The organism is Parazoarcus communis, assembly GCF_003111665.1.
Taxonomy (GTDB): Bacteria; Pseudomonadota; Gammaproteobacteria; order Burkholderiales; family Rhodocyclaceae; genus Parazoarcus; species Parazoarcus communis_B.
This window is the reverse complement of sequence record NZ_CP022188.1, coordinates 1,590,422-1,647,113: the sequence shown is the minus strand read 5'-3', so window position 1 is coordinate 1,647,113 and position 56,692 is coordinate 1,590,422. Positions and strand designations below refer to the sequence as shown.

The following is a 56,692-nucleotide window of genomic DNA, read 5'->3' as shown; positions in this document are numbered from 1 at the left end:
CGTCTCCACCCTCGCTGCCGCCCAGCTCGATGCGCTCGACTTCCTGACCCGCATCGTGCTGGTATTCGTCTTCTTCGGCCTGAGCTGGTTCGTGCTGCGCCCGCTGGTCAAGCGCCTGGTGCAACGCGCCCGCCCCGGTCGCGGCCGGCTGCCGCCCAATCTGATGGGGTTCCTGCTGGCGCTGATCTTTGGCGCCGGCATGTGCACCTATCAGCTGGGCATCTTTGCCATCTTCGGCGGCTTCCTGATGGGCGTGATCCTGCACGACGAACATGGGCTGCGCGAGGCCTGGAATACGCGCGTCGGTCACTTCGTGAGCGTCTTCTTCCTGCCGGTCTTCTTCACCTATACCGGTCTGCGCACCGATATCGGCAGCCTCGACAGCCTTGCGGACTGGGGCTGGTGTGCGCTGGTGATCGCGCTCGCCACGCTCGGGAAGTTCGGCGGCTCCTACCTTGCGGCCCGCCGCTGCGGACTTGGTCACGGCCAGGCCGGCATTCTCGGCATTATGATGAACACCCGGGCGCTGATGGAGCTGGTGGTCATCAACGTCGGCTACGATCTCGGCGTGATCTCGCAGGCAATGTTCACCATGCTGGTAATCATGGCCATCTTCAGCACCATCCTGACCACCCCGTGCCTGCGCATCTGGCTCCCGGCGATCGGTCATCCATTGCCGCCGAGGGCGCGCGAATGAGCATGTCCGGGCTGTACCCGCCGTTTCACCGCCACATCCTTACGTGCTACCTTGACCCGCTCACCTCAAGGGACTCCAGCAGCCCTTCCGCCAAATGAACCTGAAGCCCCGCTTCCTGATCCTCGCCGCAGCCATCATCCTGATCGCCTCCGGTGCGAGCTGGTTTGCATTTCAGCGGATTGCCGAAGGCATCATCGAGCAATGGGGCGTGCGTCTGGTCGAAACCCAGGTGCGATACGACTCCGCCCGGCTCCTGCAGCCGCTGATCCGGGAAATCGCGCTTTCCCGGCAGATGGCACACTCGCAACTCATCCGGCGCTGGGCGAAGCACCCCGACAATCCTGCCTACATGCAGGAAGCGATCGCGGAAATGGAGACCTTCCGCCGCAACTTCCAGGACGGCAGCTACTTTGCCGCGCTGCGCGCATCGGGCGCCTACTATCACAACAACGCCCAGAACGACTACGCCGGTCGGCAGCTGCGCTATTTCCTGAATCCCACGACGCCATCGGACAGCTGGTTTTACGAGATCATCCGCCAGGGCCGCGAATTCCATCTCAACGTGAACAAGGACGAATCCCTGGGGATGACCAAGCTCTGGGTCGACGTCCTGATCCGCGACGGCGACGAGACGCTTGGCGTGGTCGGCACCGGACTCGATCTCGACCGCTTCATCCGCGACATCGTCCAGCTCGCCCAACCCGGAATCACCACCCTGTTCGTCGACCACAATGGTGCCATCCAGCTGCATCGCGACCTGCGCTACATCGACTACGCCAGTATCGTCAAAGCCGAAGGTGAAAAGATCACCATCGATCGCCTGCTCAGCGACGGGCAGGATCGCACATTCATCCGCGCCGCGATGCGCGAGCTTGCCGGGGCCGGCCCGGAACGCGAACACGACACCCGGGTGATCAGCCGCTTCGTCACCTTCGAAGGCAAGCGCTACCTCGCGGGCGTGGCCTATCTGCCGGAGCTCGACTGGTACGAAGTCACCATGCTCGACCTCGATGTGCTGATGCCGCTGCACAGCTTCGCCAGCGTGCTGGTCATCTTTGCCGCGACCTTGCTGGTGGCGCTGCTGCTGTTCAACTACATCCTCAGCCGCTGGGTGCTGAACCCGGTAGCGGCCCTCGAAAATGCAATGCTGCGGGTACGGGACGGCGATCTCAATCCGCTCGCGCTGCCACCCGCAAGAGGCGAGATCGGTCGTCTCACCGGGCATTTCAGCGCAATGGCCGAATCCGTGCGCAGCCACACGCAGGAACTTGAGCACCGCGTGGCCGAGCGCACCGAAGAGCTGCACCGACTGGCCAGTGTGGACCCGCTGACCGGGCTGCTGAACCGCCGTGGCTTCACCGAACGTATCAACGCCGAGGTCAAACGCGCCGAACGCGAGCAAGGCCGCTTCGGCCTGATCTGGATAGACATCGACGAGTTCAAGCAGATCAACGATTTCCTCGGACACTCGGCCGGAGACGAGGCGCTGCTTGCAGTCGGCCGCCTGATCAACGCCAGCATCCGTCCCTACGACTGCGCGGCGCGCTGGGGCGGGGACGAGTTCCTGATCCTGCTGTCACCTTGCGATCACGACACCCTTGCACGCTTGGGCGAGCGCATCCGCAACAGCATCGAAACCGGCATCCAGCTCGCCGAAGAGACCTCCATCACCGTCAGTATCGGTGCCTGTGTCGCGGCGCCCGGCGACCCGATCGAGCGCATTCTGCAGCGCGCGGACAAGGCGCTCTACACGGCCAAGGCCGAAGGCAGAAACCGGATGAAGATTGCGAACGAATCCAGGGCAAAAACTGCCTGAGGCGGCGGGCAGACTGCGACTCAGGCGCGCAAGCGACGCCACAGCAGCAACGGCAGGCGGAGCAGGAAACCAAGCAGCAGCCGGCTGTGCATCCAGGTGAGCAAGGTGTTGTCGCGCAGGTAGTTGAAGTGCGACACCCCGCCCTCATCCGCATTGAAATACTTCACCGGCGCATCGATGTTGATCGGCTTCACGCCACGCCAGGCCAGGCGCACGACCGCCTCGGGATCGAAATCGAAGCGGCGCATCCAGCGCTGCCCCTGCATCAGCGCACGCAGCGGCGCCACCGGATAGACGCGAAAGCCGTAGAGCGAATCGCCAATGCCCACCCACAGGGTTTCCAGGTTGGCCCAGGCATTCGAGACCTTGCGCCCGCGTACACGCAGAAGCGGTGCGCTGGCATCGAACACCGGGCGCCCGAGGACCATGCATTCGGGTGCGCCCGCGGACGCGGCCATGAAGCGCGGAATCAGGCCGGCAGGATGCTGGCCGTCGGAGTCCATGGTGAGCACATGGGTGATGCCCTGCCGCGCCGCCTCGTCCAGCCCGTACAGCACGGCTGCACCCTTGCCGCCATTCTCGGGCAGCACGAAGACCTTCAGCCCCTCGTCCGCCGCCGCCATCGCCTGCAGCTGCACGTCGGTGCCATCGGTGCTGCCGTCCACCACCACCCACACCGGGGCCCACTGCGCGCGCGCCTCGCGTACGGTGTCGATCACCTTGGGGCCGGGGTTGTAGCTCGGAATCAACACCGCATGGGTGGGGGAGGACGTCATGGGCGAGACCGGATCAGTGGGATTGCGCCGCGCTCGGGCGCGCGGTGGCGAACTGCGGCGGCACGAAGCGTGCGTGCGCGAGCTCCTCGGCGAAGTACGCTTCGAGCTCGCGGCAAAAGGTCGTGGCATTGGCAGGCGGGTCGAAACGTCGGCCGAGCCGCACCCGGTAGTGAATCGGCATCGGCGGGCGCCGGAACAAGGGCCAGCCCTTGGACAGATAATCCGAGTCGGTCTCGATGATGATGGTCTGCACCGGCACCTTCGCACGTCGCGCGATCAGGGCCACACTGGGCGTGATCTCGTTGACCGGTGCGCGCACCGTGCGCGTCCCCTCGGGAAACATCAGCAACTGCCCGCCCCCGGCAAGTGCCTCACAGGCGGCATACACCATCTGCAGGGGCCGTCCGTTCGGGATGTAACGCGCAAGCCGTGCGCCACCGCCAAGAAAGAGATTCTTCATCAGGGAAGCCTTCATGATGCACGCCACATTGGGCAGGCGTGCGATCACCATCACCGCATCGAGCAGGCAGGGGTGGTTCGGCGCCAGAATCATCGGCCCCTGATCCTTCAGCGCATCCAGTTCGCTGATGTCGAAACGGCAGGCACCGAGCGCGCCGAGCAGAAAGAGATAGATCCGGAACACACTGGTGATCGCGCGCCGCCCCAGCCTGCTCGCCCCACCGTCGGGCATGAAGGGATGCAGGATGGCGGCCACCAGCGACCATCCCAGACACAGCACGCCAAGCGCGAACAGCCCGAAATAGAGACAGAAATACTCATAGAGTGCCGGAAACCGGCGGGGGCTTGATGCACTCACGGCGTGGCTCAGTCTTCCACCACGACTTTGCGCGAGGACTCACCGATCACCCAGGCAATGGCCACGCCGGCGGCCCAGGCGTGATCGCGCTGAACCAGCGGGCTGTCGGCAAAAGCGGCGCCGCGCAGGGTGTCGTAGCGCAGAAAGCTGCCCACCCAGAAACGGTCGAAGCGCTTCGACAGCGCGGTGATGAACTGGGCGCCCGAGTAGCCGCCCGAGGCCTCGTAAGCCGGCCGGTCGGGCAGCGCGAACTCCGGCTTCACATCGTAGAAGTAACGGTGCTGACGGGCATTGGCGTAGATCGGCCCGGCCATCATGCCGAGGTTCCAGCCCGAGTCGCCGAAGGGGTCGATGTCGAGGTTGATGAAGGGGGTGAAGGTCACGCCCACATGCTTGACCGGGCCCTTCACGGTATAGGCGGCACGCACCGGCAGGCGCAGGTCGATGCGCGCATTGTGCCAGTCGGTACGCCACAGGTTGAACTCGAGCGAGGGCCCGATCTCCACCGTCGGCTTGAGGTCGGGCATGCCACGGCGGGCACTGTTGCCGTCGCTGTCCACCGGGAGCGAGGCCGACATGCTCAGATTGAGCTGCACCCGGTCACTGTCGAAGAAGATGCTGCGAATGCCGTCACGGTCGGCCTTGAAGAACTCGCCCCGATACACGAAATACGGCACTGCGAGCCCGTGCACCCGCTGCCGGTCTGAGCCCCGGTAGTCGGGAAACGACACCGCGCCCACGCCCAGACCCAGCTCCCACAGCGGCTTTTCCTCGCCGGCATGCGCCGGCAGCGCCGCCCCTGCGGCAAGCAGCGCGCCAAATGCAAACGATGACAGTGCGTTCGGTTTCATGAACGAGCTCCTTGAGTCGGATGTCCGCCGCTGGCTTCGATTTCGACGAGCAGGTCGGTGCGACAGACATCGGCCTGAACGTAGCACACCTGTGTTTCATCCCCGATCACGCGCCGCACTTCGGCACGGATGGTCTCCAGATCCGCGGGGTCGCGCACGTAGCCCAGGCACGCCAGATCCTCACGCGCCGGGCTCAGCAGCGGGGCGACTCGCGCCGCCTCCGCCAGCACGGTATCGATATTCACCAGCGTCTCGCGTGTCTGCGCCGCCACGTCGCCATGGTGCAGGGTCTGATGGCCGACGATACTCGCCGTACCCGAAATGAACAGCACGTCCTGCACCATGCTGCTGCTGACCGCCGCGCGCGAGAAGGTCGGGCTGCGCGGGCCATAGGTCTCGGGGTAATGATAGGCGCTGACCTGGCGCGGGTTTTCGACCGCCAGCAGGGCGCGCCGCACGGCAAAGAAGCCGATCTCGAGCGCGCCGTGGCGCACCCCGAGCGCGCTGGCCGCAGGCACCCGTCCGGTCAGCGCGCGGCCGCAGGCGGCAAAGGCATCCTGCCTGCCGATGTTGAACTTGCGATAGCGCTCGACCCCGTTCTCGATCTCGTTGATCCGCGGCAGGTAGTTCCACACCCGCAGCAAGCCGGGAAACCCGGCGTGCGCCAGCGCGGCAAAGACCTCACGGTAGGCGAACTCCGCTGCCTGCTGCAAGGCACTCGTCGACGGCGTATCGACAAATGTCGACTCATCGACCGAGATCACGCCGTACATCAACTCATCGTCGTGACGATAGGCCACCTGTCCGTGGCGGCCGGCAGCGAGGGCGTGATCGGACAGCCACACGGCCCGCCACGGGTTCGCCGGCACCAGGGTGGGCGAGCAGACCCGCAGACACGGAAACGCGTCGCCGTCAGCACAGTCCTCACCAAAGCGGATCTCGCCAAAAACACGTGCGGGGTCGATGCCGGGTGGCAGCGGGGCATCGACATCCAGCGGTGACAGCAACTGCAACTTCGAACCGCCGCTCATCCGCGCACCGCCATCTCGCCGTCTTCCACCGGCAGGATGTCGCGCTTGCGCTTGCGCCCGGCCGCCAGCGTGCGCGGCAGATGGCGCAGGGCCGACAGGTAATAGATCGTCTTGAACGCCAGCAGCGAGGGCCAGATCGGCGTCTTGCCGTAGATGTCACCCGCCAGCAGGGAGAGCAGCGCTTCCTTCATGCGCAGCAGGTTGCGCGGGCCCATGAACAGGTCACGCATGGTCGGACTGGTCATGCGGTAAATGAACCACGAGAAGGCCTTCGGCCCATGACGGACGAGCTTGTCGAAACGCGCCATGGCCGCCTTGGTGCGATCGGGCTGGCGCAGGCAGGTATCGACCGCATCGGCGCCGAAGAAGGCGCCCTGCATGGCCAGCATCACGCCTGAGGAGAACACCGGGTCGATGAAAGCATAGGCATCGCCAAGCAGAATGTAGTGCGGCCCGTGCGTGTGATCGGTGGTGTAGGAGAAATTGCCGGTCGCCTCCGTCGGCGAAATCCGGCTCGCGCCCTGCATGCGCTCGACCAGGGCCGGCGACAGCGCGATCGTGTCGGCCAGGAAGTCGTCCAGCGCGCGGCCGGCGCGTTGCTTCATGTAGTAAGGCCAGGTTACCGCGCCGATGCTGGTTGCACCGTCGGCCAGCGGGATCACCCAGAACCAGCCGTGCTCGAACCAGTAGATGGAGATGTTCCCCGCGGCGTCGCCGTCGTGACGCCGGACGCCGGCGAAGTGCGCGTAGATCGCCGAGCTGTTGTGCAGCGGGTTGCGATGCTTGGCACGCATGCGATTGGCGATGAAGGTGTCGCGGCCGGAGGCGTCGATCACGAAGCGCGCCGACCAGCGCTCGCGGCGACCGTCCTCATGCTCGGCACTGACGGTGGCGCCGTCCGCATGAAAGCTGAGGTCCTTCACCCGACAGCCCTCGATCACCTCGGCGCCCTTGGCAGCCGCATTGCGAATCAGGATGTGGTCGAATTCGGCGCGCCGCACCTGATAGGCATAGGGCATGGATTTGTCCCATGCCTCACCGAAATTGAAACGCTGTTGCTCGGCATGCTGAGGCGAAACAAACTCGGCCGAGTACTTCCGGATCCCGATCGCGCGCATCTCGTCGGCCACGCCGAGTTTCTCGAACAGGGGCAGATTGGCCGGGAGCAGGGACTCGCCGATATGGAAACGCGGGTGGTGCGCTTTCTCGAGAACGGTGACACGATGCCCTTTCCCGGCCAGCAGCGCCGCCGCGGTCGAGCCCGCCGGCCCGCCGCCGATGACGAGTACATCACACGCCCGCGCGGAGGACGGAAGTTCATTTGTATTCACGACAGAATCACCATCTGGTACGGAGTTGCGGGCGCCGCGCGATTGTGTGGAAGGTCGGCGCACCTGCTTCAAGCAGCGGACTATACCGTAGCCGTATCTTCAGCGGAATTGCGCCAGCTCAAACAGGCTCCCGAAACAGCCGAAAGCGCCTTGCCCCAGGCTCCATTGCATTCGCATACACGTCAGTCCCGAATACCGCATCGACAAAATTTTTGGTGATTTGTCCTAGACAAAAAGTCATACTCTGCCTCTCTTCATTCGACGTGCCTGCATACACCGAAAGGAATACACGGCCATGGACCTGAACCAGAGCAAGCTCAACAAGGGAAAGCGCCTGCCTGCCGCCTGGGCATGGTGCATTCTCGCAGCCTGGCTGGCCTACAGCGCAGCGCTGCTGGGGGCGTCGATGATGGACGCTCCGCCGGGTACGGCATGCTTCACGCGATGAGTCGAAAGCGTTTCCACCCTGCTTCCCCACCGGATCACGACGATGACGACTGATGACCTTCTGAGCTCCTACCGGATTCACGCGGACCGCGTCATGCTGGTCACGCTCGCTGCGCTGCTGCTGATCACCCTCGGGGTGGCGGGTGCCACCGGTACGTGGTCGATCGCGCTCGCGGTCGGACTGCCCGCACTCGCCATTCCGGCGCTGATACATCGACTCGGACCCGGTACGCTCGTCAGCCGGATCGCCGTCGCCTGTGCCCTGATGGTGTTCTCAGCACTGGCCATTCAGCAGACGCAAGGCCTCACCGAGGTGCATTTCAGCATCTTCGCGCTGCTTGCCTTCCTGCTTTACTACCGTGACTGGCGTCCCATCCTCGCCGCTGCGCTGCTGATCGCGGTTCATCACCTGAGCTTCAATTACCTTCAGGCCCTCAACTGGGGGGTCTATGTATTCGAGGGATCGACCGGACTGGGCCGCGTCGTGCTTCATGCCGCCTTTGTGGTCGTCGAGGCAGGCATGCTGATGTACATGGCGGTCAGCCTGCAGCGCGAAGCCGTCGAATCGGCCCGGGTTGCGGAACTGGCAACGCGGATCGGCGAAGGCGACCTGCGTGCCGGTGCTGCCACCCAGACCGCTGACGGCCTGCTCGGACTTGTGGCGAAGATGCGCTCCGAACTCGGCAGCACGCTCACACAGGTCGAACGCGAGGCGAGCGCGGTGGCGGGAAGCGCCCGCTCGCTCGACCGCCAGTCCGGCGTGGTCGCGGAACTGATGCAGCGCCAGCGGCAAGCCACGTTCGGCATGTCGACCCAGATCGAAGGCCTCACCGGCGCGATCTCGACGCTGTCGAACGAGGCCGAGTCGGCCCGGCAACTCGCCGCCCACTCGGGCGAGGCAGCGCGTGCCGGTGCCCGCGTCGTCAATGCCACGCTCGACGAGATCGGCAGCATCGCCGCCACCATCCGGGATTCGGCGAGCAACGTCGAACAACTGGGAAAGCAGTCCGAGCGCGTGGCCGAGGTGGTCGGGCTGATCAAGGACATCGCAGGGCAGACGAACCTGCTCGCGCTCAACGCTGCGATCGAGGCCGCACGTGCGGGCGAGCAGGGCCGGGGATTCGCGGTTGTTGCCGACGAGGTGCGCAAGCTCGCAGAGCGCACCTCAGCCGCCACCGAAGAGATCTCCGCCATGATCGACGACATCCGCGACAGTCGCAGCGCGGCGCTCGGCAGTATCGAGGACGCGGTGACCCGGGTCGGAAACGGCACACGGCTTGCCGCCGAAGCGGAAGGCTCGATTGCCGAGATCACCGACGAGGCGGGCAAGGTCGAACGCGTCGTCGAGGCCATCGCCCGCTCGCTGCTTGATCAACGGGAGGGCGCCGGCGCCATTGCACTTTCGGTGGAGGCCATCGCCAACATGGCACAGGACAGTGCCGGTTCGGCGAGCAAGGTCGCCGAGGAAGTCGGCGGGCTGGAGCGCTCGGCGGCGGCGCTGACACAGGCGGTGCAGCGGTTCCGCCTGTCCTGACCGGTAGGGGGCGATGTGGCAGCCGGATTGCAGTCACCTCCGATCTGGCGCACCATTTCGCTTTTTCCCAGATAGCTCCTGTCCATGCGTCCCGCCCGTGCCCTGATTGACCTCGAAGCCCTTCGTCACAACTACCGGCTTGCACGATCACGACATGGCGGACGGGCCTTCGCCGTGGTCAAGGCCAATGCCTATGGGCATGGCGCAGTCCAATGCGCACATGCGCTGGCCGCCGAGGCAGACGGTTTTGCCGTCGCCTTTCTGGACGAGGCGCTGCAACTGCGTGCAGCCGGCATCACCCATCCGATTCTGCTCCTCGAAGGCGTTTTCGACGCTTCCGAACTCGACGAGGTCGTGCGTCACGAACTGTGGACGGTCGTGCACCACGACCTGCAGATCGAGATGATCGCGTCCCGGGACCTGGCCGCACCGCTGCACGTCTGGCTCAAGGTCAACTCCGGCATGAACCGCGCCGGCTTCCTGCCCGACGGGGTCCGCAGGGCCTGGCAACGCCTGAACGACACGGGCAAGGTCTCCGACATCGCGCTGATGACGCACTTCGCGCGGGCGGACGAGCCCGATGTCATCACCACGGCGGAGCAGATCGCCGCATTCGACGCTGGCACCCGCGACCTGCCCGGGCTGCGCAGCCTGGCCAACTCCAGTGCCATCCTCGGATGGCCGGACGCGCACCGTGACTGGGGCCGCCCCGGCATCCTGCTCTATGGCGCCGATCCGATGCCAGAGGAAAACCACGGGTTGCTTCCGGTGATGACGCTGGAGAGCCAGATCATGGCGGTGCGCGACATTCCCGCGGGCGCAGCGCTGGGCTACGGCGGCCGCTTCGTCGCCGAGGTGCCGACACGTGTCGGCCTGGTGGCCATGGGTTACGCCGATGGCTATCCACGCAGCGCGCCCGAAGGGACGCCGGTGGCAGTGGATGGAAAGCTCACCCGCCTGATCGGCCGGGTCTCGATGGACATGATGACGGTGGATCTGACCGACCTGCCCGACGCAGGCATTGGCAGCCGGGTCGAGCTCTGGGGCCGTCAGATATCGATCAACCGCATCGCGGCGGGTGTCGGCACGATTTCCTACGAATTGCTGTGCAACGTGAAGCGGGTCCGCTTCGAATACCTCGGCTAAACGCCGGGGCTGGACCCCAAGCGCGGCGCATGCCGTCGCGCCACCCGCACAGCAACAACCCCAGGCCTGAGCCCGGGGCTGCCCCTCTTCTTACTCGCGCACCTTCTCGATGGTCAGCGCCACGCCGCTGGCGTCGGCTGACAGGCCGTCGATCCGTCCTTCGAGATCGCCCGGCTTGGCCATCACGTCGCCCGATTTGGACACCCGTACCGCCAGCGCCAGCTTTTCAGGCAGGGGGGCATTGCCCGACATGCGGGGAACACCGTCGAAAGTGAAGTCGAGCGGCAGTTCGCTGCCCTTGAAGCGCAGCGCGGCAATCGGCGGACCACCCGCGCCGCCACGCACGAACACGAACACCGTGTCGTCCGCCAGCACCTGATCGCGCAGCGCGGGGGCAACATCGAGCCGGCCGGCAATCTTCAGTACGCTGTCCGCAGCGCCCTCACCGTTCGCCACAGCCTGTACAGGCGGCATCTGCTGCCCAGCCGAGGCGGCCAGCGCCGGCATTCCTGCCCTCCCGCGCGCGTCGTTGATGCTGTCACGCAACTGGCCTTCGATCTCCTGCCCGGGCGGCACCCGCGACAGAATGCGCTCCCACAGTGTTGCTGCAGCCGCGAAGTCGCCCCGTTGATAGGCGGCGGTACCGGCGAGCGCGAGCGACTTGACGTGATTGGGGTCGATCTCGAGCGCACGCGCGACCAGTGCCTCCGCCTCGCCGACGATGCTGCCGTTCTTGGTTGCAACGACATCGGCCCAGTCGGCAACCACATCGGCATTGTCCGGAATCAGCTCTGCGAGTCGTGCGTAGGCCTTCGACGCTTCAGGGTAGTCCTCCAGCACCAGCCAGGAGCGGGCGAGCATCGCCCAGCCTTCGACGTTGTCGGGCTCCTTCTCCAGACGGGCCTCGAGCGTGCCGACCATCTCCCTGATCTGTTCGGGCGAGAAGGTCTGCTGCCCGGCGACCTTCTGCGGGTCGAGCGCGTCCGGCGTGCCGACCGAGAGATAGATCATCGCCGCCATCACCGGCACACCGAGTCCCACCAGCACCGCCCACACGCGGGCGGGGCGGGCGCTGGCGCCGGGCGCCATGACCTTGCCCTCGTCCAGCGCACGGCGTTCGAGTTCATCGCGGCTGCGCGCATAGGTAGCGTCGTCGACTCCGCCTGCAGCCCGTTCGGCATCAAGATCAGCGAGCTGCTCACGCAGCACCAGCATGGCCGTCGCGGCCTGCTCGGCATCGGCCGCAGCCGGCGTAACGGAAGCGTCACGACCGCGCCCGAGCAATGGCGGGACGACCATGAGCAAGGCGCCGGCCACCAACAGGCCGGCGACAATCAGGAAGGTGATCACGAACGGGGCTCCTCGGCAGACGGGATGTCTGCGGTTACGGGCGTATCGCCCGCAAGCAGTGCGCGGGCACGATCGCGCTCCGCGGTGGAAAGGTGTTCCTGAGCGGCAGCTTCGGCCTGACGCCGGCGCAGACGCAACGCAAGCCAGCCCGCGCCGCCGATCAGCAGCGCAGCGGGGCCACCCCACAGCAGCATCGTGCTGGCCTTGAACGGCGGCTCGTAGAGCACGAAGTCACCGTAGCGCTCGACCAGGTAGTCGATCACGTCATCCTTGCTCTTGCCGCTTTCGAGCTGCTCACGCACCTGATTGCGCAAATCGATCGCCAGGGGCGCGTTCGATTCGGCAATCGACTGGTTCTGGCACACAAGGCAGCGCAGCTTGTGAGAGAGCTCCAGGACTTCATCCTCGAGCGCCTGATTGGCCACCACCGGCGTGGCAGTGCCTGGCTCGGCGGCATGAACCATTGCGCCGCTGCCAAACGCACACACCATGAGCAGGGCCCCGACAAGGCGCCGCCCCGATACAAAACGCTCAGCCTGCACGCTGCAACTCCTCGATCTTGGGCATCAGCACGTTTTTCAGATTCTCAGGCGTGACCGGCCCGATCTGCTTGAAGCGGATGCGGCCCTGTTGGTCGATGAGGAAGGTTTCAGGCACGCCATAGACGCCGAAATCGATCCCCACCCTGCCGTCGATATCCATCACCGACAACTGATAGGGATTCCCGTGACGGCTCAGCCAGCCACGCGCGCGCTCGATCGCCTGCCCGGTCTCGACCTCGAGCGCCATGCCGCGGGCGTCGATTTCGCCATCGCCACGCACTTCCTTGTAGTTGAGGCCGACGATGGGCACCACGCCGCGGCGGGAAAGCTCGACCAGCACCGGGTGCTCCTGACGACAGGCCACACACCACGATGCCCATACGTTGAGCAACCACACCTGGCCCTTCATCTCGTCGAGACCAAAGGTCTGCTCGGGCTGATCAAGGCGTGCGAGCCGGAACGCCGGCGCCGGCTTGTCGATCAGCGGCGACGGCACTTCACGTGGGTTGAGGGTAAGGCCGAAGCCGAGAAATCCGATCAACAGCAGAAACAGAAACAGGGGAACAAGGAACTTGGCTTTCATGAATGCTTCTCAAATGGCTTGCTGCGCAGCACCCTTGGGGGCGCTGCGTTCGGCCAGACGGCGGTAACGACGATCTGCAGCGGCAAAAATGCCGCCGAGTGCCATCAGGATGCAGCCCGCCCAGATCCAGCTGATGAAGGGCTTGCGGTGCAGACTCACGATCCAGTCACCCTCCGGCAACTGCTCGCCGAGCGAGGCATAGATATCGCGGAAGGGGCCGATATTGAGGGAGGCTTCGGTCATCGGCATGCCCATGGCGCGATACACGCGTTTCTCCGGCGTCAGCAGGTCTACGAGCTTCCCGTCCTTGCTCAGCTCGATCGTTGCCCGCGAGGCGTCGTAGTTGGGTCCGGCAATGCGCTCCACGCCCTTGAAGTTGAAGCTGTAACCGGCAAAATCGGCACGATCCCCCTCCTTCATGCGCAAGTCGAGATTGGCATCGATGCTGCTGACAAGTGTCACGCCAATGATGAAGATGCCAATGCCGAAGTGTGCAGTCCACATGCCCCACCATGCAGCGGGGATGGTGGAAAGACGACTCGACATCGTTGCACCCGCACGCTCACGCAGACGACTGGCAAGCAACTGGAAGCTCGCCAGCACGACCCATGCCGCAAGGGTGAGCCCAAGCATCGTGCGCCAGGTCGGATGACCGATCGCGAATGCCCCGCCCACGCCAATGAGGATGCTGGCAACGCCGGCCGGGGCCAGACGCCTTGCAACCGCATCCACTTTGTCGTTCTTCCAGCGCAGGAAGGGCGCGAACATCATCAGCACCACGACCGGCGTCATCAGCGGCACGAAAACCGCCTCAAAGTACGGCGGGCCGACCGAGATCTTGCCCATGTTGAGCGCATCGAGGAAAAGCGGATACAGCGTACCCAGCAGCACCGATGCCGACACCACCGCCAACAGCACGTTATTGCCCAGCAGCGTGGTTTCGCGCGAAACGAGGCCGAAGCTGCCGCCACCGGTAAGACGCGGCGCACGCCACGCGTACAGCAGCAGCGACACCCCGATCACCAGCACCAGCAGACCGAGAATGAACATGCCACGCGCAGGATCGGTGGCGAAGGCGTGCACGCTGGTGATCACACCGGAGCGCACGAGGAAGGTACCGAGCAGCGACAGCGAAAATGCGCCGATGGCCAGCAACACCGTCCAGCTGCGGAACGCACCGCGCTTTTCAGTCACCGCGAGCGAATGAATCAGCGCGGTTCCCAGCAACCATGGCATGAACGAGGCGTTTTCCACCGGATCCCAGAACCACCAGCCGCCCCAGCCCAGTTCGTAATACGCCCAGGCCGAACCCACCATGATGCCGGCGGTGAGGAAGACCCAGGCGGCAATCGTCCATGGCCGCGACCAGCGCGCCCATGCCGCATCCAGGCGTCCGGTCAGCAGTGCCGCAATGGCGAACGCGAACGCGACGGAAAATCCGACATAGCCCATGTACAGCAGCGGCGGGTGAATGATCATGCCCGGATCCTGCAGCAGCGGATTCAGGTCACGCCCCTCCGCCGCACCCGGCAGCAGGCGGTCGAAGGGGTTGGACGTCACCAGCATGAAGGCGATGAAGCCGACGCTGACACAGCCCAGCACACCGATGACCCGCGCCAGAAACGGCTGTGGCACGCTGCGCGAAAACACGCTGACCGCCACCGTCCATAGCGACAGCGACATCGCCCACAGCAACAGCGAGCCCTCATGGTTGCCCCACACGCCGGTGATCTTGTACATCAGCGGCGTATCGCTGTTCGAGTTGACCGCAGCCAGTCGAACCGAGAAATCGCTGTTGATGAAAGCCCAGGTCAGGCAGGCAAAGGCAAACACCACGAAGACGAACTGCCCCTGCGCCGCAGGCCGGGCAACGGCCATCATGGACGGATTGTTGCGCGACGCGCCAACGAGCGGCACAACGGCCTGCACCAGCGCGAGGACCAGCGCCATGACAAGGGCAAAGTGACCGAGTTCGGGGATCATTGGCTCACCGTCGCGGCGGTTTTCTGTGCCTCTTCAACCGCGTGCGCGGCTTCGGGCGGCATGTAGTTCTCGTCGTGCTTGGCCAGCACTTCGGTGGCGCGGAACTGACCGTCCGCGCCGAGCGAGCCCTGGATCACGGCACCCTTGCCTTCCTTGAACAGGTCGGGGAGCGTGCCCTTGTAGGTGACCGGGATCACCTTGGCGGTATCGGTAATGGCAAAGCGGACGGTGAGCCCGTCGGCTTCGCGCTGCAGCGATCCGTCCTCGACCAGGCCGCCAATGCGGAAGGTCTTGCCGGTGGGCGCCTTGCCCTCCATGACGTCGGTCGGCGTGTGAAAGAACACCAGGTTCTGCTGAAAAGCGGACAACACCAGCGCCACGGCTGCAACGAGCAGCGCCACGCCACCACCGACCAGCATCATGCGTTTGCTACGGGGTTTCATATCAAGACTCCATGCGGGCGCCAGCGCGCCCCGATCCATCTTTGCCCACCGCGCGGCGCCAGCGCAACAGCCGCTTCACGGTCTCCTTCCGACGCTGCAACACCAATACAAGTTCCAGCCCGATCACGGCAAATGTCACGCCATAGCTGCCCCAGACGAAAAAGCCTGCGCCACCCATGTCCCAGAATGCAGACCACGACTCCCACTGCATCACTTGCCCCCTCCTTCACGGTCGAGCATCGCGCCCACCCATTCGGTGTGGCGCTCGCGCTCCAGAATCATCGGCCGCACCCGCCACAGGGTCACCGCCAGGGTGTAGGCCCAGGAGGCAAACGCCAGCACCAGCATGCCGGCCAGCATGGTGGTGGCCATCGACGGCGCCTTGGTCAGGCTGACCGAGGCGCCCTGATGCAGGGTGTTCCACCATTTAACCGAAAAGTAGATGACTGGGACGTTAACAGCCCCGACCAGCGCGATGATGGCGCCAGCACGATCGCCGCGGCGCGGGTCCTCAATGGCACGGGTCAGCGCGATGAAACCGAAGTAGAGGAACAGCAGCAGCAGCTGCGAGGTCAGGCGCGCATCCCACACCCAGTAGGCACCCCAGGTCGGCCGCCCCCACAAGGCACCGGTCCACAAGGCCACGAAACAGAACATCGCGCCGGTCGGCGCCAGCGCCTGACTCATGACGAAAGACAGCCGGGTGTTCATCACCAGCCCCACGGCGGACCAGAAAGCCATCACCAGGTAGATGAACATCGACATCCATGCCGCCGGCACGTGGATGAAGATGACGCGATACACGTTACCCTGGGTCGCATCGACCGGCGCCACGAAAAACGCCAGCCACAATCCCACCAGCGTAAGCACGGCGGCGATCGCCGCAAACCAGGGCGCCAAACGCCCGGCCAGAGGATAGAAATTCTGGGGAGCGGCAAAACGGAGCAGGCTGGGACCACGCGGACTTGAGTTCATGCGAGTGTCTTGGTCGTTTGGGCCAGAGGCCATGTCAGATCATTCAGTCGAAATGCGCAAGGATGCAGCGCACGCCAGCGGTGCCAGAGCGAGGGCCCCGGCAAGCCCGCCGCCGAGCAGCAGCAGATGCGCCACAGCGCCCGTACCGGAAGCCTCGGCCTCCACCGCACCGGCACCGAAAATCAGCACCGGCACGAACAGCGGCAGGATCAGCAGTGCCAGCAACATGCCGCCACCCCGAACACCCAGTGTCAGCGCTGCACCGACCGCGCCCAGCAAGGCGAGGATCGGCGTACCCAGCGCCAAACTTAAGACCAGCACCGGCAAGGCGCCTTGCTCAAGGTCAAGTAACAGCGCCAGGCCGGGTGCCACCACCACGACGGGCAGACCGGTGGTGAGCCAGAACGCCAGCACCTTCGCCAGCACCCACAGCACCGCCGGCTCACTGGACAGAAGCAATTGCTCCAAAGTTCCGTCTGCGTAGTCCTGCGCAAACAGGCGGTGCAGCGACAGCAGGCAGGCGAGCAAGGCAGCCACCCACAGCACACCCGGTGCAATCGCCCGCAACAGGTTGGGCTCGGCGCCGACGCCAAACGGGAAGAGGCACACCACGATGACGAAGAAGGCCAGCGTCACCATGACGTCGGCCCGGCCCCGCCAGGCCAGCAACAGGTCGCGGCGCAGAACGGCAAAAAAGGTGCTCAGCACGCAAACGCCCCGACATCGAGCACTTTTGGCGGCACCGCAAACGGTGCGTCCTGGTGCGTCGTAAGCATCACCATGCCGCCGGACGTGCAATGATCCGACAGCGTGCCCGCCAGGTCCTCGACGGCACCCACATCCAGCGCGGTAAACGGTTCGTCCAGCACCCACAGGGGCCGCCGTCCCGACAGAAACAGGCGTGCCAGCCCCACCCTGCGGCGCTGTCCCTGGGAAAGCACCCGCGCAGGCAGATCGAGCTGGTTGGCAAGGCCGATGCGCACCAGCGCCTGCATGCAGGTTTCGGCGTCGGCATCGTCGCCCGAGGCCGCAATTGCGAACTGCAGGTTCTCAAGCGGGGTGAGCATGTCGTTGAGTGCAGGCGCATGACCAAGGTAGAGCAGGTCGCGATGAAATGCCTCGCGGTCGCGGCCGATGGCCGTCCCCTTCCAGCGCACTTCTCCCGCCTCGGCCAGCGCGAGCCCGGAGACGAGACGCAACAGGCTGGTCTTGCCCACCCCGTTAGGGCCGGCAATCCGCAGCAGCTCACCCGCCGCCAGGCGCAGGGCGAGGCCACGAAACAGCAGGCGGTCGCCTTTCAGGCAGGCAAGATTGTCGGCTTCGAGCATGGGGACGGATTGAACCACAGCACGGCGCTGGCTGAAACGTTTTCTGCTTATAAACCCGCTCACACGACAAAATTGCCGCGTTTCGGGACGCCTTGAACGCCTCCGGCCCGGCACGACAGTCGTCGACTGCGTGCCGGGCCGGAGGCTGCTGACGAAGGGTAGGTCTTATTCAGCCTTCGGTGCCGTGGGGTGGAAGACCTCGGGGGCGACTCCGCCATGATCGGCGCCGATGCTCTGATCCACTGCAGGCAGGGAGTGGGCAATGCCCTTGTGGCAGTCGATGCAGGTCTTGCCCTCGGCCAGCCCGGCCTGGTGCATCTGGTTGGAGCGCCGGCCCTGAACCGAGTAATCGAAGTACTCGTAGTTATGGCAGTTACGGCATTCCTGCGAGTTGTTGGCCTTCATCCGCCGCCACTCGTTCTGTGCCAGACGCAGCCGCTCGTCCTGGAACTTCTCGCGGGTATTGATCGTACCCATGATCTTTCCATAGACCTCCCTTGACGCCTTGATCTTGCGGATCATCTTCGGCCCCCACTCCTTGGGCACATGGCAGTCCGGGCAGGTCGCACGCACGCCGGTGCGGTTCTGGTAGTGGATCGTGTTGCGATACTCCTGAAACACGTTGTCCTCCATCTCGTGGCACGAAATGCAGAACTTCTCCGTGTTGGTCATTTCCAAGGCCCAGTTGAAGCCGCCCCAGAACACGATGCCGGCAGCAAAGAGCAGCACGATGGCGCCCCAGCCGGCGTTACGCAGCCTCTGCCGCATTCCCTTTTTTTCAGTCATGTCTATCCCCGGTCAGACGGCCTTAGCGCAGGCCCTCGGCGCGTTGGAAGGTATTGCCGACAAGCGGCTTGGCATCCATCTGCGGCACGTGACACTGCATGCAGAAATAGCGCCGCGGTGAAATGTTGGACAGCTCACCACCGTCGCGATCCTTGAAGTGCGTCAGGCTGACCTTGGTCGCCCCGGTCTCCTTGTAGCGGCTCCACGCATGGCAATCCATGCAGCGGTTGAAATTCTTGGTCAATTCGTAGCCTTCCACCTTGTGCGGAATCAAGGGCGGCTGCTGCACATAGTCGCGCTGGATCGGCGGCTGGTCGGGCACCGGCTTGAAACTGCCAGCCGGCAACTCGTTGGTCGAAACGTCCGCGCCGCGGATGCTGCTGACGTTTTGCGCGCCGACTGGCACAGCGGCCGCGCTCAGGCCCAGTGCGACCATCAGCGCGAGTGCAATTTGTCGGGTCTTTTTGTTCATGACTCGCTCCTGTCAAATCGTGTCGAAATACGGAAAACGTCCTTGCCACAGACATCGATGCAGCGGCCACATGTAGTGCAGTCGCCATCGAGGATCAGCGGATGGTCCTGCCCCACGCCCTTGAGCGCGGGACGAATGACCTGAGGTTCGGGGCAGACTGCGAAGCAGTCCATGCAGTCGTTGCAGGTACTGCGCCGGTTGGCCGAGACGCGCAGCATTGCGCTCTTGCCGATCAGTCCATAGAAAGCGCCCTGCGGACACAGATGGCCACACCAGCCACGCGGCGCGATCAGCAGGTCGTAGAAGAAGATGCCGCCGACGATGCCCCACGACAGACCGAATCCGAAGATCAGCCCGCGATGGAACATCGACACCGGGTTCACCCACTCCCACGCCAGCGAACCGGTCATGGCGGCCAGCACCAGCACGAAGCCGAGCAGCCAGTAACGTGTGTTGGCCGAGGGCACCTTGCCGCCCTTGAGGCCAAGCCGTCGCCGCAGCCAGGCCGCAGCATCCGTCACCAGATTGACCGGGCACACCCAGGCGCAGAACATCCGGCCGCCCAGCAGAAGGTAGAAAGCGAGCACGATCCCGCCACCGACCAGCGCTTCGCGATACGGCCAGTGCCCGGCAGCGGCCTGCTGTGCGATCAGAAAGGGATCGGTCAGCGGCAGCACGCCCAGGGTCAGACTCGAGGCCAGATTACCCTTGACGACCCACCAGCCGAACCAGGGCCCGACCATGAACAGCGCCAGAATGCCGAGTTGGCTGACACGTCGCAGCAGCAGCCATTTGTGGGCGATCCACCAGCCCTTGGCCTCGATGGCTTCAGCGCCGGGGCGTGCGACCACGCCGCGCATCGCGGCACCACGCACGCTGGTCGGCGGCACCGCACCACGGGTTGGAGGGTGCGCGCTCATGGCTTCCACCCCGAGTCGATCCCGGGCTTGCCAGCTGCAGCAGGCGCTTCGCCCGGTCCTACGCGGGTGTCGCCATACGCCTTGCCTTCGAGCCCACGCACCGGCATCTCGAGCTGATCGCCGATCAGGGAGCCGCCCGCTTCGGCCTTCTCTTCCCATCCGCGGCGGTAGTGCTCCGCCTTGGAACCCTGCGCCAGCCTGAGCGGCAACACCTTGATGGCGGACTCGCCAGGCAACACGCAGGAACGCTCGCACTTGCCACAGCCGGTGCAGGCATCCGAGTGCACCGTCGGCAACAGCATGGCGTGACGATCGGAGCGCGGGTTATGCACCAGCTCCAGCGTGATGGCCTTGTCGATCACCGGGCACACCCGGTAGCAGACATCGCAGCGCAGACCGAGGAAATTGAGACAGTTCTCCTGGTCGATCAGCACCGCGAGGCCCATGCGCGCCTCACCGATCTCGCTCAGCCCGCGATCGAGCGCACCCGTCGGGCACGCTGCCACACAGGGAATGTCCTCACACATCTCGCACGGAATCCTGCGTGCTTCGAAGTAAGGGGTGCCGGTGGCCACGCTGTCGCCGAGTACCGCCAGCTTGAGCGTGTCGTAGGGACAGTCGCGCACGCACAGGCCGCAACGCACACAGGCGGCCAGAAAATCGGCTTCGGCCAGCGCGCCGGGCGGACGAATCGCCGTGGCCGGCAGCGCCGAAGCCTGTCGGGAATACAGACCGGTCCCGAGCGCGAGCAGACCCGCCCCACCTGCCACGCCGGCCGCATCCTTGAGGAAGCGGCGACGTGACTTGGCAGGGCCGGTGCCGGCAGGCGCGGAAGCGGACGTATTCTGGGTTTTACTCATGATTGTCGTGTTTGCCTGGCCGCCTGCAGTGCCCCATCGGCACCGCAGACGTCAGGCTCACGCCTCGTGGTTTCAGGCCTTGGTGACCTTGACTGCGCACTTCTTGAAGTCGGTTTCCTTCGAGATCGGGCAGGTGGCATCGAGCGTGAGCTTGTTGACCAGGCGGCCTTCATCGAAGAAGGGCACGAAGATCAGGCCCACCGGCGGCTTGTTGCGGCCGCGGGTTTCGAGCCGGGCGACGATCTCGCCACGACGCGAAGCCACTTTCACCGCCATGCCACGCTGCAGACCCCGCTTGCTCGCGTCGTCCGGGTGCATGAAGACCTGGGCCTCGGGCACCGAGCGGTGCAGCTCGGGCACGCGACGGGTCATCGAACCGGTGTGCCAGTGCTCGAGCACACGACCGGTACACAACCACATGTCGAAATCCTTGTCCGGCATCTCCGGGGGATCCTGGTAGGGCAGCGCGAACACCACGGCCTTGTTGTCCTTGTGGCCGTAGAACTTCACCCCCTCGCCAGTCTTGACGTACGGGTCGTAGCCCTCGCGGAAGCGCCACAGGGTTTCCTTGCCGTCGACCACCGGCCAGCGCAGACCGCGCGCCTTGTGATACATGTCGAAATCGGCGAGGTCGTGACCGTGGCCACGGCCGAAACGTGCGTACTCCTCGAACAGGCCCTTCTGCAGGTAGTAGCCCAGCGCCTTCGACTCGTCGTTGGTGTAGCCCTTGATCGCGTGGCTGTTCGCCTTCTCGATGTCGGACAGCGGGAACTTGTTCACCTGGCCGTTGGCGTAGAGCACGTCGTACAGGGTCTTGCCCTTGTACTGCGGCATCTTGGCGATGAGTTCGGCCGGCCACACTTCCTCGACCTTGAAGCGCTTCGCGAACTCGATGTACTGCCACAGATCGCTCTTCGCCTCACCCGGCGGCGCCACCTGCTGACGCCAGAACTGGGTGCGGCGCTCGGCGTTGCCGTAAGCCCCTTCCTTCTCGGTCCACATCGCCGAGGGCAGGATCAGGTCGGCCGACATCGCGGACACCGTCGGATAGACGTCCGACACCACCACGAAGGCCTCTTCGTTGCGCCAGCCCGGATAGACCTCGTCGTTGATGTTGGGGCCGGCCTGCATGTTGTTGGTGGTCGAGGTCCAGTAGCACTTGACCTTGCCGTCCTTGAGCGCGCGACTCTGGGCCACGGCGTGGAGGCCGACCTTGGACGGAATCGTGCCTTCCGGCAGCTTCCAGATCTCTTCGGCGATCGCGCGGTGCATCGGGTTGCCGACCACCATGTCTGCGGGCAGACGGTGGGCAAAAGTACCCACCTCGCGCGCCGTGCCACAGGCCGAGGGCTGACCCGTGAGCGAAAACGGGCTGTTGCCCGGCTCCGAGATCTTGCCCACAAGCAGGTGCACGTTGTAGATCATGTTGTTCACCCAGGTACCGCGGGTGTGCTGGTTGAAGCCCATGGTCCAGAACGACACCACCTTGCGGTTCGGGTCGGCATAGGTTTCAGCCATGCGCTGCAGGTTCGCGACCGGCACGCCGGAGAGCTTGGACACCTTCTCGGCAGTGTACTCGGAGACGAACTTGGCGAACTCGTCGAACGTGATGTCCTTGGCCGCGCTGGCATTGCCCTTGGGCTTGCCGTCCGCGCCCGGATAGCCGTTATTGGTGGCTTTTGCTTCCAGCACATGGTTCGGACGCAGTCCGAAACCGATATCCGTCTCGCCCATCTTGAAATTGACGTTGCGGTTGACGAACTCGGTGTTCACCTTCTTGTTCTGGATGATGTAGTTGCAGATGTAGTTCAGGATCGCCAGATCGGTGTTGGGCACGAAGATCATGGGGTTGTCGGCGAGCTCGTAGGAACGATGCTCGAAGGTCGACAGCACATGAACCTCGGTGCCTTCCTTGGACAGCCGGCGGTCGGTGATGCGGCTCCACAGGATGGGGTGCATCTCGGCCATGTTCGAGCCCCACAGCACGAAGCTGTCGGCGTTCTCGATGTCGTCGTAGCAGCCCATCGGCTCATCGATGCCGAAGGTACGCATGAAGCCGGTAACAGCCGACGCCATGCAGTGACGCGCATTGGGGTCGAGGTTGTTGGTGCGGAAGCCGGCCTTGTACAGTTTGGCGGCGGCATAGCCTTCCCACACCGTCCATTGCCCGGAACCGAACATCGCGATCGAGTCGGCGCCGTGGGTCTTGATCGCGGCCTTCCACTTGTCGGCCATGATGTCGAAGGCCTGATCCCACGAGATCGGCGTGAACTCGCCGTTCTTGTCGTACTTGCCACCCTTCATGCGCAGCAGCGGCTTGGTCAGGCGGTCGTCGCCGTACATGATCTTCGACAGGAAATAGCCCTTGATGCAGTTCAGGCCGCGGTTAACCGGTGCATCCGGGTCGCCCTGAGTGGCCACGATGCGACCGTTCTGCACGCCGACCAGCACCGAACAGCCGGTACCGCAGAAGCGGCAGGCTGCCTTGTCCCAGCGCACCTTGGTGCCGTCGCCGTTCTTGGCCTGCGCCTGCGCCACCACCGGAATGCTGATGCCCGCCGTTGCCGCTGCGGCCGCAACCGCATTGGCCTTGATGAATTCGCGTCTGTCCATGCTCATTTTCTTCATGCCTCCAGGTTTTCGAGACCTTCATCCGTGTATTCGTAGGCGAGCGTCACCCCTTGCACCCTGGGGCCGAGATTCACCTTCAGTATCGAGTCGGTCACCGACCAGCCTTCACCGTCTTCCACGGTGACGACGATGCGACCGGTTTCGAGCGATTCACCCTGCACTTCAACGCCGGGCACCTGCTTCAGAAAGTCGTGCACGACGGCGAAATCCTCGGGCTTCGCCCGCACTACCAGGCTTGCGATGTTCATGTGCTCTCCTTGATCGCCATATCCATCTCCCCTGCCTTCACCGTGATTGCCCGGACCGGGCAGGGGGCGAAACAGGCACCACAACCATTGCAGCTATCCAGCGTCAGCGCGGGCAAGGCCACGCCACCAAGGCGCGGGCGAAAACGGATCGCACCGGCAGGACAGGCCTCACCGCAGACCCGGCACTCCACGCCGCCCATCGCCAGGCACGTATCCCCGATGTGCGCCTGCAGACGCCACGCCGGCGCATCCTCGGCCGTACGCTGCAACGATGCCGGCTCGCAGCGACTCACACATTCGCCACAAAAGGTGCACTCACCGTGGCTGAAATCGACTGCCGGATAGGCGCCGTCGGCGTGAATCAGAATGCCGCTCGGACAGGCCTTGATGCAGGCGTCGCAACGCGTGCAACGCTCGATGAAGGCAGCCTCGTCAAGCGCCCACGGTGGTCGCTGGGCAGGATTTACGGTGCGGATGCGGCCACGCAAAAAACTTCGGCGCGAAAGGGCTGCAGGTTCCAAGAGGGTTTTCCCGTATAGCGAATAGGGACATTGAAAACCCTTGCCCGGAGAGCGTCATTGATGGACATCAAGACGCGAATGGCTCTCAGTTATGCGGTCTTGGTGCGCATGAAGGGGCGCGCAAGGCGGCGCGCGGAGAACACTTCTGAATATATCTAAAGATATAGCCTGCTAACTGCGCAGGTGTTCGACCGCCCACACGGCGGCTTCCACCCGCGAACGCATCTTGAGCTTGCGCAGGATGTGCTTGACGTGGACCTTCACCGTGCCTTCGGCGATGTCGAGCTCACGTCCGATGAGCTTGTTCGACAGACCGCCCGAGATCTGCTCGAGAATACGCACCTCCTGCTCGGTCAGCCCCGCGGCGGCAACCGACTCGGGCTGCGCCGGACCGCGCAACGCGGCCGCCATGAGATGCGTCAGTTCGTCGGAGATGACGATGCGCCCGCCGGCCACGTCGCGCAGCGCATCGACCATGGCCTCGGGCTCCATGTCTTTCAGCAGGTAGCCATCGGCACCCGCACGCAGAGCCGCGACCAGGTCTTCGCCATGATCGGACACGGTCACCATCACCACCCGGCTGTCGATGCGGGCAGCGCGGATGCTGCTCAAGACCTCTATACCGCCCATGTCCTTCATGTTCAGGTCGAGCAGGATCAGGTCGGGCTGCAGGCGCACGGCCAGCGCCAGGCCCTCGTGTCCGCCGGCGGCCTCGCCGATCAGATTCAGCGAGGGGATGGTCTTCAGCAACTGCGTCAGGCCCTTGCGGAACAGCGGGTGGTCATCGACGATGATGACGCTCTGGACATCGCTCATTTCACACTCCCGAAGGCGATCGGTGTCTCGGTCACAATCGCGCTGCCGGCAAGAAAACGCAGACTGACCCGCGTCCCCCCGCCCGGCCGGGGGGCGATTTCGAAACGCCCCCCCAGGCTGCGCGCACGCTCGCGCATGATCGCAAGGCCATGATGGTTGCGTGCATCGGAAACCGGCTCGCCGAGCCCGACACCATTGTCGTCGAGCACGACGGAGAACTCGCAATCCGCAGCACACGTCAGGCTCAGCCACGCCTTGCTCGCGTGCGCATGACGCACCATGTTCGACAAGCCCTCACGAATGATATGCAGCACATGCACCTCCTGGTTGGGGCCGAGGTGGCAGTCGGCAAGCCGGGTTTCGAGTCCGACCTCGAGCTTGCCCTTGCTCGCATACTCGTCCACCGCCGCCTGCAGCAGCTCTGAAAAGTCACCCGTCATCTTGAGCCGGAACGACACCAGCAGCTCGCGCAACTGGCGGTAGGCGGCACTGATACCCTCGCGCAGATCGGCCAGGATGGCCTCGGCCTCCGCACTGCGCGCAGGGTCGCCCACCAGCGGCTGGACCAGGCTGACCTGGATCTTCATGTAGGACAAGGCCTGCGCGAGCGAGTCGTGCAACTCGCGGGCAATCACCGAGCGCTCTTCCTGCAAAGCGAGCAGGCGCGCCTGCTCGCTGCGTCGCGCGGCGCCAAGTGCCATCCCGACATGGCGCGACAGCGCCTCGACCAGTTGCTGCTGCCAGTCTTCCAGCCGCTGCCCGGGCGCCAGTGCCAGACGCAACATGCCGAAGTGACGCTCGGCATCACGCAGGGGAACCCGCAACAGGTCGTGGTCGCCCTCGCGTTCATAATTCCAGCCACCCGAATGCGAACGACAGCGGGCGCAGGCCAGCTCGGCATCCACCCCGCTCTCCACATGATCGGGGCACGGACCGATCGAACTCGCGACCACCGAAGCCGGCCCGTCATGGCGGGGCTCGATGCAGGCCAGGCTGCCCCTCAGCCCCGTCACCTGCTCGATGTCGCGCAGCGTCGCCTCGTAAGCCTCAGGCGCCGCCGGCGCGTGGTACAGGCGTGCAATCGCGTGATACAGCAGTTCCAGCGCCCGGTTGCTGCGCTGAAGCTCGGCCGTCTTGGTCTCGACCCGGTTTTCCAGGTCGCGATAGAGCTTCGACAGTTCGCCCGTCATGGTGTTGAAAGCCGTCCCGAGCTGTCCGAGCTCGTTGCGTCCGGTGTGACTCACCTGCGCAGAAAGATCGCCGGCCGCAATGCGCCTGGCCGCCAGCAGCAACGCGTTGAGTGGGCGATACACCCGGCGCTGCAGCAACACCAGCGCCAGTGCCACCACGAGCAGGGTCAGCCCGATCGCAAGCGCAAGAATCTGGCGCAGATCGCCGATGCGCTGCTCGGTGTCACGTTCGAGCACCGCCACCAGGGTGTTGAGTTGTTCGACGAAGGCGTCGACCTCGGTCAGCAAGGCAATCACGCCTTCACGCGAAGGCGGAGGCCCGTCCGTCAGGATCGAATCGACGCGGGGCTTCACGCTCAGACGCCAGGCCGCCTCGGCGCCACGATAGGTCGCCGCGAACACACTGTCCGGCGTGCGCTCGAGCACGCGCAGCAGGGCCGGATGGACGAGACTCTCTTCGAACTCCTTGATCGACGCCAGCACACGTTGGGTCGCGACCTTCTCCTCCAGCACATCGGCCACGACCAGGCTGGCCATGCGGTGGGTGAGCCGACGCAGGCTGCCGGCGACGTTGATGGCGCTCGCACTGCCCTGCACGGTCTCGGCCACCAGGACCGAGGCACTCATGCCCGCGAGGCCGATCAGCGTCAGCGCAGCCATGGCCAGCGCGACCAGCCACAGGATGGAGCGTCGCGCCAGCGCGTCGAACAGACGTCCAGTCATTTTCTTGCTCCTGAAGCCCGGGAAAACCCGGATATGAGGGGGTACCCCCAACAAGCCAAGGGCATAAAACGTCCCCAGTACTCAAAAATCATGTCTATAGTAAACAAGGCATTGAGGCGAAACGCCCATACCTCTTCGGAGGTACTCCGGTGACCGAGACACGCCGGGGTGCGGATTCAGACGCGCGGGAATACGCCCTAAACTGGACAAAACGCGGCTACCACGAGTCGGCCGCAAGGAGCTAGTACGATGACCGCCGAACCTGTTTCCACATTTTTTTCGACCCTTGCCCGTACCTCGCCGTTCGACCTGCTCGACAACGAGGGCATGTTGCGACTGATCGACGGTGGCCGTGTGCTTCATTGCGAGCGCGGCGAGATCGTCACGCACTGTCACGATGCAGCAGACTGCATGTGGGTCGTGCTCAGTGGCGAGGTCAAGTGCTCACTGATTTCCGCCAGCGGGGCCGAGAAGATCATACAGGTTGCCGGCACGGGCGCACTGTTCGGCGAGGAGGCAGCCCTGCTCGGCCGACCGCAGCTCTTCACCGCCCAGGCCACACGTGACAGCAACCTGCTGCTGATCCGCAGCACTTCGTTACGCTCCTCGATGGCTGCCTCGGCTTCGTTCGCCAATGCAATGACGTTGCGCCTTTCGTCGTCCATCTACGACCTGATCGAGAACCTGCAGATCTGCCTGCAGGGCACCAGCACGCAGCGCGTTGCCCACTACCTGTCGCGGCTTGCGCCCGAGAGCGCCGAGCATTTCGAAATCCAGCTCGATACCGACAAACAGAACATCGCCGCACAGCTCAACCTGACGCCGGAAACCCTGTCGCGCGTGCTGTCGCGCTTCATGCGTGACGGCATGATTCGCCCATTGGGGCGCCGCGGGCTGATGCTGGACAATCTGGCGATGCTGCGCAGTTGCGCTGCGGGCTGAGCGTGACGGCCAGGCGCCGCTAAAGCGGCTCGGCCACCGCGAGATTTTCGGCGGCGGCGAGCCAGCGGCTCAGGATGCGGTAAGTATCGAGTTCAAAGCGGGGCTGCACGCTGTCGAGCACGGCAGCCACTTCATCCCGCGTTTCGACGCTCCCCAGATGGCACCAGTGGTCGACCACATGGAATGCCGTACGTCCGCTGGCTTCGTGAACTTCAGGCAGGACCACCGCACCCGGCCATGGCCAGGGCTTGAGGCGGGCCGAACCCAGTGCGCCCAGCAGCCTCGTATCGTGCGCTTCGAACGACTCCCGCCCTGCACACACACCAGCGCAGCGCTTCATGCCGAAGGCCATGCACGGTCCGCTGCTGCCTGGCTCAATACCGAGCCGGCGCGGGCACAGCTGATACGCTTGGGCGAGCTCGCGCAGCAGGTTCTCCGCCTCCTTGCGGTTGCGAAACGCGCCGAACAGCCCTTCCCAGTCGCGTGGATCGGTGTCCGAAATGCGTACGCGCTCAAGCACGGGCGGCCGCTTGCGGCCAGGCACCATGCGCAAGGCAAAGGTTTCCTCGCTGGCGCGCAGCAGGCGGTTATGCAGTGGCTGACGCGTCTTGACCAGGTCGGCTTCGAGCAAGAGCGCGCCCAACTCGCCCGCGGTCTCGATCCAGTCCACCCGTTTGACCTGACGTGCAAGCTCCGCTTCCTTGCCCTTGCGGGTTGCGGCGGAAAAGTGCTCCATCACCCGGGTGCGCAGATTCACGCTCTTGCCGATGTAGATCGGCAAGTCGGGACGCCCGCCCTCGGGCGCGGTTTCGGTGCCAAAGAAAAGGTATACGCCGGGCGACGGCGGCATGCCCTCGATCGCCCCTTCGGGCAGGCCGGGCGGGCGGGCCGGCGCCTTCATCGCACGCGTGACGGCCTGCTGCAGGGTGTCAGCAGGGAAGGACTGCTCCACCAGCTGGGCAAACTGCCACAGCGCATCGGTATCGCCCATTGCCCGGTGACGCGCGCCGCATGCCAGACCGTGGCGCTCGATGAGCGCATCGAGCCCGTGGCGGTGGAATTCCGGATAGAGCGCACGCGACAGCTTGATGGTGCACAACACCGGCGCATCCAGACTGCGGCCAAGGCCGGCAAAGGCATTCTTGAGAAAGCCGTAATCGAAGCGCGCATTGTGGGCGACGAATACGCAGCCCTCGAGCAGGGCCGCGACCGCATCGGCAAGTGCCGCGAATGCCGGCGCGTCAGCCACCATCTCGTCGGTGATGCCGATGAAGCTCTGGATGGTGGGCGGGATCGAGCGCCCGGGGTTGACCAGGCTCTCCCAGCGCTCGACGACGCGCCCCTGCTCGACGCGGATGATCGCGATCTCGGTGATGCCGTCACGCTGCAGGTTGGCGCCGGTGGTTTCGAGATCGACGAAGGCGAGCCGCTCGGGCAGGGACATACGCTCAGGCAGTGACAGGTTTGCGGCCGACATACTCACGGAATACACCCAGGGTGAGCATGCAGCGCACATCCTCGAAACCGGCCTGACGCATTGCCTCGAGCACCCGCTCGGGCTCGACGGCAGCCTGAATGGTGTCCCAGTAATACTCCCAGAGCATCGACACATCGGGATTGCAGCGCGCCACCCGGGACAGCAAGGGCACGATGCCGCGGATGTAGATGCGCATCATCAGCCGCCCGAAGGCGCTGCGCGGACGGGTGATCTCCATCACGCAGGTCCGGCCACCCGGACGCAGGACGCGCAGATACTCGCCGAAGGCCTGCTCAAGCGAGCCGACATGGCGCAGTGCGTAGCCCATGGAGACGAAATCGACGTTGTTTTCGGGCAGCGGAATCGACTCGGCGTAAGCCTCGATGGTTTCCACCGCCAGCTTCTTGCGCAGCTCGTCGAGCATGCCAGGCGAGGGATCGAGCGCCATCAAACGGCCCTTGTCGCCGATGATGTGCTGCGCTTCGCGCGCAACCAGTCCGGTACCTGCGGCGACGTCGAGCACGGTCATGCCCGCGGTCAGCCCGCTGCGCTGCAATGCCCAGCGCCGGTACCACGGGCCGGTACCGAGCGCGGTGATGTTTTCCGCCCGGTCATAGCCCGAAGCGGCACTGTCAAACAGCTTTCGGGTATTGACCCGGCGTTCTTCCTCGCTGGCGAAATAGCGCTGCAACTGAGGGTCGGTCTGAAGCGGACTCGCGTTCCGGGCGGGTTCGGTCATCAGTGCGGATCAGTGGTTGATGTCGTAGTAGTAGCCCTTGGACGGCACTTTGGATTCCTGCGCGCGCTTCTGCGCCTCGAGGTCCTGCGGCTTGTCCCACCACAGCGCACGTCCCTGCCGCTGCTCGACAGCCTGCTCAGGGTGCTTCTCCATCCACTCACGCATGAATTTGGTGTGTTCTGATTCGTAGATCGCCATGACGCCTTTCTCCCTCGTAGACCCGCGGGATTCTAGCAGGTCGGACGCGGGCGGTCTGCCTGCCGCGCGTCGGGCGGCGGCAGGGTCGATCTGTCAGACGCGGCCGTCGGCCTTGAGGCGGCCGATCCTGACCACTTCGGGAACGCGCCTGACCGCGCGCATGACGCGGGCCAGGTGCATGCGATCACGCACCTGCACGGTCAGGTTGAGAGCGGTGTAATCGCCCTGCTCGTTGTCCATGTTGACGGTCTGGATGTTGCAGTCTTCCTCTGAGATCGCACTGGCCACGCGGGCCAGCACACCGCGGGAATTCTTGCTCAGCACGCGGATGGTGACATCGAACAGACGCTCGTCGCTCGGCTCCCACTCGACATCCACCCAGCGCGCGCGGTCGCCACGCAACTTGGCGACCACCGGACAGTCGTGCAAATGCACTTCCAGCCCCTGGCCCTTGCGAATGGTGCCAATGATCGGATCGCCCGGAATCGGCTGGCAGCAGCGTGCCAGCTGCACTGCAATGCCTTCGCTGCCACGGATCTGGATCGCGCCGGCGGGCTTGGGCTTGACCACGTCGGGGCGCCCCGACTCCTGGTCCTGCGCCTGCGACAGGCGCCGCGCCACGATGACCGGCAGGCGCTTGCCGAGCCCGATGTCGGCGAAAATGTCCTTCTTGATGCGCACACCGCGATCGCGCAGGAAACGGTCCCAGGCGAAGGTGGAGATCTGCCCCAGGGTGAGGCCGTGCGGGCGCAATGCCTGGTTGAGCAGGCGTTCGCCCAACGCGACCGACTCTTCCTGTTGCGCATTCTTGAGGAAATGGCGGATCTGCGCGCGGGCCTTGCCGGTGCGCACATAGGACAGCCAGGCCGGATTGGGCGCGGCATGTGCAGCGGTGATGATCTCCACCTGGTCGCCGTTGCGCAGTTCGCTGCGCAGGGGCATCAGGTCGGAATTGATGCGGCAGGCCACGCAGCGATTGCCCACGTCGGTATGCACCGCGTAGGCGAAGTCGACCGGCGTCGAGCCGCGCGGCAGGTTGAAGATCTTGCCCATCGGTGAGAACACGTACACCTCGCCCGGGAAGAGGTCGATCTTGACGTGCTCCAGGAACTCGGCAGCGCCGACCGAGGTGGATTGCAGCTCGAGCAGCGACTGCAGCCAGGAATGCGTTTTCTGCTGCAGTTCGGTGAGCGTCTTCTCGTCTTCCTTGTACAGCCAGTGCGAGGCCACGCCCGACTCGGCGATGTGATGCATCTCGCGGGTGCGGATCTGCACCTCGACCGGCGTGCCGAAAGGCCCGATCAGCGTCGTGTGCAGACTCTGATAACCGTTGGCGCGCGGTATCGCGAGGTAGTCCTTGAACTTGCCGGGCACCGGCTTGTACATCGAATGCAGGGCGCCGAGTGCGAGGTAGCACGAGGGCACGTCGTGCACGATCACGCGGAAACCGTAGATATCGAGCACCTGCGAGAACGACAGGTGCTTTTCCATCATCTTTCGGTAGATGCTGTACAGGTGCTTCTCACGCCCATAGACCTCGGCGGTGATGCCCCACTGCGGCAGTCGCTCCTCGATCGTGGAGAGCACCTTGCCCACCACCTCGCGGCGGTTGCCGCGCGCAGCGCGGATGGCCTTGGCCAGCACCCGGAAACGCATCGGGTACTTGTGCTCGAAGGACAGCTCCTGCAGCTCGCGATAGATGTTGTTGAGCCCGAGCCGGTTGGCGATCGGGGCATAGATCTCCAGCGTTTCGCTGGCAATCCGGCGACGCTTGGCCGGGCGCACGCAATCGAGCGTACGCATGTTGTGCAGGCGGTCGGCAAGCTTGATGAGGATCACCCGCAGGTCGCTCGCCATGGCCAGCAACATCTTGCGGAAGTTCTCGGCCTGCGCCTCTTCCTGCGAACGGAATTCGATCTTGTCCAGCTTGGACAGGCCATCCACCAGCTCGGCAGAAGTCTTGCCGAAACGCTCGGCAATCTCCGCCTTGGAGATGTGCGTGTCCTCCATCACATCGTGAAGGAGCGCAGCAATCAGGGCCTGGGGGTCGAGATGCCAGTCGGCAACGATGGAGGTGACCGCCACCGGGTGCGACACATAGGGCTCGCCGCTGATGCGGAACTGCCCCTCATGCGCTCTGGCCGAAAAATGGTATGCCGCTTCAACTCGCCCGAGGTCTTCAGGCTTCAGATAAGTGGCAAGCTTTTCGCGCAGCCGCTCGAAGTCGATTGGAACCGCACTCGATGCGGGCGGGCGAAAAGGTTGCGGGGGCGCGGGCGCGAGGTCGGTTTCCATGGTCTCGCCTCGCCCCGCGCGCAATCAGGCCTGACCGCGGTTAAGCATTTCCAGGCCAACCTTGCCCTCAGCAATTTCGCGCAGCGCGATCACGGTCGGCTTGTCACGTTCATGCTGGTCCATGTCGATCTGGGGCGTGCCGCCGAGGGTCAGCTGACGGGCACGGTAGGTCGCCACCAGCGTGAGCTGGAAGCGGTTCGGAATTCTCTTCAGACATTCTTCGATGGTGATGCGGGCCATGACTCAGTCCTGTTCAAGGAAATCAAAATACTGCGGGTGTCGCTGGTGCTGATTGGCGTTACGCAGGCGCGAAGCGCGAACGACGGCAACCAGATCTTCGAGCGCGACTTGCAACTCGTTGTTAATTATAACGTAGTCGAACTCGGCCACGTGCCGCATCTCGCCACGTGCGCCAAGCAGGCGGCGATTGATGACATCGTCACTATCCGTACCCCGTCCGCGCAGCCTGTTTTCCAGTTCATCGAGAGACGGCGGCAGGATGAACACCCCCACCGCGGCGGGAAATGCCTTGCGTACCTGCTGCGCACCCTGCCAGTCAATTTCCAGCAGCGTATCGCGCCCCAACTCGATCTGCTCCTTAAGCCAGACCTTGGAGGTCGCATAATAGTTTCCGTGCACCTCGGCCCATTCGAGAAACTCACCGCGGTCGCGCAGGGCACGGAACGTGGGTACGTCAACGAAGTGGTACTCACGCCCGTTCTGCTCGCCCGGGCGCGGCTCGCGGGTGGCGTAGGAGATGGACAACTGCACCTGCGGATCGCGTTCGAGCAGACCCCGCACCAGCGTGGTCTTGCCGGCGCCGGAAGGCGCGGTGACGATAAAAAGGGTTCCGGACATTTCAGGCTCTCACTATACGGCGCGCCGCTGGGACAATGCGGCGGAAAGTGAGGATTGTAACGCCCCCGGGCGCTCAGGGCTCCGGATCAAACTCGCGGATTGCCAGCGCGGCCGCAGCAGCGCGCGTTTCCACGCCCAGCTTCTCGAAAACGTGCTCAAGATGCTTGTTGACCGTGCGCGGACTCATCCCGAGGATGTCGCCAATGTCACGATTGGTCTTGCCCTTCGCGATCCACGACAGCACCTCGGTTTCGCGCCGGGTCAGCGTAGACAGCGCAGGCCGCGCGGGCTGGACATTGCCCGGCTGCCGCAGCGACAGAAAGATCATGGTCTCGCCTATTCCGGCAGGCCCCAGCGGGCGCAACTGCAGGCTCCGCCCATCGGGCATCACCCGGGTTTCGCCGCTATCCCGGGCGGGATCTGCAATCAGCCCCCGCAGCCATTCCGCCGCCGCCTCCGCACTGCCAAAGAGCACGGTGAGCCAGCCCTCGGCCTGCGGCGACTGCCAGGCAATCCGCCCCAGTCCGTCGAGCAACACCACGCCGTGGCCTCCGATATCCAGCGCCTCGCGCGACAGTCGTGCAAGCCGCGCGTTACGCGCATGCGTGGCCAGGCGCGCAAGGACCTCGGGAATCCGGACCGGCTTCACCACATAGTCCACGCCGCCCGCAGCGAAGCCGGCAAGCACATCCTCCGTTTCAGCCAGCCCGGTCATGAAGATGACCGGAACATGCGCGTAGGCATCGACTGCCTTGATCCGGCGGCAGACCTCGAAACCGTCCATGCCCGGCATGACTGCATCCATCAGGATTGCATCCGGCACACTGAGATCGAGCAGACGCAAGGCCGATTCGCCGCCGGAGGCAACGAGCACGGTATAACCCGCCTGGTCCAGCGCCTGAACCAGAAAATCCAGGCTCGACGGCATGTCGTCCACCAGAAGAACGACGCGTTCGACCTCCGGGATCTCCACCGTCATGACGCGGGCACTCCGAGATAGTCCATACAACGCTCCAGCTCATAGTTATCGATCAGGGCGGAAAGATGTTCGCACGCGGCAGTCACGCCCGGTGCGCCAGCGGCAATGCGCTGCAACTCCCGCCGCGCACCCTGCACATGACCGATTCTGAGCAGTGCGGTAAGACTGGCCCGATCATCGGCCGCAAGCGTGTTCTCCGGCAGCTCGGCGCCCGCACTCTCCCGCGGCGGGCGCTCGGCGCGCAACCAGTCGATCTCCAGCACGGCCCCCAGGCAGGCGAGCAGTTCCGACTCGCGCACCGGCTTGCTGACGAAACCCTGGCACTGCGCTGCGAGCAGTTGCTCGGGGCGGTTGTCGAATACATTGGCCGAAACCATGATGATCGGACAGCGATGACCGGCAGTACGAATCCGGTGTGCGCAGGTCCAGCCGTCCATGCCGCTCATGCTGATGTCGAGCAGCACCACGTCGGGCACCTCGGTTTCGAGCAGGGACAGGCAGTCGGCGCCGCTTGCGGCCTCTGTGCAGAGAAAGCCCAGCGGATTGAGCAGCCCGATGATCAGTTGCCGGTGGTCGGCCTCGTCATCGACCACCAATACCCTGCACCGCTGCCCGCCATATCCGGTCACCGCGGTCATGACCTGAGTGTCGCCCTGATCCGCGGTCTGCGCCGGGAGGTAGATGCGCACCCCGAAATAACTCCCCTTGCCCGGCTCGCTGCGCACACTGAGCTCGCCGCCCATCAACTCGGTCAGCAACTGTGTGATGGTCAGCCCCAGTCCGGTTCCCGGCTCCCGGTTCTGCACACCGCTGCGCTCGAAGGGCAGGAAGATGCGCTCAAGATCCTCATCCGCAATGCCAACGCCACTGTCGATGACCTCGAAACGCGCAACGTCTGCACGGTAGCTGATGCGCAGCAGCACCTCGCCACGCAGCGTGAACTTGACCGCATTCACCAGCAGGTTGATCAGGATCTGGCGCAGCCGCTTGAGGTCAGCGCGCACGAGACCGGGCAAGCCGGCACCCAGCTCCACGCGAAAGCCAAGCTGCTTCGCCGCGGCCATCGGCCCCACCATGCGCTCGAGATCGTCGATGAACTCGGGCAGATCGAACACCGTGGGGTCGAGCGTCAGGCGTCCCGCTTCGATGCGCGCAAGATCGAGCAGGCCGTCGATCAGGCTGGCGAGATGCTCTCCGCTGCGATGAATGGTGGACACCGAGCGCAACTGGTCGCGCTCCAGCCTGACGTCGTGAATGAGAATCTGCGCATAGCCGAGAATGCTGTTGAGTGGTGTGCGCAGCTCATGACTGACCCCCGTGACGTAGCGCGTCTTGGCACGGTTGGCCGACTCCGCGAGCTCCTTGGCCTGCTGCAGGGCGACATCGGTCTGGCGGTGCGCCTCGATCTCCCGGCTCAGCAGCAGGTTCTGGCGATTCGACTCATCCTCGGCAAGCTGCCGGCTCTCGCTGCTCAGCACCATCCACCAGGCCCCCACCGCAGCCAGCAGCGCCATCATGCTGAAGCTCTTGCCGAATGCGCTGCGAAGAAAATGATCGACGTCCGGATTGAAGCCCGCCGTCACGGTCGCCTGGTAGTAGTTGATGCCCAGTACGGTGCCGATGAGCAGAAAGAGGCTGCACAGCAGCAGCATGTAGTGCCCGACACGGAAGTTGAAGCGTCGCGAAATGGCGACCGGCAGCAGCACGGTCAGCAGGCGCTGCACCTGCTCGGTTACCCGCGCGCCGGCCTTGCAGCGATCGTGGCAGCGTGATTCGAGGGTGCAGCACAGCGAGCAGATCGGCGCCCCGTAGGCCGGACAGGCGGCCATGTCTTCCGATTCGAACTGGTTTTCGCACACCACGCACCCCACCATCTCGCCCGGGCGCCAGGCGGGATGACTCTGACGCGCCAGGTAGTAGCGTCCGCGCGTCAGCCACGCGATCACCGGGGCGCACAGAAACGCCAGAAACAGGGCGATGAATGGCGAATACGCCTGCGCCATGGGTCCGAAGGAACCCGAGTAGGCAATGATCGCCACCGTCGCCGCAATCAGCATGGCGCCCGGGCCCACCGGATTGATGTCGAAAAGATGGGCACGCTTGAACTCGATATGGGCAGGCGACAGGCCGAGTGGCTTGTTGATCACCAGATCGGCCACCAGCGCCCCGACCCAGGCCACCGCGACGTTTGCATACAGCCCCAGCACCGGCTCCAGCGCCTGGAATACGCCGAACAGCATCAGCAGCGTGGCGATCAGGACATTGAATACCAGCCACACCACGCGCCCGGGGTGGCTGTGCGTGGCACGTGCAAAGAAATTGGACCACGCCAGCGATCCGGCATAGGCGTTGGTCACGTTGATCTTGATCTGGGAAATGATCACGAACACGGTGGTCGCCGCGACCGCCCAGAACGGTTCTGCAAACACATAGCCGTAGGCAGCGAGGTACATCTGCGTGGGCTCGGTGGCATTTGACGGGCGGATCTCGTGCTGCAGGGCGAGGAAGGCGAGAAAGGCACCGCCCAGCATCTTGAGCATGCCGGGCACGATCCATCCCGGGCCGGCAACGATGACGGCCGACCACCAGCGCCGACGGTTGAACGCGGTCTTCTCAGGCATGAAGCGCAGGAAGTCCACCTGCTCGCCAATCTGCACGATGAGCGCAAACGCCACGGTTGCCGCTGAGCCGAACATCATCCAGTCAAAGCCGCTGTCACCGGAAGTACGTCCGGTCATGCCGACAAAATCGACGAAAGCCTGCGGCTGTTTGAACAGGATGAAAACGAAAGGGCCAAGCCACAGCAACAGCCACACAGGCTGGGTCCACCACTGCAGGCGTGAAATGAACGTGACCCCGTAGATGACCATTGGCACGACGACCACCGCAGACACGACGTAGCACCAGGCAATCGGCCAGTCGAAGGCCATCTGCAGCGCAAGCGCCATGATGGCCGCTTCGAGGGCGAAGAAGATGAAGGTGAAGGTCGCGTAGATCAGCGAGGTAAAGGTCGAACCGAGGTAGCCGAAACCCGCCCCACGGGTCAGCAGGTCCATGTCGACGCCGTAGCGGGCAGCGTAATAGCTGATCGGCAGCCCGGTCAGAAAGGTCAGCAATCCCACCACCAGAATCGCGATCAGCGCATTGGCGAAACCATAGTTGACCACCATGGTGCCGCCAATCGCCTCCATCGCCAGAAAGGACACGGCGCCGAACGCGGTGTTGGCAACGCGGAACTCCGACCAGCGGCGGAATGAGCGCGGGGTGTAGCGAAGTGCGTAGTCCTCGAGCGTCTCGTTGGCGACCCAGGTGTTGTAGTCGCGACGGACCCTGAAGATGCGCTGCGTGTTTGCAGGCATGGGTCTGGGCGGCAATGAAAGAGTGACTCCTCAAGCAAGACGCGCTCCACACCCGCCACCACCGGTGAGAGCACGGCCAACCCGGCGACCTGCGCCGCCTGCTGCCTGCCGCGTCAAGGGTTGTGCCCGTTTCTGGTGCAACCACGCACCACTCTGAGGCTGTCCTCACTACGTCAAACGACGTATTGGGACTACGCACCCCTGCGAATAGATTGTGCGCAGCAGCAACGCCGCTGCAATCCGGATGCGGCGCCATGCCGACGCTTTTCATTCCCGCAGAGCAAGGAGTCATCCATGTCTTCAAAGTCTGACCAGAACAAGATTTCCCTCGACCGTCGCCGTCTGCTGCAAGGGCTCGCGGCACTGCCCCTGGTAAGCATGTCCGGTATCAGCTTCGGCCAGCAGCTCCCGACAGCCAAGGTCAACACCACCGGCCTCGCGGTCACCGACACCGAAGTCACCGTCGGCCAGCTTCACTCCGGCACCGGCACGATGGCGATTTCCGAAACCGGCTCGATCCAGGCCGAACAGCTGGCAATCGACGAAATCAACGCCATGGGCGGCATCCTCGGCCGCAAGATCAAGGTCATCAAGGAAGACGGCGCCTCCGACTGGCCGACCTTCGCCGAAAAGTCGCGCAAGCTGCTGGTCAACGACAAGGTGGCGACCGTGTTCGGCTGCTGGACCTCCGCCTCGCGCAAGGCCGTGCTGCCGATCTTCGAGAAGGAAAACGGCCTGCTCTACTACCCGACCTTCTACGAAGGCCTGGAGCAGTCGAAGAACGTCATCTACACCGGCCAGGAAGCCACGCAGCAGATCATCTGGGGCCTGGACTGGGCACAGAAGGAAAAATCGGCGAAGAAGTTCTTCCTCGTCGGCTCGGACTACATCTGGCCGCGTACCTCGATGAAGATCGCGCGCAAGCACATCGAGAACTTCCAGAAGGGCAGCGTCGTCGGCGAAGAGTACTACCCGCTCGGCAACACCAACTTCAACTCCCTGATCAACAAGATCAAGATCGCCAAGCCCGACTGCATCTTCTGCGCCGTGGTGGGTGGCTCCAACGTCGCCTTCTACAAGCAGCTCAAGGCCGCGGGCATCACCGCGAACAAGCAGTTCCTGCTCACCCTGTCGGTCACCGAAGACGAAATGCTCGGCATCGGCGGCGAGAACTTCGAGGGCTTCTATGCCTCGATGAAGTACTTCCAGTCGCTTGAGAACGAGAACAACAAGAAGTTCGTCGCCGCCTTCAGGGCCAAGTACGGACCCAAGGCGGTCATCGGCGACGTCACCCAGGCGGCCTATCTCGGGCCATGGCTGTGGAAGGCGGCAGTCGAAAAGGCAGGCAGCTTCGATGTCGACAAGGTCGTCGCGGCCTCGCCTGGCATCGAACTCAAGACCGCACCGGAAGGCTATGTGAAGGTTCACGAGAACCATCACCTGTGGAGCAAGACCCGCATCGGCATGGGTCAGGCCGATGGCCAGTTCAAGGTTGTGGCCGAATCCCCCGAGCTGATCGAACCGAACCCCTTCCCCAAGGGCTACCAGTAAGACAGGCATCCGCCGCGGTACATGCCGCGGCGGTTTTCGGCCGTTCAGTGCATCAACTCCCGGAGCTCCGTCATGACATTCGACGAAATCTACAACATCACCCTGATGCAGGGTTTTGCAGGTCTGAGCCTGTTTGCGGTGCTGCTGCTGATGGGACTCGGCCTCGCGATCATCTTCGGCCAGATGGGCGTCATCAACATGGCGCACGGCGAGTTCATGACCATCGGCGCCTACACCATCTTCCTGTTTTCCAGCCTCACCGAATCCCTCGCCCCCGGCCTGATTCAGGTCTACTTCCCGGTCGCGATCCTGTGTGCCTTCCTGATCGCCTTCGCCTTCGGCTGGCTGGCCGAGTGGGCATTGATCCGGCATCTGTACAAGCGCCCGCTCGACACCCTGCTCGCCACCTGGGGCCTGTCGCTGGGCATGCAGCAACTGTTCCGCTCCACCTTCGGCCCCAAGGAAGTCAGCCCGACGCTGCCTGACTGGCTGATGGGCTCATGGGCGCCGACCGAGGGCCTCGACATCCCCATCAATGGCATGTTCGTGCTCGCCCTGACCATCTTCGTGACCGGCTGCGTGCTGCTCGCGCTGTACAAATCGCGCTGGGGCCTGCGTGTTCGCGCCACGGTCGCCAACCGCACCATGGCCAACGCCATCGGCATCAACACCACGCGCACCGACCGTCTGACCTTCGCCATCGGCTGCGGCGTCGCCGGTGTGGCGGGCGCGGCCTTCACCACGATCGGCTCCACCGGACCGACCAGCGGCTCGCTCTACATCGTGGACGCCTTCCTCGTCGTGACCTTCGGCGGTGCGGCCAGCCTGTGGGGGACGGTGGTCTCGGCCTTCGGCATCGCACAGACACAGTCGATCTCGGAGTTCTTCCTCAGCGGCTCGAACGCCAAGGTGCTGACCCTGCTGATGATCGTGACCATCCTGATGCTGCGCCCGCAAGGTCTGTTTGCAGCCAAGGTCCGTCGCTGACCCCCCGCCCATTCCGGAGAGCCAACCATGAATGCAATCAAGAACTGGGTGATGCGAGGCGGCTACGGCAGCTTCGTGATCCTCGCCCTCATCCTGCTGGTAGCGTTTCCGCTGCTGATGGACATCTTCCGTCTCAACCTCGTGGGCAAGTACCTGACCTACGGTTTCGTGGCCATCGGTCTGGTCATGCTGTGGGGCTACGGCGGCGTGCTCAGCCTCGGCCAGGGCGTGTTCTTCGGTCTCGGGGGCTACGCCATGGCGATGTTCCTCAAGCTCGAAGCATCCGACCCCGAGAGCACCGCCATTCAATCGACGCCGGGCATTCCCGACTTCATGGACTGGAATCAGCTCACCGAACTGCCGATGTGGTGGCTCCCGTTCAAGTCGCTGCCACTGACCCTGATTGCGGTGATCGCGGTTCCCACGCTGCTGGCCTTCATCATCAGCTACGCGATGTTCAAGCGCCGCGTCGGCGGGGTGTACTTCGCCATCATCACCCAGGCCGTGGCGCTGATCCTGACCGTACTGATCATCGGCCAGCAGGGCTTCACCGGCGGGGTCAACGGCATGACCGACCTCAAGACCCTGATGGGCTGGGACATCCGCGACGACAGTTCCAAGTACATCCTGTACTTCGTCAATGTGGGTCTGCTGCTCGGCGCCATCCTGCTGTGCCGCTGGATCCAGATCAGCAAGCTCGGCACCCTGCTGCTGGCGATGCGCGACAAGGAAGACCGGGTGCGCTTCTCCGGTTATGACGTGTCGATGTTCAAGGTCTTCGCCTTCTGCCTGGCCGCGGCACTGTCGGCGGTCGGCGGGGCGATGTTCACGCTGCAGGTCGGTTTCATGTCGCCCTCCTTCGTCGGCATCGTGCCGTCGATCGAGATGGTCATCTTCGCCGCCATCGGAGGGCGCATGAGCCTGGTGGGCGCGGTGTACGGCACCTTGCTGGTGAACTTCGGCAAGACCTACTTCTCCGAGAGCTTCCCCGACCTGTGGCTGTTCCTGATGTCGGCACTCTTCATCAGCGTGGTGATGGTCTTCCCCAACGGCCTCGCCGGTCTGTACGAGTCCCACGTCAAACCCCGTCTGACGCGGCGCAAGCCTGTAGCGCCGGAAGCCCCCGCCAGCGCAACCAGCGAAGCCCGCCCCCCCGCCACCCCATCTTCTGCAGAGGCCGGCGACATGGGCCTGGGCGGGAAGATCAGCAGCCAGTCCGCCTGACCTGCAACGGAGAAACAGACCATGAGCAATACCGACTTCGTGCTCGCCGTTGAAGACCTGACGGTGTCATTCGACGGCTTCAAGGCCATCGACAACCTCAACCTCTATCTCGACCGTGGTGAGTTGCGCGTGGTGATCGGGCCGAACGGCGCGGGTAAGACCACCTTGCTCGACCTGATCTGCGGCAAAACGCGGGCCTCGGCCGGCAGCATCAAGTTCAAGAACGAGGAGATGACCAAGCTCTCCGAGCACATGATCGTGCGCGCCGGCATCGGACGGAAGTTTCAGACGCCGTCGATCTACGAAAACCTGAGCGTGTTCAAGAACCTCGAGGTGTCATTCCCGCGCGGCCGCGGCGTGTTCGGTGCGCTCGGCTTCAAGTGTGACGACGAGGTGCGCAACAAGGTGATGGAGGTGGCGGAGATGATCGGCCTCTCCGATCGTCTCGAACTGGAGTCCGGCCTGCTCTCGCATGGCCAGAAGCAATGGCTCGAGATCGGCATGCTGCTGATGCAGGACCCGGAACTGCTGATGCTCGACGAGCCCATCGCCGGCATGAGTGCCCGCGAACGCGAGCTCACCGCCGACCTTCTGCTGCGCATCTGCAAGAACCGCTCGGTCATCGTCATCGAGCACGACATGGCCTTCGTGTCGCGCATCGCACACAAGGTCACCGTCATGCACCAGGGAAAGATCCTTGCCGAAGGATCGATGGAAAAAGTGCAGGCCGATCCCAAGGTCATCGACGTCTATCTCGGCCACTGACAGGAGCCAATCATGCTGAACGTATCGGATGTCGTGGTGAATTACGGTCAGAGCGAGGCGCTGCACGGCATCTCGTTCAAGGCCGAACGCAATGAGGCCATCGCCATCATGGGCCGCAACGGAATGGGCAAGACCACCCTGTTCAAGTCCCTGATGGGCGTGCTGCCCATCCGCTCGGGCTCGGTCGAGGTGGACGGGCAGGAGGTGTCGAAGGACGAGAGCTATCGTCGTGTCGCCAAAGGCATCGCCTACGTGCCCCAGGGCCGGATGATCTTTCCGACGCTGACCGTGGAAGAGAACATCCAGACCGGTCTCGAGAACTCGAAGACCAAGCATATCCCCGAGGAAATCTACGCCCTCTTCCCGGTGCTGTGGGACATGCGCCGCCGCAAGGGCGGCAACCTCTCGGGCGGACAGCAGCAGCAGCTCGCCATTGCGCGCGCGTTGGTCACCGACCCCAAGGTCCTGCTGCTCGACGAACCCACCGAAGGCATCCAGCCCTCGATCATCAAGGACATTGCCAAGGCGCTGAACGAGATCCGCAAGCTGCGCCAGATCACCATCGTGGTCTCAGAGCAGGTCCTTTCCTTTGCCATGGACGTCGCGGACCGCCTGTTCGTCATCGAAGGCGGTCGTCTGGTCCATGAAAGCACGCGCGCGGATACCGACGAGGCGCGTATCAAGCAGTTCCTTTCGGTTTAACTCACACCAAAGAGGTATGCCATGCCTGAAACTCTGATCAAGGTCGATCTCAAGCAGTCCCCGTATGAAAACGAGATGGTCCACAACCGCTGGCACCCGGATATTCCCATGGCCTGCTGGGTCAAGCCGGGCGACGATTTCGTGCTCGAAACCTATGACTGGACCGGTGGCGCGATCAAGAACGACGACGACGCTGCCGACGTGCGCGATGTCGATCTGTCCACCGTGCACTTCCTGTCCGGCCCGGTCGGCGTCGAAGGTGCCGAGCCGGGCGACCTGCTGGTGGTCGACCTGCTCGACATCGGCGCCCGCGACGACAGCCTGTGGGGCTTCAACGGCTTCTTCTCCAAGACCAATGGCGGTGGCTTCCTCACCGAGCACTTCCCCCATGCACAGAAGTCGATCTGGGACTTCGAAGGCATGTTCACCAAGAGCCGCCACATTCCCGGCGTGAACTTCGCCGGCCTGATCCACCCCGGCCTGATCGGCTGCCTGCCCGACCAGAAGATGCTCGACATGTGGAACGAGCGCGAAGTGGACTTCATCGCCACCCAGCCCGACCGCGTGCCGCCGCTGGCCAACCCGCCGGCCCCGAAGACCGCCCACATGGGCAAGATGCAGGGCGAAGCACGCGACAAGGCCGCAGCCGAAGGCGCACGCACGGTGCCGCCGCGCGAACACGGCGGCAACTGCGACATCAAGGATCTGTCGCGCGGCGCGAAGATCTTCTTCCCGGTCTATGTAAAGGGCGCCGGTCTGTCGGTGGGCGACCTGCACTTCTCGCAGGGCGATGGCGAGATCACCTTCTGCGGCGCCATCGAGATGGCCGGCTGGGTGCACATGCGTGTGTCGCTGATCAAGGGCGGCATGGAGAAGTACGCGATCAAGAATCCGATCTTCAAGCCCAGCCCGATCACGCCGAACTACAAGGACTACGTCATCTTCGAGGGCATCTCGGTGGATGAGGAAGGCAAGCAGCACTATCTGGACGTGCATGTCGCCTATCGCCAGGCCTGCCTCAACGCCATCGAGTATCTGAAGAAGTTCGGCTATTCGGGCGCGCAGGCCTACTCGCTGCTCGGTACTGCGCCGGTGCAGGGCCACATCAGTGGCGTGGTCGATATTCCGAACGCCTGCGCGACCCTGTGGCTGCCGACCGAGATCTTCGAGTTCGACATCAACCCCAACGCATCGGGTCCGACCAAGTTCATCACCGGCACGGCCGACCTGCCGATCGCCTACGACAAGGTCTGAGCCTGACCATCGCTGCGCGCCCTCGCGGCGCGCAGCGCTTTGCCCTGCAAGATTCGAGGAGTTCCGGGATGCCTACTTACGAATACCGCTGTGACGACTGCGGCGACTTCACGGCCTACCGCCCGATCGCCGTGCGCAACGACCCGTGCATCTGCCCGTACTGCGGCAAGGGCTCGGAGCGCGTGATCCTCAGCGCGCCGACGCTGGCGACGATGTCATCCACCAACCGCATCGCCCACGCCACCAACGAACGCGCCGCGCACGCGCCCAGAACCAGCGCCGAACACCACGCCACCCATCGTCACGGGCCGGGCTGCGGATGCGGATCGGGCCTCTCCAAATCGACCGTCAAGAGCCCCGACGGTGCCAAGACCTTCCCTACCAAGCGCCCGTGGATGATCAGCCATTGATGGCGCACTGAAACCCAGTTTCGAGGACACGCAAGATGAGACACGGAGATATTTCCAGCAGCAAGGACTGCGTCGGCGTTGCAGTCGTCAACTACAAGATGCCCCGCCTGCATACCAAGGCAGAGGTCATCGCCAACGCCCGCAAGATCGCCGACATGGTAGTCGGCATGAAGCGCGGCCTGCCCGGCATGGACCTGGTGGTGTTTCCCGAGTACTCGACCCACGGCATCATGTATGACCCCAAGGAGATGTACGACACCGCCGCGGCCATTCCCGGCGAGGAAACCGAGATCTTTGCCGCCGCCTGCCGCACGGCCAAGGTGTGGGGCGTGTTCTCGCTCACCGGCGAGCGCCACGAAGAGCACCCGAACAAGGCCCCGTACAACACCCTGATCCTGATGAACGACCAGGGCGAGATCGTGCAGAAGTACCGCAAGATCATGCCCTGGGTGCCCATCGAGGGCTGGTATCCGGGCGACTGCACCTATGTGTCCGACGGCCCCAAGGGCATGAAGATCAGCCTCATCATCTGCGACGACGGCAACTACCCCGAGATCTGGCGCGACTGCGCAATGAAGGGCGCCGAGCTGATCGTGCGCTGTCAGGGCTACATGTATCCGGCCAAGGATCAGCAGGTGCTGGTGGCCAAGGCCATGGCGTGGATGAACAACTGCTACGTTGCCGTGGCCAATGCCTCGGGCTTCGACGGCGTGTATTCCTACTTCGGCCACTCCGCGATCGTCGGCTTCGACGGCCGCACGCTGGGCGAATGCGGTGAGGAGGACATGGGCATCCAGTACGCCGAGCTGTCGACCAGCCTGATTCGCGACTTCCGCAAGAACGCGCAGTCGCAGAACCACCTGTTCAAGCTGCTGCACCGTGGCTACACCGGCAAGATCAACTCCGGCGAGGAAGCCGCTGGCGTCGCCGCCTGTCCCTACGGTTTCTACGCCGACTGGATCAACGATCCCGAAGGCACGCGCAAGAAGGTGGAGGCCATCACCCGCAGCACGGTGGGCACGCCCGAATGCCCGATCGACGGCATTCCGAACCAGGAACCGGAACACCGCTGAAACGACCGTCTTCATCGACTGTAGCCGGAGCGGGGTGGGTGACGGATCGGCTCATGCGGGCCTCGCCCTTCGGGTTCCCGCAGTCGCCCCCGCCATCCCGGCCGGGCCGGAACTCGCTGCGCTCAAACAGCCGGCCCGGACATCCCCGGGATGCCAGGACCGACTGCGGCGGGCCCGAAATCGCCGCTCCGTCACCCACCCCGCTCCGACCGACGTTTGTGCCCAGTTCGCCGAAAACCGAGAGCCACACAGTGCTTCACACTACCCGTTGACCGCGGACCGCGGCCAGCCAAAAGCAGATTCGAACAGCGCACTCAACGCAAAAACCGGACCAGCAATAATGGACCTCTCCGACTACCGTTTCAGCGCAGAACCCTACTACCGTCCGGTCGGCCACGAGATCGCGCTCTACGAGCACGCCTACGCCCACCGCCTGCCCCTGATCCTGAAAGGGCCCACCGGCTGTGGCAAGACGCGCTTCGTCGAATACATGGCCTGGCGCCTGGGCAAGCCGCTGATCACCCTCGCCTGCAACGAAGACATGACCGCAGCCGACCTCGTCGGGCGCTTCCTGCTCGACGCCGACGGCACCCACTGGCACGACGGCCCGCTGACCGTGGCCGCCCGCCGCGGAGCCATCTGCTATCTCGACGAAGTGGTCGAGACGCGCCAGGACACCACCGTGGTGATCCACCCGCTCACCGACTCGCGGCGCAAGCTGCCGCTCGACCGCAAGGGTGAAGTGGTCACGGCACATCCAGACTTCCAGCTCGTGGTGTCCTACAACCCGGGCTACCAGAGCAGTGCGAAGAGCCTCAAGCCCTCCACCCGCCAGCGCTTTGCCGCACTCGAGTTCGATTATCCGGACGCAAGCGCCGAAGCCGAAATCGTCGCCCACGAAGCTCGAATCGAGCCCGCGCTTGCCGCCACCTTGGTCGATATCGCCCGTCACTCGCGCGCGCTGCGTGCCCGCGGCCTGGACGAAGGCATCTCCACCCGGATGCTGGTCTATGCCGGCGTGCTCATCCGCGATGGACTGCCAGCGGCCGAGAGCTGCCACATGGCCATGACCAGCGCCATCACCGACGACCCCGATCTGCGTCAGGCCCTGCAGGACATCGTGGATGCCTGCCTCGGCTGAGTCCTTGCCTGCGGCGGATACCGCTTCGCGCAGCCTGGAGTCCCTCGGCCACCTCATCGACGCGCTGAGCGGGCGCCGGATAGACGTTCAATGGCTTACGGCCGACCAGCCCGGATCGGAACAGTCACGCCCGATCCTGCGCGCCGACAGGCTCCTGCTGCCGGCAGACACCGACGATGATCTGCGCCTCGCCGCCATCGCGCATGCTGCTGCCCATCTGCTGTTCTCGCCCGCGGCGCAGGCGGTGGGCAAGCTCAAGCCGATGGGTATCGCCATGGCCTCGACCATCGAGGATGCTCGCGTCGAGCGTCTGTTGATCGCACGCTACCCGGGGCTGCGCGCCCCGCTGCTGCACCAGGCCAGGCTCGCCTGCCGGCAGCCGCAGGGTCCGGAGGGCAGCTTTCCCGACCTCGTCGCCCGGCTTCACCTGGCGCTGCTCGACCCCAGCCACGAGGACGACGGTTACTGGGTCAGCAAGGGTCGGGGCCTTTTCGAAGCGCAAGCCGCACGACTCGACGATCCGGCCGCGTTGCGCGCCGTCGCCTCGGTGCTCGCCAACGACCTTGGTCAGATGCGGGTGCGGATGAACCTGCAGGGCTATGCCGTCCCCTATGCGCACGGCGACGACAACAGCTATCTGTGGATGTTCGACAAGACAGGCGAGCAGGCCACGGCCAGTGTCGACGCCCCGTCCGCACCGGCGGGCAGCCGCAGCAACCAGAGCGCGTCGCCGCAGGAGATCATTCTCGCCCGCTACCCCTACCCGGAATGGGACTACCGGCTCGAGCGCGAGCGCGTGCGCTGGAGCACCGTGGTCGAACGCAGCACCCCGCCTCCAGCAGGGCCCCACACCGCCACCCGGCACCGCTCCGGAACCGCGCCCCACCGCGTGACGCAACTGGATCACCGTGTACGCCTGCGCAGGCAGCAGGAGGGTGAGGACATCGACCTCGACGCCGCCACCGAGCTGATGATCGACCGCCGCATCGGCGCGCCGCCCGAGCCGCGCATCCACCGCCGCAGCGGCCGCAGCCCGCGCCGCCGAAGCCTGCTGCTGTTGCTCGACCTGTCCACCTCAGCCAACGACGTGATCGACGCCGATGGCACCACCGTGCTCGATCTCGAGCGTGAAGCCGCCATCGCACTGCAGGCGGCGGCCATCCGCAGCGGCGACCGGGTGGCGGTGCACGGCTTTTCGTCTAACACCCGCGAGCAGGTCGATTACCTGCGCCTGAGCGAATTCGGCATGGACGATCCCGGACGGCTCGAGCAGACGCTGAGCGGCGTGCACGCGCGCCACTCCACCCGCATGGGCGCGGCCATCCGCCACGCGGTGACGTGCATGCGCGACGAGCGCGAAGGCAGCCGGCACCTGGTGCTGCTCAGCGACGGCGAAGCCTCGGACATCGACGTATTCGACGACGCCTACCTGCGTGAAGACGCCGCCGCCGCAGTGCGTGAGGCGCGCAAGGCGGGCATCCATGTCTTCTGCCTCGCGCTCGACAGCCAGGCCGGCGACGCCCTGCGCCGGGTGTTCGGCCATGGCAACTACCGCACCGTGCTGCGCCCTGCGGCCCTGTCGCGGGCACTGACACAACTGCACGAGCAACTGGGCCGACGCTGAAGGCTCAAGCCATCCGCTTCAAGCGCGCCATGATTCGCGCGCCGAACAGATTGACCGCAAGCCCCGCCATCAGGAGCGCGCCGCCGGCGAAGTGGACCGGCTGCAGCTCTTCGCCATAGACCACCCATCCGGTCGTCAGGCCTACCACCGGCACCAGCAAGGAGAACGGTGCGACCTGGTTGGCCGGGTAGCGCGACAACAGCCGGCTCCAGATGCCGTAGCCCAGCAGCGTTGCGACCCAGGCGAGATAGGCGATGGCAGCAGCGGATTGCAGGCTGAACGCGGCAAGCGCGTGCCCGATGGCCGTCGGCCCCTCGATCAGAAGCGACAGCAGCAGGAAAGGCAGCGGCGGCACCAGGCTGGCCCACACCACCAGCGCCTGCATGTCCACCGGACCGTGGCGCCCGATCTCGCGCGTCACGATATTGCCGGCGGCCCACATCGACGCAGCCAGCAGGGTCAGCAGAAAGCCGCCAAGCGGCATGCTCACGCCGTGGGCGGATCCGATCAGCGCCAGACCGCAGGCCGCCAGCACCAGCCCGCCCAGCTGGCTTGGACGCCACGTCTCCTTGAGCCAGAAGGCGGCAAAGAGCATGGTGAAGAAGGCCTGCGACTGCAGCACCAGTGATGCCAGGCCGGACGGCATGCCGACATGGATGGCGGTGAACAGAAAGGCGAACTGCCCCACCGAAATCGTCAGCCCGTAAGCCAGCAAGAGGCGCAAGGGCACGTCCGGGCGACGGAACAGCAGCACCGCCGGGAAGGCCGCGGCGACAAAGCGCAAGGCGCCGAGCAGCAATGGGGGCAGCTCGGACACGCCCGCCTTGATGACCACGAAATTCACACCCCACACCACAACCACCAACAAGGCCAGCAGCAAGTCGCGCGGGGTCATTTTTCTACTCCAGGTTCTGAACCTGCTCGCGGATCTGTTCGATCAGCACCTTCATCTCCATCGCCACCGCCGTGATGTCGGTTGCCGGCGATTTTGAAGCCAGGGTGTTGGCCTCGCGATTGAGCTCCTGCATCAGGAAGTCGAGACGCTTGCCGGCCGAACCCCCTGCCTTGAGGATGCGCTCGAGCTCGTCGAGGTGCGTGGTGAGGCGGGTGAGCTCTTCGGCCACGTCGATGCGCTGAGCGTAAAGCGCAACTTCCTGGCGGATGCGATCTTCGTCCAGCGTGGCCACCGCATCGCGCAGGCGGGCGGTGAGCTTGTTCTGATACTCGACGACGATCGCCGGCATGCGCGGCGTGGCAAGCTCCACCAGTTCGCGCATGCGCGTGATGCGCTCGCGGATCATCTCGGCCAGCTTCTCACCCTCGCGCCCGCGGGTGGCGACGAGCTCGTCGAGCGCCGCGCGCGCCAGCTCGGCAATGGCCGGCTGCATCTGCTCGAAGGTCACGCCATCATCGGCCAGCATGCCCGGCCAGCGCAGCAACTCGCCCACCGACATCGGCTTGGCCGACGGAAACTGCGCCTGCACCTTGGTCTGGGCGTCGGCGAGCTGGGCCAGCAGACCACTATTGAGCGCCAGCGTGCGCGGCGCAGCATTGTTGGTCTGCAGGTTCAGACGGCACTCGACCTTGCCCCGGCTGAGGCGGCCGGTGATCTGCTCGCGAATCGCGGGCTCGGCCTGGCGCAGATCTTCGACAATGCGGAAGTTGAGGTCCAGATAGCGGGAGTTGACGCTGCGCAGCTCTAGATGAAGGCTAACGGGGCCTAGGTCACGGGTTTGCACCGCGAAGCCTGTCATGCTGTGAATCATGGGTAGGGTCTCCGGGAACCTGCTGCGATCGTTTACACTGCAGGGCCCTGTCAGATGAAGCTGCGGAAAGCCGAATATTAGCGCCCTCGAAGATGCCGCCTCAAGCAAACTGCGCACTCCCCTCCGGCTTTCAACTCGATCATTACAAGATCGAGCGCCAGCTATCGCTCGGCGGCTTCTCCATTGTGTATCTCGCTTACGATACCGACGGCACGCCGGTCGCGATCAAGGAGTACCTGCCGAACTCGCTCGCCCTGCGCAAGGACGGCGAGATCGAACCGCAGGTCTCGGACGAAAACCAGCCCGCCTTCCGCTACGGCATGAAGTGCTTTTTCGAGGAAGGGCGCTCGCTGGCCAAGCTGATGCATCCCAACGTTGTGCGCGTGCTCAACTTCTTCCGCGCCAACCAGACGGTGTACATGGTGATGCAGTTCGAGCGCGGCCGCACCCTTCACGACTACATCCAGAAACACAAGGGCGAAGTGCGCGAGCGCTTCATCCGCGGCGTGTTCACGCGCATGCTCAACGGCCTGCGCGAAGTGCATGCGCACAAGCTGCTGCACCTCGACATCAAGCCATCGAACATCTACCTGCGTGCAGACAGCACGCCGGTGCTGCTCGACTTCGGCGCCGCGCGCCAGACGCTGGCGCTCGAGCAGCCGATGCTCAAGCCGATGTACACCCCCGGCTTCGCCTCGCCCGAGCAGTTCGGCAACCGCGAAGCCCTCGGGCCGTGGAGCGACATCTACAGTGTCGGCGCCAGCATGTATGCCTGCATCGTCGGCACCGCGCCGCTGCGCTCGGACGAGCGCATCAAGCGCGATACCGTACAACCGGTATCAAAAACGCATGCCGGCAAGTATTCTGAACAGCTATTGGAGCTGGTCGAGTGGTGCCTGCACCTCGACCCCCTGAAGCGTCCGCAAAGCGTCTACTCGTTGCAGAAGGCGCTGATGCAAAAGCAGGCGGGCGAAGCCATGCCGGCGACCTGGTTTACCGACCTCGGGTCCCGGCTCAAAACCTTCATCGGCAAGGGCTGAGGGAGCACGTCGTGAGATTCACCATCTTCCAGGAAAGCCGTATCGGCAAACGCAAGACCAATCAGGACCGCATCGCCTACTGCTACTCGCGCGACGCCCTGATCATGGTGCTTGCCGACGGCATGGGTGGCCACCTCCATGGCGAGGTCGCCTCTCATATTGCCGTGCAGTACATCACTCAGGCCTTCCAGCGCGAGGCCCAGCCCAAGCTGGAAGACCCAGCGCTGTTCCTGTCGCGGGTGCTGTCGAGCGCGCACCATGCCATCCTCGACTACGCCCTCGACAAGAATCTGCCCGAGGCGCCGCGCACGACCATCGTCGTCTGCGTGGTGCAGGAAGGCTACGCGCACTGGGCTCATGCCGGCGACTCGCGTCTCTACCTGCTGCGCCAGGGCAGGATCAACGTGCAGACCCGCGACCACTCGCGCGTGCAGCTGATGATGGATCAGGGCCTGCTCGACGCGGAAGGCGCGGCGACCCACCCCGGGCGCAACCGCATCTACTCCTGCCTGGGTGGCACCCATCCGCCGCAGATCGAGTTCTCGCGCCGCACCCTGCTGCAGGACGGCGACATCATCGCCATCTGCTCGGACGGCGTATGGGGGCCAGTGGGCAATCAGGGCCTGCTGCGCGGCCTGACCGGAACCAATCTGCTCGAGGCCGTTCCGAAGCTCATGTCCGAGGCCGAGACGCTTGCCGGCGCAACCTGCGACAACCTGTCGATGGTCACCATGTGCTGGCACGACGATCTGGGCGAGGCCGTGCCCGACTCGGTATCCACCCAGACCATGGCTCTGCACGACTTCACCACGCAGATGGAAGCCTTCCAGCGCACCCGTAGCCCGGTCAGCGCGGCAGACCTCACCGACGACGAAATCGAACGCGCCATCTCCGAGATCAACTCGGCCATCAAGAAATTCACCAAGTAAAGCAACAGGAATCTGCAATGCGACCCAGTCAACGCAAGCCCGATCAACTCCGCCCCGTCCGCATCACCCGCGGCTTCACCCGTCACGCCGAAGGTTCGGTGCTGGTCGAGTTCGGTGAAACCCGGGTGCTGTGCACTGCCAGCGTGGAAGAAACCGTGCCGGGCTTCCTGCGCGGCAAGGGTCAGGGCTGGCTCACCGCCGAATACGGCATGCTGCCGCGTGCCACTCATACCCGCAGCGCGCGTGAAGCGGCCAAGGGCAAGCAAAGCGGCCGCACCCAGGAAATCCAGCGCCTGATCGGCCGCAGCCTGCGTGCAGTGGTCGACCTCACCGCGCTCGGCGAACGCCAGATCACCATCGACTGCGACGTGCTGCAGGCCGATGGTGGCACCCGCACGGCTGCCATCACCGGCGCCTGTGTCGCGGTACGCGATGCGCTCGACAAGCTGGTCGCCGACGGCAAGCTTGCCACCAGCCCGATGACCGACTTCGTGGCCGCCGTATCGGTGGGCATCTACAAGGGCACACCGGTGCTCGACCTCGACTACGATGAAGATTCCGACTGCGACACCGACATGAATGTGGTCATGACCGGCGCCGGCGGTCTCATCGAAGTGCAGGGCACGGCCGAAGGCGCTGCCTTTTCGCGTACCGAACTCAACGCCCTGCTCGATCTCGCCGAGGCCGGCATCGGTCGCCTGACCGAACTGCAACAGGCTGCACTAGGGGGTTGAAACCATGAGCCAGCGTCTCGTTCTCGCCAGCAACAACGCCAAGAAAGCCGCCGAAATGCAGGCGCTGCTCGCGCCGCTCGGCATCGAGGTGGTGCCGCAATCCGAACTTGGCGTTTCTGAAGCCGAAGAGCCCCACGCCACCTTCGTCGAGAATGCGCTCGCCAAGGCCCGCCATGCCTCGGCGGCCACCGGGCTGCCGGCCATCGCCGACGACTCCGGCCTGTGCGTCACCGCGCTCGGCGGCGCCCCCGGCGTGCACTCGGCACGCTTCGCCGGCGAGCCGAAATCCGATGCGCGCAACAACCTGCTGCTGCTCGACAAGCTCGCCAACGAGACCGACCGCACAGCGTATTTCTATTCTGCCGTCGTGCTCGTACGCCACGCTCAGGACCCGCGCCCGCTGATCGCCGACGGCGAATGGCATGGCGAAATCCTCGAAGCGCCGCGTGGCGACAGCGGCTTCGGCTACGACCCGCTGTTCTGGCTGCCCGATCTCGAACAGACCGCCGCCGAACTCGACGCTGCGCTCAAGAACACGCTCAGCCATCGCGGCGCGGCCATGCGTCATCTGCTCGACAGCCTCGCCGCCCATCCGCTGTGAGTGATCGCCGCATCATCACGCTGACGCCGGCCCCGCCCGCCGTCAGCGCCCGCCCCGACGCCATCGAAAAACCCCAGCTCAGCGCCTCGCCCCCGCTGTCGCTGTACGTTCATTTCCCGTGGTGCGTGCGCAAATGCCCGTACTGCGACTTCAACTCGCACACTCGTCGCAGCAGCGACGGCAGCCTGCCCGAGGATGCGTGGCTCGACGCCGTCATTGCCGACGTCGAATCCGCACTGCCACAAGTCTGGGGCCGTCGCGTACTCAGCATCTTCATTGGTGGCGGCACGCCCAGCCTGATGTCCGCCGCCACCCTCGACCGCCTGCTCGTCGCCCTGCGCATGCGCCTGCAGCTCGACCCGATGGCCGAGATCACCCTCGAAGCCAACCCCGGCACCTTCGAGTCCGAACGCTTCCGCGACTACCGCGCCGCCGGCGTCAATCGGCTGTCGATCGGCATCCAGAGCTTCGACGACACCATGCTCAAGCGCCTCGGGCGCATTCACGACAGCGGTGAAGCGCGCCGTGCCATCGACATCGCCCAGCAGCACTTCGAGCGCATCAACCTCGACCTGATGTACGCCCTGCCCGAGCAAACGCTCGAAGGCGCACTCAAGGATCTCGACAGCGCGCTCGCCACCGGCGTCAGCCACCTGTCGTGCTACCACCTCACGCTCGAACCCAACACGCCCTTCGCCCACACGCCGCCCTCGCTGCCGGACGACGATCTCTCCGCCGACATGCAGGACGCCATCGAAGCGCGCCTGGCCGACGCCGGCTTCAGGCACTACGAAACCTCCGCATTTGCCCGCCCCGGCCAGGAATGCCGCCACAACCTCAACTACTGGGCGTTTGGCGACTACCTCGGCGTCGGCCCCGGCGCTCACGGCAAGCTATCCAGCCACGAAGGCATCGTGCGCGAGATGCGCCACAAGCACCCCGGCCGCTACCTCGAAGGCGCCGCCAAAGGCGACTTCATCCAGGAGCGCCGCGACGTCGGCACCACCGAACTCCCCTTCGAATTCATGATGAACGCCCTGCGCCTCACCGGCGGCGTGCCCCACACCCTGTTCGCCGAACGCACCGGCCTGCCGCTGGCCAGCATCGAAGCCGAACTCATCGACGCCCGCAAACGCGGCCTGCTGGACACCGCCAACAACACCCTGCGCCCCACCGAGCAAGGCCGCCGCTTTCTGAACGATCTGCTGCAGGTCTTTCTGCGCGACTGAACCCCACGCCGCTTCATTGACCCACTAAGGCCGAATGGACTTCCCCTGCGAAGCGGTATATCCTTCCGGCCTTCGTGCGCTGGTCGTTCTGACCGGCCCACTCTGCGCCCGTAGCTCAGCTGGATAGAGTACTGCCCTCCGAAGGCAGGGGTCGGACGTTCGAATCGTCTCGGGCGCGCCATATTTTTCAATGGGTTAGGTCATATCGGCCTGACCCATTTTCTTTATGTGCCCACGCTGTGCCCATTTTGTGCCCAGTCTGCGCCCACCAAAAACCCAGCTTTTTTTGAATCGTCAAAAACTGACACCTGCTCTCCGTGCCAATAAACACTCGTTAAGTTAGTGTGCTTGGTACCCGCTCGAGCAGCTCTCCAACCGAACACTCAAAAAAATCGCATAAGCGTTCAATTGCTTCAAGATCGATCCGGGTGGCAGTTTCGTTGTAGAGCAAGGTAACGGTGTTCCGATGAAGGCCGGTTTCCCGCGCTACATCAGCGATCTTCATCTTGCGCTCGCCCATCATTCGCGAGAGATGGCATTTAATCATTTCATTCTCTGCGTAAATATTTCACTCAGGATGACAAAAAGGCCTTGACGATGGCTTCTTGTTGTTTAAAATTACATTCAGGATGACAAAACGAGATTTAAAGCAACGTTTTGCCATCCAGATTAATTTTAATCACTGGAGGCATTCATGTCACTCACCTACCTAACCACCGATGAACTTTCTGGGCGCATCAAGTATGACCCTCGCACGATCAGGGAGCGTCTTAAAGACAGCGTGCTGATCGAGGGTCGCCACTACATTCGCCCGTTTGGCGGACGCAAGATCCTCTACATCTGGGAACACATCGAATGCGACATGAGCGATCAGTCCAGCCACGCGTTCGCGATCCCGATGGCAAATGGAGGTGTCTGCCATGGGTAGCATTCGTTGTCGCGACGAGAACGGACTGCTCTTCATCGATTTCCGCTATCGGGGCATTCGTTGTCGGGAGCAAACAGCATTGACCGACACCGCAGCAAACAGGAAGAAGCTACAGAAAGCGCTCGATCGTATCGAAGCCGACATCGCAGCCGGCACCTTCCAGTACCGCAGCTACTTCCCGAACAGCAAGAACGCCGCCAAGTTCGACGACAAGCTGTCTCTGACCATCACTGCGGCCGCTATCGTTGGAGCCGCGCCAGCGCCCGCCACCCCGCTCTTTCGTGACTTTGCGGAGGTCTGGTACGGCGAACGGGAGATCGAGTGGCGCAAGTCGTACAAGCTCACGCTCAGGGCGACACTCGACAGTCATTTGATTCCCCATTTCGGGGATAAGGAGGTCGGCCAGATCTCCAAGGCGGAAGTGCTTGCCTATCGCGCCGAGCTCGGGAAAGCAACCGCGAAAGGCAAAAAGACGAAGCTGTCTGCAGCAAGGATCAACAAAGTGATGAACCCACTCAGGCAAATCCTCAATGAAGCGGCCGACCGCTTTGATTTTCGCACACCGTTCCACAGCATCAAACAGCTTCGTATCAAACGGACCGACGTCGATCCATTCTCGCTCGATGAGGTGAAGACCATCCTGGACACGATCCGGGCGGACTTTCGCGACTACTTCACCGTGCGCTTCTTCACCGGCATGCGCACGGGCGAGGTCGATGGGCTGAAGTGGAAGTACGTCGACTTCGAAAACCGTCTGCTCCTCATCCGGGAGACCGTGGTGAATGGCGAGGACGAATACACCAAGACCGACGGCAGTCAGCGCGATATCCAAATGAGCCAGATCGTATTCGAGGCGCTGAAGCGACAGCAGGCCGCTACGGGCACGCTCTCCGAGTACGTGTTCTGTAACCGGCTCGGCAAGCCGCTCGATCACAAGAACATCACCAACAGGGTGTGGTACCCGCTGCTGCGCCACCTCGGGCTGAAGAAGCGCCGTCCCTACCAGTGCCGGCACACGGCAGCAACGCTGTGGCTCGCCGCCGGCGAGGCACCGGAATGGATCGCCCGCC

57 protein-coding genes and 1 tRNA gene (2 of these 58 cut by a window edge) are annotated in these 56,692 nt (G+C 64.2%); 24 read left to right on the top strand and 34 right to left on the bottom strand.

From position 1 onward, the window contains the following. Positions 1-697, top strand: partial view of a cation:proton antiporter gene (locus CEW87_RS07485; protein WP_108972117.1) — the 3' portion only. 608 nt of this gene lie to the left of the window's left edge; the window shows 697 of its 1,305 coding nt (coding positions 609-1,305); the start codon falls outside the window, past its left edge; the stop codon is at positions 695-697. A 94-nt stretch (positions 698-791) separates the two neighbouring features. Next, positions 792-2,513, top strand: a complete 1,722-nt coding sequence (locus CEW87_RS07480) for a sensor domain-containing diguanylate cyclase (protein WP_108972116.1) — start codon at positions 792-794, stop codon at positions 2,511-2,513. A gap of 20 nt (positions 2,514-2,533) precedes the next feature. Here CEW87_RS07480 and CEW87_RS07475 read toward each other — a convergent pair whose 3' ends face one another. From CEW87_RS07475 to CEW87_RS07455, 5 genes are read right to left on the bottom strand one after another with little or no spacing between them, the layout of a single operon-like run. Then, positions 2,534-3,289: a glycosyltransferase family 2 protein gene (locus CEW87_RS07475; RefSeq protein WP_108972115.1), complete on the bottom strand. Its 756-nt coding sequence runs from the start codon at positions 3,287-3,289 to the stop codon at positions 2,534-2,536. A 13-nt stretch (positions 3,290-3,302) separates the two neighbouring features. Further along, positions 3,303-4,106 (bottom strand): lysophospholipid acyltransferase family protein, encoded by an 804-nt coding sequence (locus tag CEW87_RS07470; RefSeq protein ID WP_199917142.1) that lies wholly within the window; start codon positions 4,104-4,106, stop codon positions 3,303-3,305. Between the two features lie 8 nt (positions 4,107-4,114). After that, on the bottom strand, positions 4,115-4,957 hold the full coding sequence (locus CEW87_RS07465) for a MipA/OmpV family protein (RefSeq protein ID WP_108972114.1): 843 nt from the start codon (positions 4,955-4,957) through the stop codon (positions 4,115-4,117). Beyond that, complete coding sequence (locus tag CEW87_RS07460) at positions 4,954-5,988, bottom strand: hypothetical protein (protein ID WP_108972113.1); 1,035 nt, start codon at positions 5,986-5,988, stop codon at positions 4,954-4,956. Before CEW87_RS07460 ends, CEW87_RS07465 begins: the two co-directional genes overlap by 4 nt. Next, complete coding sequence (locus CEW87_RS07455; protein ID WP_108972112.1) at positions 5,985-7,319, bottom strand: NAD(P)/FAD-dependent oxidoreductase; 1,335 nt, start codon at positions 7,317-7,319, stop codon at positions 5,985-5,987. Before CEW87_RS07455 ends, CEW87_RS07460 begins: the two co-directional genes overlap by 4 nt. 295 nt (positions 7,320-7,614) lie before the next feature. Here CEW87_RS07455 and CEW87_RS22375 point away from each other — a divergent pair, with 295 nt between their 5' ends. The 3 genes from CEW87_RS22375 to alr all read left to right on the top strand — a co-directional run bounded on the left by CEW87_RS22375 (position 7,615) and on the right by alr (position 10,446). After that, positions 7,615-7,767 (top strand): hypothetical protein, encoded by a 153-nt coding sequence (locus CEW87_RS22375; protein WP_159098111.1) that lies wholly within the window; start codon positions 7,615-7,617, stop codon positions 7,765-7,767. Positions 7,768-7,809: 42 nt separating this feature from the next. Then, a complete protein-coding gene (locus CEW87_RS07450; RefSeq protein WP_108972111.1) occupies positions 7,810-9,300 on the top strand; it encodes a methyl-accepting chemotaxis protein in 1,491 nt (496 codons plus the stop codon). A gap of 84 nt (positions 9,301-9,384) precedes the next feature. Next, entirely contained in the window at positions 9,385-10,446 is a 1,062-nt protein-coding gene (alr, locus tag CEW87_RS07445; RefSeq protein WP_108972110.1) for an alanine racemase, read from the top strand. A 90-nt stretch (positions 10,447-10,536) separates the two neighbouring features. Here the strand turns inward: alr and ccmI are convergent, their stop codons facing one another. The 18 genes from ccmI to CEW87_RS07355 form a co-directional block, all read right to left on the bottom strand. Continuing rightward, complete coding sequence (gene ccmI, locus CEW87_RS07440; protein WP_108972109.1) at positions 10,537-11,796, bottom strand: c-type cytochrome biogenesis protein CcmI; 1,260 nt, start codon at positions 11,794-11,796, stop codon at positions 10,537-10,539. Beyond that, positions 11,793-12,287 carry a cytochrome c-type biogenesis protein gene (locus tag CEW87_RS07435; RefSeq protein ID WP_108977016.1) on the bottom strand — a complete coding sequence of 165 codons (495 nt, stop codon included), beginning with the start codon at positions 12,285-12,287 and terminating at the stop codon, positions 11,793-11,795. Before CEW87_RS07435 ends, ccmI begins: the two co-directional genes overlap by 4 nt. A gap of 40 nt (positions 12,288-12,327) precedes the next feature. Next, positions 12,328-12,921 carry a DsbE family thiol:disulfide interchange protein gene (locus CEW87_RS07430; RefSeq protein WP_108972108.1) on the bottom strand — a complete coding sequence of 198 codons (594 nt, stop codon included), beginning with the start codon at positions 12,919-12,921 and terminating at the stop codon, positions 12,328-12,330. A gap of 9 nt (positions 12,922-12,930) precedes the next feature. Then, on the bottom strand, positions 12,931-14,904 hold the full coding sequence (locus CEW87_RS07425; protein WP_108972107.1) for a heme lyase CcmF/NrfE family subunit: 1,974 nt from the start codon (positions 14,902-14,904) through the stop codon (positions 12,931-12,933). Beyond that, positions 14,901-15,347: a cytochrome c maturation protein CcmE gene (gene ccmE / locus CEW87_RS07420; RefSeq protein WP_108950201.1), complete on the bottom strand. Its 447-nt coding sequence runs from the start codon at positions 15,345-15,347 to the stop codon at positions 14,901-14,903. The genes CEW87_RS07425 and ccmE overlap by 4 nt, the downstream gene beginning before the upstream one ends. Position 15,348: 1 nt before the next feature. Continuing rightward, positions 15,349-15,558: a heme exporter protein CcmD gene (ccmD, locus tag CEW87_RS07415; protein ID WP_108972106.1), complete on the bottom strand. Its 210-nt coding sequence runs from the start codon at positions 15,556-15,558 to the stop codon at positions 15,349-15,351. Further along, positions 15,558-16,322, bottom strand: coding sequence for a heme ABC transporter permease CcmC (gene ccmC, locus CEW87_RS07410; protein WP_108977014.1), 765 nt, complete (start codon positions 16,320-16,322; stop codon positions 15,558-15,560). Before ccmC ends, ccmD begins: the two co-directional genes overlap by 1 nt. 39 nt (positions 16,323-16,361) lie before the next feature. Then, positions 16,362-17,030: a heme exporter protein CcmB gene (gene ccmB / locus CEW87_RS07405; RefSeq protein WP_108972105.1), complete on the bottom strand. Its 669-nt coding sequence runs from the start codon at positions 17,028-17,030 to the stop codon at positions 16,362-16,364. Then, a complete protein-coding gene (gene ccmA, locus CEW87_RS07400) occupies positions 17,024-17,650 on the bottom strand; it encodes a cytochrome c biogenesis heme-transporting ATPase CcmA (RefSeq protein ID WP_108972104.1) in 627 nt (208 codons plus the stop codon). Before ccmA ends, ccmB begins: the two co-directional genes overlap by 7 nt. Positions 17,651-17,815: 165 nt before the next feature. Further along, the gene (locus CEW87_RS07395; protein WP_108972103.1) at positions 17,816-18,436 is read right to left on the bottom strand and encodes a NapC/NirT family cytochrome c; all 621 of its coding nucleotides are present in this window, start codon (positions 18,434-18,436) and stop codon (positions 17,816-17,818) included. 22 nt (positions 18,437-18,458) lie between these two features. After that, positions 18,459-18,908 (bottom strand): nitrate reductase cytochrome c-type subunit, encoded by a 450-nt coding sequence (locus tag CEW87_RS07390; protein ID WP_108972102.1) that lies wholly within the window; start codon positions 18,906-18,908, stop codon positions 18,459-18,461. Further along, complete coding sequence (napH, locus tag CEW87_RS07385; RefSeq protein WP_108972101.1) at positions 18,905-19,828, bottom strand: quinol dehydrogenase ferredoxin subunit NapH; 924 nt, start codon at positions 19,826-19,828, stop codon at positions 18,905-18,907. Before napH ends, CEW87_RS07390 begins: the two co-directional genes overlap by 4 nt. Next, a complete protein-coding gene (gene napG / locus CEW87_RS07380; RefSeq protein WP_108972100.1) occupies positions 19,825-20,688 on the bottom strand; it encodes a ferredoxin-type protein NapG in 864 nt (287 codons plus the stop codon). The genes napH and napG overlap by 4 nt, the downstream gene beginning before the upstream one ends. A 72-nt stretch (positions 20,689-20,760) precedes the next feature. After that, positions 20,761-23,307 carry a nitrate reductase catalytic subunit NapA gene (gene napA, locus CEW87_RS07375; protein WP_108977012.1) on the bottom strand — a complete coding sequence of 849 codons (2,547 nt, stop codon included), beginning with the start codon at positions 23,305-23,307 and terminating at the stop codon, positions 20,761-20,763. A 5-nt stretch (positions 23,308-23,312) separates the two neighbouring features. Beyond that, entirely contained in the window at positions 23,313-23,567 is a 255-nt protein-coding gene (locus CEW87_RS07370; RefSeq protein WP_108950193.1) for a chaperone NapD, read from the bottom strand. Then, positions 23,564-24,088, bottom strand: a complete 525-nt coding sequence (napF, locus tag CEW87_RS07365) for a ferredoxin-type protein NapF (protein WP_108972099.1) — start codon at positions 24,086-24,088, stop codon at positions 23,564-23,566. The genes CEW87_RS07370 and napF overlap by 4 nt, the downstream gene beginning before the upstream one ends. Before the next feature lie 171 nt (positions 24,089-24,259). Beyond that, complete coding sequence (gene narL, locus CEW87_RS07360; RefSeq protein ID WP_108972098.1) at positions 24,260-24,904, bottom strand: two-component system response regulator NarL; 645 nt, start codon at positions 24,902-24,904, stop codon at positions 24,260-24,262. Continuing rightward, positions 24,901-26,817: a histidine kinase gene (locus tag CEW87_RS07355; RefSeq protein WP_108972097.1), complete on the bottom strand. Its 1,917-nt coding sequence runs from the start codon at positions 26,815-26,817 to the stop codon at positions 24,901-24,903. Before CEW87_RS07355 ends, narL begins: the two co-directional genes overlap by 4 nt. A gap of 249 nt (positions 26,818-27,066) precedes the next feature. On the opposite strand from CEW87_RS07355, the gene CEW87_RS07350 reads away from it, so the two are divergent. Continuing rightward, entirely contained in the window at positions 27,067-27,759 is a 693-nt protein-coding gene (locus CEW87_RS07350; RefSeq protein WP_108972096.1) for a Crp/Fnr family transcriptional regulator, read from the top strand. A 19-nt stretch (positions 27,760-27,778) separates the two neighbouring features. On the opposite strand, the gene CEW87_RS07345 is transcribed toward CEW87_RS07350, so the two are convergent. The 8 genes from CEW87_RS07345 to CEW87_RS07310 all read right to left on the bottom strand — a co-directional run bounded on the left by CEW87_RS07345 (position 27,779) and on the right by CEW87_RS07310 (position 37,664). Beyond that, a complete protein-coding gene (locus CEW87_RS07345) occupies positions 27,779-29,236 on the bottom strand; it encodes a 3'-5' exonuclease family protein (protein WP_332871710.1) in 1,458 nt (485 codons plus the stop codon). Continuing rightward, positions 29,208-29,975, bottom strand: a complete 768-nt coding sequence (locus CEW87_RS07340; RefSeq protein ID WP_108972094.1) for a class I SAM-dependent methyltransferase — start codon at positions 29,973-29,975, stop codon at positions 29,208-29,210. Before CEW87_RS07340 ends, CEW87_RS07345 begins: the two co-directional genes overlap by 29 nt. 9 nt (positions 29,976-29,984) lie before the next feature. Then, positions 29,985-30,173, bottom strand: a complete 189-nt coding sequence (locus tag CEW87_RS07335; RefSeq protein ID WP_108972093.1) for a DUF3460 family protein — start codon at positions 30,171-30,173, stop codon at positions 29,985-29,987. Positions 30,174-30,266: 93 nt separating this feature from the next. Beyond that, the gene (locus tag CEW87_RS07330; protein WP_108972092.1) at positions 30,267-32,468 is read right to left on the bottom strand and encodes a RelA/SpoT family protein; all 2,202 of its coding nucleotides are present in this window, start codon (positions 32,466-32,468) and stop codon (positions 30,267-30,269) included. Between the two features lie 24 nt (positions 32,469-32,492). After that, a complete protein-coding gene (gene rpoZ, locus CEW87_RS07325) occupies positions 32,493-32,708 on the bottom strand; it encodes a DNA-directed RNA polymerase subunit omega (protein ID WP_108972091.1) in 216 nt (71 codons plus the stop codon). A gap of 3 nt (positions 32,709-32,711) precedes the next feature. Next, positions 32,712-33,326: a guanylate kinase gene (gmk, locus tag CEW87_RS07320; RefSeq protein ID WP_108972090.1), complete on the bottom strand. Its 615-nt coding sequence runs from the start codon at positions 33,324-33,326 to the stop codon at positions 32,712-32,714. 73 nt (positions 33,327-33,399) lie between these two features. Further along, positions 33,400-34,305 (bottom strand): DNA-binding response regulator, encoded by a 906-nt coding sequence (locus CEW87_RS07315; RefSeq protein ID WP_108972089.1) that lies wholly within the window; start codon positions 34,303-34,305, stop codon positions 33,400-33,402. Further along, positions 34,302-37,664, bottom strand: coding sequence for an ATP-binding protein (locus CEW87_RS07310; protein ID WP_108972088.1), 3,363 nt, complete (start codon positions 37,662-37,664; stop codon positions 34,302-34,304). Before CEW87_RS07310 ends, CEW87_RS07315 begins: the two co-directional genes overlap by 4 nt. 294 nt (positions 37,665-37,958) lie before the next feature. Between CEW87_RS07310 and urtA the strand changes: the two genes are divergently transcribed. The 10 genes from urtA (at position 37,959) to CEW87_RS07260 (ending at position 48,395) form a co-directional block, all read left to right on the top strand. Beyond that, a complete protein-coding gene (urtA, locus tag CEW87_RS07305) occupies positions 37,959-39,215 on the top strand; it encodes an urea ABC transporter substrate-binding protein (protein WP_108972087.1) in 1,257 nt (418 codons plus the stop codon). Positions 39,216-39,287: 72 nt separating this feature from the next. Next, on the top strand, positions 39,288-40,202 hold the full coding sequence (gene urtB / locus CEW87_RS07300) for an urea ABC transporter permease subunit UrtB (protein WP_108972086.1): 915 nt from the start codon (positions 39,288-39,290) through the stop codon (positions 40,200-40,202). 27 nt (positions 40,203-40,229) lie between these two features. Beyond that, a complete protein-coding gene (gene urtC, locus CEW87_RS07295) occupies positions 40,230-41,426 on the top strand; it encodes an urea ABC transporter permease subunit UrtC (protein ID WP_108972085.1) in 1,197 nt (398 codons plus the stop codon). Between the two features lie 21 nt (positions 41,427-41,447). After that, positions 41,448-42,191: an urea ABC transporter ATP-binding protein UrtD gene (urtD, locus tag CEW87_RS07290; protein WP_108972084.1), complete on the top strand. Its 744-nt coding sequence runs from the start codon at positions 41,448-41,450 to the stop codon at positions 42,189-42,191. 12 nt (positions 42,192-42,203) lie between these two features. Beyond that, entirely contained in the window at positions 42,204-42,893 is a 690-nt protein-coding gene (urtE, locus tag CEW87_RS07285) for an urea ABC transporter ATP-binding subunit UrtE (RefSeq protein WP_108950177.1), read from the top strand. Positions 42,894-42,914: 21 nt separating this feature from the next. Further along, entirely contained in the window at positions 42,915-44,147 is a 1,233-nt protein-coding gene (gene fmdA, locus CEW87_RS07280) for a formamidase (RefSeq protein WP_108950176.1), read from the top strand. 68 nt (positions 44,148-44,215) lie between these two features. Continuing rightward, on the top strand, positions 44,216-44,557 hold the full coding sequence (locus tag CEW87_RS07275; protein WP_108950175.1) for an FmdB family zinc ribbon protein: 342 nt from the start codon (positions 44,216-44,218) through the stop codon (positions 44,555-44,557). A 35-nt stretch (positions 44,558-44,592) separates the two neighbouring features. Next, entirely contained in the window at positions 44,593-45,630 is a 1,038-nt protein-coding gene (locus CEW87_RS07270; RefSeq protein ID WP_108950174.1) for an aliphatic amidase, read from the top strand. Between the two features lie 340 nt (positions 45,631-45,970). Further along, positions 45,971-46,771, top strand: a complete 801-nt coding sequence (locus CEW87_RS07265; protein WP_108972083.1) for a CbbQ/NirQ/NorQ/GpvN family protein — start codon at positions 45,971-45,973, stop codon at positions 46,769-46,771. Beyond that, positions 46,755-48,395, top strand: a complete 1,641-nt coding sequence (locus CEW87_RS07260) for a nitric oxide reductase activation protein NorD (RefSeq protein ID WP_108972082.1) — start codon at positions 46,755-46,757, stop codon at positions 48,393-48,395. The genes CEW87_RS07265 and CEW87_RS07260 overlap by 17 nt, the downstream gene beginning before the upstream one ends. 4 nt (positions 48,396-48,399) lie before the next feature. On the opposite strand, the gene CEW87_RS07255 is transcribed toward CEW87_RS07260, so the two are convergent. Continuing rightward, complete coding sequence (locus tag CEW87_RS07255; protein ID WP_108972081.1) at positions 48,400-49,290, bottom strand: EamA family transporter; 891 nt, start codon at positions 49,288-49,290, stop codon at positions 48,400-48,402. Between the two features lie 4 nt (positions 49,291-49,294). Further along, positions 49,295-50,161 (bottom strand): YicC/YloC family endoribonuclease, encoded by an 867-nt coding sequence (locus CEW87_RS07250; protein ID WP_108972080.1) that lies wholly within the window; start codon positions 50,159-50,161, stop codon positions 49,295-49,297. A gap of 92 nt (positions 50,162-50,253) precedes the next feature. Between CEW87_RS07250 and CEW87_RS07245 the strand changes: the two genes are divergently transcribed. From CEW87_RS07245 to CEW87_RS07220, 6 genes are all read left to right on the top strand, one after another. Next, positions 50,254-51,201 (top strand): serine/threonine protein kinase, encoded by a 948-nt coding sequence (locus CEW87_RS07245; RefSeq protein WP_108950169.1) that lies wholly within the window; start codon positions 50,254-50,256, stop codon positions 51,199-51,201. 11 nt (positions 51,202-51,212) lie between these two features. Further along, positions 51,213-52,130 (top strand): PP2C family protein-serine/threonine phosphatase, encoded by a 918-nt coding sequence (locus tag CEW87_RS07240; protein ID WP_108972079.1) that lies wholly within the window; start codon positions 51,213-51,215, stop codon positions 52,128-52,130. Between the two features lie 17 nt (positions 52,131-52,147). Further along, entirely contained in the window at positions 52,148-52,864 is a 717-nt protein-coding gene (gene rph, locus CEW87_RS07235; RefSeq protein ID WP_108972078.1) for a ribonuclease PH, read from the top strand. 4 nt (positions 52,865-52,868) lie between these two features. Further along, positions 52,869-53,465 (top strand): RdgB/HAM1 family non-canonical purine NTP pyrophosphatase, encoded by a 597-nt coding sequence (gene rdgB / locus CEW87_RS07230; RefSeq protein ID WP_108972077.1) that lies wholly within the window; start codon positions 52,869-52,871, stop codon positions 53,463-53,465. Continuing rightward, positions 53,462-54,694 carry a radical SAM family heme chaperone HemW gene (gene hemW / locus CEW87_RS07225; protein ID WP_108972076.1) on the top strand — a complete coding sequence of 411 codons (1,233 nt, stop codon included), beginning with the start codon at positions 53,462-53,464 and terminating at the stop codon, positions 54,692-54,694. The genes rdgB and hemW overlap by 4 nt, the downstream gene beginning before the upstream one ends. A gap of 104 nt (positions 54,695-54,798) precedes the next feature. Beyond that, positions 54,799-54,875, top strand: a tRNA-Arg gene (locus CEW87_RS07220). A gap of 153 nt (positions 54,876-55,028) precedes the next feature. Here the strand turns inward: CEW87_RS07220 and CEW87_RS07215 are convergent. Continuing rightward, positions 55,029-55,241, bottom strand: coding sequence for a helix-turn-helix domain-containing protein (locus CEW87_RS07215; RefSeq protein WP_108972075.1), 213 nt, complete (start codon positions 55,239-55,241; stop codon positions 55,029-55,031). Between the two features lie 147 nt (positions 55,242-55,388). On the opposite strand from CEW87_RS07215, the gene CEW87_RS07210 reads away from it, so the two are divergent. Together CEW87_RS07210 and CEW87_RS07205 are read left to right on the top strand one after the other, a co-directional pair. Then, the gene (locus CEW87_RS07210; protein ID WP_108972074.1) at positions 55,389-55,622 is read left to right on the top strand and encodes a hypothetical protein; all 234 of its coding nucleotides are present in this window, start codon (positions 55,389-55,391) and stop codon (positions 55,620-55,622) included. Further along, a protein-coding gene (locus tag CEW87_RS07205) for an Arm DNA-binding domain-containing protein (protein ID WP_108972073.1) crosses the window boundary here: on the top strand, positions 55,615-56,692 show its 5' portion. It continues 167 nt past the right edge of the window; 1,078 of the gene's 1,245 nt are visible here — the first part of the coding sequence; the start codon lies at positions 55,615-55,617; the stop codon falls past the right edge of the window. The genes CEW87_RS07210 and CEW87_RS07205 overlap by 8 nt, the downstream gene beginning before the upstream one ends.

Bases quoted from the DNA above. Each gene is read 5' to 3' on its own strand.
- urtA (WP_108972087.1), top strand. From the start codon at position 37,959: ATGTCTTCAAAGTCTGACCAGAACAAGATTTCCCTCGACCGTCGCCGT.
- CEW87_RS22375 (WP_159098111.1), top strand. From the start codon at position 7,615: ATGGACCTGAACCAGAGCAAGCTCAACAAGGGAAAGCGCCTGCCTGCC.
- CEW87_RS07245 (WP_108950169.1), top strand. From the start codon at position 50,254: ATGCCGCCTCAAGCAAACTGCGCACTCCCCTCCGGCTTTCAACTCGAT.
- CEW87_RS07310 (WP_108972088.1), bottom strand. From the start codon at position 37,664: ATGCCTGCAAACACGCAGCGCATCTTCAGGGTCCGTCGCGACTACAAC.
- narL (WP_108972098.1), bottom strand. From the start codon at position 24,904: ATGAGCGATGTCCAGAGCGTCATCATCGTCGATGACCACCCGCTGTTC.
- CEW87_RS07330 (WP_108972092.1), bottom strand. From the start codon at position 32,468: ATGGAAACCGACCTCGCGCCCGCGCCCCCGCAACCTTTTCGCCCGCCC.
- CEW87_RS07350 (WP_108972096.1), top strand. From the start codon at position 27,067: ATGACCGCCGAACCTGTTTCCACATTTTTTTCGACCCTTGCCCGTACC.
- rpoZ (WP_108972091.1), bottom strand. From the start codon at position 32,708: ATGGCCCGCATCACCATCGAAGAATGTCTGAAGAGAATTCCGAACCGC.
- napH (WP_108972101.1), bottom strand. From the start codon at position 19,828: ATGAGCGCGCACCCTCCAACCCGTGGTGCGGTGCCGCCGACCAGCGTG.
- CEW87_RS07315 (WP_108972089.1), bottom strand. From the start codon at position 34,305: ATGACGGTGGAGATCCCGGAGGTCGAACGCGTCGTTCTTCTGGTGGAC.
- urtE (WP_108950177.1), top strand. From the start codon at position 42,204: ATGCTGAACGTATCGGATGTCGTGGTGAATTACGGTCAGAGCGAGGCG.
- urtD (WP_108972084.1), top strand. From the start codon at position 41,448: ATGAGCAATACCGACTTCGTGCTCGCCGTTGAAGACCTGACGGTGTCA.
- ccmC (WP_108977014.1), bottom strand. From the start codon at position 16,322: ATGAACTCAAGTCCGCGTGGTCCCAGCCTGCTCCGTTTTGCCGCTCCC.
- CEW87_RS07425 (WP_108972107.1), bottom strand. From the start codon at position 14,904: ATGATCCCCGAACTCGGTCACTTTGCCCTTGTCATGGCGCTGGTCCTC.
- napG (WP_108972100.1), bottom strand. From the start codon at position 20,688: ATGAGTAAAACCCAGAATACGTCCGCTTCCGCGCCTGCCGGCACCGGC.
- CEW87_RS07215 (WP_108972075.1), bottom strand. From the start codon at position 55,241: ATGATTAAATGCCATCTCTCGCGAATGATGGGCGAGCGCAAGATGAAG.
- CEW87_RS07390 (WP_108972102.1), bottom strand. From the start codon at position 18,908: ATGAACAAAAAGACCCGACAAATTGCACTCGCGCTGATGGTCGCACTG.
- ccmD (WP_108972106.1), bottom strand. From the start codon at position 15,558: ATGCAGTGGGAGTCGTGGTCTGCATTCTGGGACATGGGTGGCGCAGGC.
- CEW87_RS07340 (WP_108972094.1), bottom strand. From the start codon at position 29,975: ATGACCGAACCCGCCCGGAACGCGAGTCCGCTTCAGACCGACCCTCAG.
- CEW87_RS07475 (WP_108972115.1), bottom strand. From the start codon at position 3,289: ATGACGTCCTCCCCCACCCATGCGGTGTTGATTCCGAGCTACAACCCC.
- CEW87_RS07435 (WP_108977016.1), bottom strand. From the start codon at position 12,287: ATGGTGTGTGCGTTTGGCAGCGGCGCAATGGTTCATGCCGCCGAGCCA.
- CEW87_RS07355 (WP_108972097.1), bottom strand. From the start codon at position 26,817: ATGACTGGACGTCTGTTCGACGCGCTGGCGCGACGCTCCATCCTGTGG.
- CEW87_RS07450 (WP_108972111.1), top strand. From the start codon at position 7,810: ATGACGACTGATGACCTTCTGAGCTCCTACCGGATTCACGCGGACCGC.
- ccmE (WP_108950201.1), bottom strand. From the start codon at position 15,347: ATGAAACCCCGTAGCAAACGCATGATGCTGGTCGGTGGTGGCGTGGCG.
- urtC (WP_108972085.1), top strand. From the start codon at position 40,230: ATGAATGCAATCAAGAACTGGGTGATGCGAGGCGGCTACGGCAGCTTC.
- napA (WP_108977012.1), bottom strand. From the start codon at position 23,307: ATGAGCATGGACAGACGCGAATTCATCAAGGCCAATGCGGTTGCGGCC.
- CEW87_RS07250 (WP_108972080.1), bottom strand. From the start codon at position 50,161: ATGATTCACAGCATGACAGGCTTCGCGGTGCAAACCCGTGACCTAGGC.
- CEW87_RS07260 (WP_108972082.1), top strand. From the start codon at position 46,755: ATGCCTGCCTCGGCTGAGTCCTTGCCTGCGGCGGATACCGCTTCGCGC.
- CEW87_RS07255 (WP_108972081.1), bottom strand. From the start codon at position 49,290: ATGACCCCGCGCGACTTGCTGCTGGCCTTGTTGGTGGTTGTGGTGTGG.
- CEW87_RS07210 (WP_108972074.1), top strand. From the start codon at position 55,389: ATGTCACTCACCTACCTAACCACCGATGAACTTTCTGGGCGCATCAAG.
- gmk (WP_108972090.1), bottom strand. From the start codon at position 33,326: ATGTCCGGAACCCTTTTTATCGTCACCGCGCCTTCCGGCGCCGGCAAG.
- CEW87_RS07265 (WP_108972083.1), top strand. From the start codon at position 45,971: ATGGACCTCTCCGACTACCGTTTCAGCGCAGAACCCTACTACCGTCCG.
- CEW87_RS07275 (WP_108950175.1), top strand. From the start codon at position 44,216: ATGCCTACTTACGAATACCGCTGTGACGACTGCGGCGACTTCACGGCC.
- ccmA (WP_108972104.1), bottom strand. From the start codon at position 17,650: ATGCTCGAAGCCGACAATCTTGCCTGCCTGAAAGGCGACCGCCTGCTG.
- alr (WP_108972110.1), top strand. From the start codon at position 9,385: ATGCGTCCCGCCCGTGCCCTGATTGACCTCGAAGCCCTTCGTCACAAC.
- CEW87_RS07270 (WP_108950174.1), top strand. From the start codon at position 44,593: ATGAGACACGGAGATATTTCCAGCAGCAAGGACTGCGTCGGCGTTGCA.
- CEW87_RS07430 (WP_108972108.1), bottom strand. From the start codon at position 12,921: ATGAAAGCCAAGTTCCTTGTTCCCCTGTTTCTGTTTCTGCTGTTGATC.
- CEW87_RS07335 (WP_108972093.1), bottom strand. From the start codon at position 30,173: ATGGCGATCTACGAATCAGAACACACCAAATTCATGCGTGAGTGGATG.
- rph (WP_108972078.1), top strand. From the start codon at position 52,148: ATGCGACCCAGTCAACGCAAGCCCGATCAACTCCGCCCCGTCCGCATC.
- CEW87_RS07460 (WP_108972113.1), bottom strand. From the start codon at position 5,988: ATGAGCGGCGGTTCGAAGTTGCAGTTGCTGTCACCGCTGGATGTCGAT.
- CEW87_RS07480 (WP_108972116.1), top strand. From the start codon at position 792: ATGAACCTGAAGCCCCGCTTCCTGATCCTCGCCGCAGCCATCATCCTG.
- CEW87_RS07395 (WP_108972103.1), bottom strand. From the start codon at position 18,436: ATGACTGAAAAAAAGGGAATGCGGCAGAGGCTGCGTAACGCCGGCTGG.
- urtB (WP_108972086.1), top strand. From the start codon at position 39,288: ATGACATTCGACGAAATCTACAACATCACCCTGATGCAGGGTTTTGCA.
- fmdA (WP_108950176.1), top strand. From the start codon at position 42,915: ATGCCTGAAACTCTGATCAAGGTCGATCTCAAGCAGTCCCCGTATGAA.
- CEW87_RS07465 (WP_108972114.1), bottom strand. From the start codon at position 4,957: ATGAAACCGAACGCACTGTCATCGTTTGCATTTGGCGCGCTGCTTGCC.
- rdgB (WP_108972077.1), top strand. From the start codon at position 52,869: ATGAGCCAGCGTCTCGTTCTCGCCAGCAACAACGCCAAGAAAGCCGCC.
- CEW87_RS07370 (WP_108950193.1), bottom strand. From the start codon at position 23,567: ATGAACATCGCAAGCCTGGTAGTGCGGGCGAAGCCCGAGGATTTCGCC.
- CEW87_RS07345 (WP_332871710.1), bottom strand. From the start codon at position 29,236: ATGTCGGCCGCAAACCTGTCACTGCCTGAGCGTATGTCCCTGCCCGAG.